The following is a 42,626-nucleotide window of genomic DNA, read 5'->3' as shown; positions in this document are numbered from 1 at the left end:
AGCGGTCGCTCCAGGACTGGCCGGCCGACAGCGTCGCGGTGCACCCACCGCCGCCACCGCCACCGCCACCGCCGCCTCCACCGCCTCCACCGCCGCCACCGGAGCCGCCGTCGGGGGCGACGGCGCGGCCGGTCTGCGGAGAGATCATCCCGGCGCACAGGCCCTTGCTCGCCAGCGTCTGCGCGATGCGCGGGATCGCGGCGAGCGTGTTGGCGGGCCACTCGTGCATGAGGATGACCTGGCCGTTGGTGAGCCGGGCGTTGGCCTGGACGATGGCGTCGGTGCTGGCGCCGTTCCAGTCCTGGGAGTCGACGTCCCAGATGATCTGCGTCAGGCCGTACTTGGCCTCGACCGACTGCAGGGTCGAGTTCGTCTCACCGTAGGGCGGGCGGAAGAGCTTCGGTGTGCCGCCGCCCGCGTTGGCGATGGCCTGCTGAGTCCGGGAGACCTCCGAGTCGATCTGCGACTGGCTCTCCTGGATCAGATGCGGGTGGGTGTAGCTGTGGTTCCCCACCCACATGCCGGCGTTGACCTCGGCCTGCACCTGGGACGGGTACGAGGCGGCGTACTGGCCCTCGTTGAACATCGTGGCCCGGAGGCCGTTCTGCCGGAGCGCGTTGAGGATGGCGGGGGTGTGGTCGTTGGACGGACCGTCGTCGAACGTGATGCCGACGTACCCGTTACACGTGGCGGCGTGCGCCGGGGCGGTGGCGCCGGTGACGGCGACGGTGCCCGCCACCGTCATCGCGGCGGCGGCCAGTCCGGTGACCAGGGAGCGTCTCGGAAGGAGCGGTCTGACTCGCATGCGGTGACTCCTCTCCAGGGGCTTCCGGGTCAGCTCGCGCTGCAGGAGACGGATGGCCAGGTGGTGCTGCCGTTCTTCTGGATGGTCATGCCCCAGTTGTTGCCGCTGCCGTTGGGTGTGGCGACGAGGGTCTGGGCGTTGGGGTAGCTGGCGCTGATGTTCCAGGTGGACATGACCTTTTCGGGGGAGGGGACGTTGACGGTGACGGTCCAGTTGCTGGAGCCGGAGACTGCGACGTTGAGGTTGTAGCGGTCGCTCCAGGACTGGCCGGCCGACAGCGTCGCGGTGCACCCACCGCCGCCGCCACCGCCACCTCCACCGCCTCCACCGCCGCCTCCACCGCCACCGCCGCCGCTGCCGGAGTCGCCGACGTTGATGTTGGAGTTGCCGCTGCTCTGGTAGCCCTCGGTCGCGAGGATCATGTAGTAGTTGAAGCTGCCGAGGTTCATCCCGTAACGGGCCCACGCGTCGAAGTGGTTGCCGGTGGTGATGGTTCCGCCGGTCCGCCTCGACTGCCGGACGCTCCAGTACTGGTTGAAGGTCTTGGTGCCTTCGACGGAGGGGGCGTTGTAGCGGGTCGTCTCGTAGATGTCGTACGTGCCGCCGTCACTGGTGACGGTGCCCTTGTACGTCCCCGTGGGCCGGTAGTTGCCCCAGTTGTCGACGATGTAGTACTCGACGAGCGGGTTCGACGTCCAGCCGTACAGGGAGAGATAGGCGTTCCCGGACGTGTTGAAGCTGCCGGAGTAGTTCACGGCGCGGCGCCCGCCGTTGCTCCAGCCCTTGCCGGCGACGAAGTTGCCGACGTTGCTCCATTGGGTGCTGTAGCTGCCGCCGCCCTTCAGGGTCATCGAGCTCGACCCGCCGCCGTCGCTCCAGAACGAGTAGTAGTAACCGCCGTCGTTGCCGGTCTGGTTCGAGCTGATGGTCGTGTCGGCGTACGCGGTGCCGGGCATGATCGCCGCGGCCGCCGCGAGTACGACGGCACAGGCGGTGCGGATGAGCGGCCTGGTGCGGCCGCGTCTGCGGATCTTGCGGTGTGCGGGGGCGTCGTTCATGTGCGTGTTTCCTCCTCATGAACGCTGGCGAAGCCGAGCCGTTACCCCACCGTGCGGAGCGCCGGGGCGGCGGCTCTGACGGCGGGAACGGCCGATCGATGAGCGAGTATGCGCCCGTGTTAAATCCGCGTCAACGATAGATTTCGAAAGGTTTTAGTCGTCTTGTGCGCCCTCGGCTGAGGCAGATGCTCGCTGACGAGGGGACTTCGTGCGCCAAGCGAGAAGACAGCCGGATGAAAATTCGTGAAAGCTGGATCGAACTGGCGAAGCTGTCGAAACGTTTCGAAGCTTCTCGGGGGTCGCGTGACGTCAGGCGGGCCGGTCGCGTCGGGCGCGCAGGGGCAGCCGGGTGGCGAAGTTGACCCCGAGGGTGTGGATGATCCCGGCGGGCCAGGACAGCAGCCAGAGCACCATGCCCGTATTCGAGGCGATGGTGTCCTTGTTCTCGGGCGCGCTGCCGATGAGCGCGAACGCGGCGACCGCCAGGACGAGGTAGACCGCGGCGGCGACGAACCAGGACGGCCGCCGGTGCCGGGCGCCGATGTAGGCGAACGACAGCCAGGTGCCCATGCCGAACAGCAGGGTCGGCAGCATCCAGAGGCTGTGCAGCACCTTCCACCCGTAGCCGTGCGGCGCGTGCACCGTCGGCGGGCCGGCCGCCATCCGCGGATCCGACCATCCGCTCATCGGCGGCGGAGGGTAGGCGGGCGGCGGACCGCCAGAGTTCGGCGCGCCCATGACGGACGCGCCGCCCGGCTGCCAGGATGATCCACCCACGGGCCGCGCGCCGTGTGACGGGGCCGCGTGCGACGACGCCGCCCCGTGCGACGCCGCGCCGTGTGACGGGGCCGCGTGGGACGCCGCCCCGTGCGACGCCGCGCCGTGTGAGTCGGCGGCGGCCGGCCAGGAAACGGGTACCGGCTGGTCCGCGAAGGTGGGGCGGGGGGCGGCCACCGAAGGCCGGTCATGAGGGGCGGTCAGCCGGGCGAGGGCACGGGAGTACAGGTGCGTGCCGCTCTGCCGGCCGGCCGTCAGGTCGATGTCGCCCAGGGGGCCGGGCGACGCGACGTGGGGCAGCAACCGGTCGTACGTCTGCTGGGCGTCCGCGGGGCGCCGCGCCGGGTCCTTCTCCAGTAGTTGCCGGAGCAGGGCGTTCAGCTCTTCCGGCAGGTCGTCGCGGTGCAGCGGGGCGGGGGCCTGTTCGAGCAGGAGGTGCATCAGCGCGGCCGGCGAGCCGGCTGTGAAGACCCGGTGGCCGGCGAGCATCTCGTACAGGACGCACCCGAGCGCGTACAGGTCCGTGCGCGCCGTCACCGGCCGGCCGTGCAGCTGCTCGGGCGCCATGTAGGCGAGGGTGCCGATGGGCTGCCCGGTCCGGGTGATCCGGGAGATCGTGGACTGGTCGACGAGCGCGGCCACGCCGAAGTCGAGCACCTTGACGGCGCCGTCACCGGTGAGCATGAGGTTCTGCGGTTTCACGTCCCGGTGGACGAGGCCGCCCTCGTGGGCGGCGGCCAGCACGGCCGTGACCTGCGCCGCGATCCCGGCCGCCCAGGCGACCGGGAGCGGTCCCTCCTCGGCCATGAGGTCACCGAGCGTACGGCCCGTGATGAGCTCCAGGACGAGGAACAGCCCGCCCTCGTATGTGCCGACGTCATAGACGGCGGGGACCCCGGGGGTCCGCAGCCCGGCGGTGACGGCGGCCTCGCGGGCGAACCGGCGGGCGAGCTCGTCCGGGTCGGTATGGCCGGCCAGGGCGTCGTCGGTGAGGACCTTGACGGCGACCGTGCGGTTCAGCCGCCGGTCCTCGGCCTCCCAGACCTGACCCATGCCGCCGCGGCCGAGCGGGCTCACCAGCTCGTAGCGCCCGGCCAGCACCGTGTGCGGCCCCAACGTTCCGTCCCCTCGCCGTGATGATCGACGCCCGAATCCCGAACCCTATGGGTTCGCGGGGTGAGATGTCTCGTCGTCCGGGGGTGCGAGGGTGCCTTCGGCCACCCCGTCGGCCAGGAGCTGTGCCAGCTCGGTGCCCATGGCGACGGTGGCGCGCAGTGCCGCCTCGAATTCCGCCATACGGCGGAACGCGGCGCCGTACCGGTGCTGCTCCTCCAGGGGCAGCCGGGGCACCTGGGCCCGCCGGATGTCGGCGCGGCCGATCGGCCCGGTCGACTGGACGATGGACGCGCGGGCGTTGGCCGAGCTGCGCAGGACCCCCGCGATGAAGTACGGATCCAGGTGCCGGGGGTCGACGCGCAGGAGGGTCAGCTGCGGTCCGAGCAGCGGCCCGCCGGTCTCGGCGACCCGTACGACGAACCGCCGGGCGACCGCGGCGACGAGCACGTCGCCGGCTTGGATGGGGATCCAGCGGGTGTCGCCCCGCGCCGCCCGGCCCGTCGGGGCGCGGCCCTCGACGACGTCCTCCGCGGTGAGCAGGGGCGGATCGCCGTCGCCGCCGTCTTCGGTGTCCCCGCGCATCGGCGCCTGGTGGATCGTCAGGTACCCGATGCGGGCGAGCTCCGACAGCGGAATCGACCGGGCCTCGCGATGCTCCGCCGACGGGGGCAGCGCCGGCACGAGGCGGCCGGCCCGGTCGAGGGTCGCGGCGAGGCGGTCGTGGGTCTCGGTGAAGCGTTCGGCGGTGTGCTCGGGCCGGGCAGGTGAGACGTGGCGGGACGGCGTGAGGTCGACCTCCTCGTCGAGGAGGTCGATGACGGGAACGGCGCGGCTGACGCCCGGGTCGTCGTGGCGGGGGTCGTCCGCGTGCCGCCGCCACGTGGCGGCGACCGTCTCGGGGTCGGAGCTGTCGATCATCAGGACGGTCGCCGGCGGGGTGTCGTCGGGGCGCCGTAGCAGCCACAGGTGGTGGGTCGCGGACAGTCCGACCACGCCGCGCAGCGCGCCCTTGCGGAGCAGCTCCGCGCGGATGCGGCGGCCGGGGCGGCGGCCGGCGGCGACCGCGGGCATGAGGACGACCGCGCGCCCGCCCGGCCCGAGATGGGCGAGGGCGTGCTGCACCCAGGCCAGCTCCGGCTCCAGGCGCGGCGGCAGGCCGTACTCCCAGCGCGGATCCGTCCTGAGCTCCTCGTGACCCCACGCGCGCTCGTGGAAGGGCGGGTCGCACAGCACGGCGTCGGCCAGCACGCCGGGGAACGCGTCCCGGCGCAGCGAGTCGCCCTCCCGGACGCCGGGGTCCGCGCCGAGGAGGGTGAGCCGGACGGCGGCCAGCCGGGCCACGTCCCCGTCGGTGTCCTGGCCGAGGAGGCGGCGCGGCTCACCGGTGTCACCGGTCATGGCGAGGAGGAGATCACCGGGACCGCAGGCGGGGTCGAGGACGGTGCGGGCGTCGCCGGCGAGTGCCGCCATCAGGGCGGGGATCTCCGGGGGAGTGGCCGAGATCCGGCGGGCCTGCGTCTCCCGGTAGCGGCCGAAGAGGAACGCGAAGGCCTCGGCCGCGCCCCGGGCGGCGGCGAGCTCGGTGAGCGCCCGGACGGTCTCGGCACTCAGCGGCGCCGGCGATCTCCCGGATGGCGGGGTCGTGGCCGTGTGGTGGTCCAGGAGGAGTTCGCCCGCGTCGGCCAGGACCTCGGCGATGCGCAGGTCGTCGTGGGCCTCGGCGCGCAGGTGCTGCCAGACCCGCTCTTCCAAGGGGAGCTCGTCGAGCTTTCGCTGGTCGCGCAGCCACGCCTCGACGTCGGCGAGTGCGAAGACGGGACTGGTCGGCGTCCCTCCGACGGGCTGGGGGAAGTCGTGATGCCGGCGGCGCCAGTTGCTCACGGCCGCCCGGCCGACCCCCGCCAGCCGCGCGATGTCGGCGGCGCTGACGGTTGCCTCGTCCTGCACGGTGCGTCGTTCCCTTCACGGTCCTGCCCGCGACCCGGCGTCCCCGCTGCCGCCCGGTCACCGTACCGCCCCATGATCGAACAGTCGACCACAACCGTCACAGTTGTTAATTGGATTCACATGTGCTTTTCTTGGCGATCGCCGGAACCGTCGGGCTCCGGGTGAGCATGATCAACTACTCGACCTTGGAGACCGGAGATGAAGTTCCCCCCTGCCCGTGGTGTCCGGACCGGTGCCGTCCTGGCCGCGGCCTCGGCCGCCGTCCTCGCGGTGGGCGGCTGCCAGAGCGGCGGAGGAAAGGACGACTCGGCCGGTCCGAAGGCCGCCTCGTCCTCTCCCGCGGCACCGAAGGCGCTGACGGGCACCGCGCTGAAGGCCCTCCTGCTACCGGCGGGGGCGATGCCGAAGGGTTTCCGCATCAGCTCCGACGGCTCGCGGGACACCGGCGACGGCGGCGTGGAGGTCTCCAACACCCCCGTTCCGGCCGCGAAGGTCTGTGAGGTGCTCGGTCAGACCTCCTGGATCCGGGTCACGAACATCAACAGCGCGGCGTTCGCGCAGAACGACTACGCCGACGCCGCGCAGAGCCAGCAGGTCGCGCAGGAGATCGACGCCTACCGCGGCGAGCGCGCGCGCCAGGCGATGGCGAAACTGCGCAGGGTGTTCGCCCACTGCGCGTCGTTCGTCGACCGGTCCGGCAGCCCGGCCGCCAAGGTCAGGGTGCGGACGACCGCGCTGCACGGCGTGGGCGACGAGGCCGTCAAGGCGGTCGAGACGTCCCCCACCTGGGAGGGCGGCATGACCCTGGCCGCGGTCCGGGTCGGTGACGTGATCGTCACCACGCTGTACAGCTCCAGCCACGCGGACAAGGGCGCCCCCGCGGTCACCATGGCCACGAAGATCGCCAAGAAGGTCCAGGCCGCGAGCTGAGGATCTTCATTACGGTGAGATGGAGCGGTGAGTCATACCTTCCCGCTCCTGCCCGCGCTCGCCGTGATCCTCGCCGGGGTCCTGCACGCCACCTGGAACGCGCTCGCCAAGGCGGCGGCCGACCGGTACGCCGGGTTCGCGCTGATCGGAATCGCGCAGGCGGGCGCGGGCCTGCTGATGCTGTCCCTGGCCGCGGTGCCCGCGCGGGCCTCCTGGCCGTGGCTCGCGACCTCGGTCGCCCTGCACGCGGTGTACACCTGGCTGCTCGCGCGCTCGTACGAGCTCGGCGACTTCAATCAGGTCTACCCGCTCGCGCGCGGGACCGGGCCGCTGATCGTCGCGTTCGTCGCCGCCACCGCGCTCGGTGAGCGGCTGACCCTGACGCAGTTGGCCGGGGTGGCGGCGATCTGCGGTGGGCTGGGCGCGCTGGCGTTCGCCGGGGGAGCGTCGGCGCGGCGGTGGCCCGCGATCGGCGCGGCGGTGCTGACGGGTGTCTCGATCGCGGGGTACACGCTGGTCGACGGCGTGGGCGTACGGCACGCGGGCACGGCGACCGGGTACAGCGGCTGGTTGTTCTTCGGGATGGGGCCCGCCGTCGTCGCGTGGGTGACCGTGGCGCGCGGCCGGTCGATGTGGCCCGGGGTACGGGCGCAGTGGCGGCTCGGGCTGCCCGGCGGGCTGATCTCGGTGCTGGGGTACGGGATCGTGGTCTGGGCGCAGACGCGCGGCGCGCTGGCGGCGGTGGCGGCCCTGCGCGAGACCGGGGTGATCACCGGTGCGATCATCGGCGCCGTCTTCTTCCACGAGCGCATGGGCCTGCCGCGGCTGGCGGCCGCCGGCGTCGTCGTCGCGGGGGTCGCTCTGATCAACGTGCGCTGAGGGTGTCGCCCCTGTCGTTCCGGTTGCGGCTCCGATGGCTATCGGTTATCTATATGGCTAACCGTTAGAGGTGATGACTCGTGCAGGACGTCGTGCTGGCGCTGCTGGCCAAGGAGCCCTCCCACGGCTACGAGCTGCGGTCCCGGCTCCAGGAGGCCCTCGGCCCCGTCGGGGACGCGCTCAACGCCGGTCAGGTCTACGTCACGCTCACCCGGCTGGAGAAGGCCGGCCTGGTCACGGCCGAGCACGTCGGCCAGGCCCACCGGCCGGACCGGAAGGTGTACGCGCTGACGGCCGAGGGTCGCGGGCGCGTCGACGCCTGGCTCGCGGACCTGACCTGGGGCAAGCCGAGCGAGTTCCATCTGAAGCTGGTCGCCGCCGCGGCGGCCCGGCTGGCCGACCCCGTGGACCTCGTGGAGGCACAGCGCGGAGAACTGCTGCGCCGGCTCGCCGAGGTCCAGCGCGCCGTCCTGAACGAGCCGGACGGCTCGGTGGCGGCGCCGCTCATCGAGGGCGTCGCCCTGCGGTTGGAAGCCGACCTGCGCTGGCTCGACGCCTGCGCCCGGTACTGGGAGCGGAAGGGCTGACCATGGCGATACTGCGGGCTCACGGGCTGCGCAAGGACTACGGCAAGGGGACGGGGCTGGTCCGCGCCGTCGACCACGTCGACCTGGACGTGGCGGCGGGCGAGACCGTCGCCGTCGTGGGGCCGAGCGGGTGCGGCAAGTCCACGCTGCTGCACCTGCTCGGCGGCCTCGAACGGCCGACGGGCGGGGAGGTGTGGCTCGGCGAACAGCGGATCGACCGGATGCCGGAGGCCGGGCTGGCCCGGCTGAGGCGGCACGCGCTCGGCTTCGTGTTCCAGGGGTTCGAGCTCGTCGACGAGCTCACCGCCCGGGAGAACGTCGAACTGCCCGCCCTGCTCGCCGGCGAGAGCCCCCGCGTCGCGCGCCGGCGTGCCGCCGCCCTGCTGGAACGGGTCGGGCTGGCGGACCGCGCGGCCCACCGGCCCATGGCGCTGTCCGGCGGGCAGCGGCAGCGCGTCGCGGTCGCCCGCGCCCTGATCGGCCGGCCGCGGATCGTGCTGGCCGACGAGCCCACCGGCAACCTCGACAGCGCCGCGACCACCGAGGTGCTGCGGCTGTTCACCGCCCTGCGCGCCGAGGGCCAGACCCTGCTGATCGTCACGCACGACTCGCGCGTCGCGGCCACGGCGGACCGCGTGGTCACCATGCGGGACGGCGCGCTCGTCGGCCGGACGCACCTCGCCGGCGCGGGTGGCGGGACCGGGGCGTTCGCCGGGCTGGAGGGCTGATGGGCGTGCTCCTGCTGGTGGCCCGGCTGGCCCTGCGCGACCTGCGCCGCCGCCGGGGCGAGGCCCTGATCCTGCTCATAGCGCTCACGGCGACCACGACGACGCTCGCCCTCGGCCGTACGGTCGGCGGCGGCGCCGACCGGCCCTGGGAGCGGACGCGCGCGGCGACGGCCGGGCCCGACGCCGTGGCGACGTCCGCGAACGCGGCCGACCTCGCCGCGCTCGCGCACGCGCCCGGAGTCACCGCCTCGGCCGGGCCGTACGCCACGGTCTTCGTCGACGACCTGCGCGTCCGGGACGTCCGCGTCACCGCCCTCGTACAGGGACGCGACGGCCCCGGCGGGCCCGTCGACCGGCCGCAGGTCACCTCGGGAACGTGGGCGCGCCGCGGCGGCGTCGTCGTCGAGCGCGCCTTCGCGACCGCCCTTGGAGTACGGCCCGGCGACGGGCTGAGCATCGCGGGCCGCCGCCTGACCGTCGCGGGCGTCGCGGTGACGGCCGGCCGGGTGCCCTACCCCTCCAGCACGCCGGGGCTGGTCTGGGCGACCAGGGCCGACCTCCGCCGGCTCGGCCGGCCGATGACCTCCCACGTCATGCCGCTCCGGCTCGCCGACCCGTCCGCCGCGCCGTCGTTCGCCGCCGCGCACCGGGGCGTCCGCGCCTGGCAGGACATGGGCGCGTCCGCGACCGCCGAACTGCACCTCGTCGACCAGGCGCTCATGACGGGGACCTGGGCGCTCGCCCTGCTCGCCGTGGCCTGCGTCACCATCCTCGTCGGCGGACGTCTCGCCGACCAGACCCGGCGCGTCGGGCTGCTCAAGGCCGTCGGGGCGGCACCCCGGATCGTCGCGGCCGTGCTGCTCGCCGAGTACGCCGTGCCGGCCGTCGCCGCCTCCGCCATCGGCCTGGTCGCCGGCTGGGCGGCCGCGCCGCTGCTCGCACGGCCGAGCGCGGGACTCGTCGCCGGCGGACGGCCCGGTGTCACCGTCGGGACGGCCGCCCTGGTCCTGGCCGTCGCGGTGGCGGTCACCGGCGCGGCGACCCTGGTCCCCGTCGTCCGCGGAACCAGGATGAGCACCACGCGGGCCCTGGCGGGTCCGGCGCGCCCGCCGCGGCGTTCGGCGGGCCTGATCCGGCTGTCCGCCCGGCTCCCGGTGCCGCTGCTGCTCGGTCTGCGGCTGGCGGCCCGGCGGCCGCGCCGCTCCGCGCTCGCGCTGGCCAGCCTGGCCGTCACCGCGGCCATGGTGGTCGCGGCGATCGCCCTGCACGGTGACATCGCCCACAAGGACGCCCGGACCACCGGCCCGATGTTCGTGCCAGGAGCAGAGAACCCGGTGACCCGGCAGGTGAACCAAGTGGTGATCGTCATGACGCTCGCGCTCGTGGTCCTCGCGGCGGTCAACGCCGTGCTGATCGCGTGGGCCGGCTCGATCGACGCCCGGCGGCCGGGCGCGCTCGCCCGGGCCCTGGGCGCGACGCCGGGCCAGCTGACGGCGGGGCTGTCGGCGGCACAGCTCCTCCCGGCGGCGCTCGCCGGCGTGCTGGGGATCCCGCTCGGACTGGCCGTCTACGCCGGGGCGCGGGCCGCCGCGGGTGTTCCGGGCGGTGCGGCGATCCCGTACGCCTGGCTGCCCGCCGTGGTCCCGGGAACGGTCGTCGTGGTCGCCCTGCTCACCGCCCTGCCCGCCCGCCTGTCCGGGCGGCGTCCCATCGCCGAGGTCCTGCGCGCCGACTGACCGGGAGACCCGCGCGCGGGGCCGTCCCGCGCGCGGGTTTCGACGGCGTGGCCGGGGAATCGGGGGAGCATGGCGAAATTCGGATACTTCCTCTCGTGCGAAGAGCACTCACCGAAAGACCTGGTCCGGCAGGCGAAGCTGGCCGAAGAGGCGGGCTTCGATGCCCTGTGGATCTCCGACCACTACCATCCGTGGCTCGACGAGCAGGGGCAGAGCCCGTTCGTCTGGTCGGTCATCGGCGCCCTGTCCCAGGTCACCACGCTGCCGATCACGACGGCGGTGACCTGCCCCCTGGTCCGTACGCCCCCGGCGATCGTCGCCCAGGCCGCCGCGACCAGCGCGGTCCTCACCGACGGCCGGTTCGTGCTCGGCGTGGGCACCGGTGAGGCGCTGAACGAGCACATCGTCGAGTCGCGCTGGCCCCCGGCCGAGGAGCGCCAGGAGATGCTCGAAGAGGCCGTCGAGGTGATGCGGGAGCTGTGGACCGGCAGGCTCGTCAGCCACCACGGGCGGTACTACAACGTCGACACGGCGCGCCTGTACACCCTTCCCGACGAGCCGCCGCCGATCTACATGTCCGGTTTCGGGGAGAAGGCCGCGACCCTGGCCGGGCGGATCGCCGACGGGTTCGTCTGCACCATGCCGGACAAGGAGCTGCTGGAGACCTTCCGGTCGGCCGGGGGCGAGGGCAAGCCGGCCCAGGGCGGGCTGAAGGTCTGCTGGGGCCGGGACGTCGCGAGCGCGCGCAAGACCGCGCACCGGCTGTGGCCGAACGAGCAGCTGCCCGGTGAGGCGGCCCAGCTGCTGCCGCTGCCGCGGCACTTCGCCGAGCTGTCCCAGGTCGTCACCGAGGAGATGATCGAACAGAACCTGCCCTGCGGCCCGGACCCGGAACGGCACCTCCAGGCGATCCGCGAGTACGTCGACGCCGGTTACGACGAGGTCTACGTCAACCAGATCGGGCCGGACCAGGAGGAGTTCTTCGCCTTCTACGCCGAACAGGTGCTGCCCGAACTCGCCTGAGCGCAACTCCTCGCGCCGGAGAGGTGTGAGACCGGCGGCGAGGGTAGGGAGCGGCAAGGAGGGATCACCATGCCATACCACCAGGCCATCCTTATCGGGGCATCGCGCAATCCGTTCGGCCATGTGACCTACATCGGGGTACTCGGCGTCGTCGGCTGCATCGCGGCCGTGCTCGTGATCATGGTGTGGATCTTCATGACGATCCGCGCGGGGCGGAACCCGACGCAGAGCGGCGCCCGCGGCCAGGGCACCAAGCGCGGCGACAACACCGGCGGCGTGGTCTACGGCAGCCCTGCCCAGGTCAACCGCCGCGACGAGGCCCCTCGGCAGGAATGAGAAGAGGGACGAAGCCCCTCGGCAGGAGTGAGACGAGGCCGGTGCGGAACTTCCCGCACCGGCCTCTTACGCGCCCGCCGCCGTCCCCGTCGAGCACGCCGGCGGGCGGGCGGTTCTCACGTTCCGGCGGCGCGCGCGGCGGCCCCGACGCCGAGCTCCGCCGCGAACCAGTCGAGGGTCCGCCGCAGGCCGGCGTCGCGCGGCACGGCCGGCCGCCAGCCGAGCCGTTCCCGGGCCAGGGTCGTGTCGGGGCGGCGCACCCCGGGGTCGTCGACGGGCCGGTCGACGAACTCGATCGGCGAGTCCGAACCGGCCAGGTCGCGGATGCTCTCCGCGAGCTCCAGGATCGTCATCTCCTCCGGGTTGCCGATGTTCACCGGCCCGGGAAGGTCGCTGCGGGCCAGCGCGAGGATGCCGTTCACCGTGTCGTCGACGTAGCAGATCGACCGGGTCTGGCCGCCGTCCCCGGCGACCGTGAGCGGCTCGCCGAGCAGTGCCTGGCGCATGAACGTCGGGATCGCCCGGCCGTCGTGCGGGCGCATCCGCGGGCCGTACGTGTTGAAGATCCGGACGATGCCGGTGTTCACGCCCCGGCTGTTGCGGTACGCCGTCGTCAGCGCCTCGCCGTAGCGCTTGGCCTCGTCGTACACGCTGCGCGGGCCGACCGGGTTGACGTTGCCCCAATAGTCCTCGCGCTGCGGGTGCCGCAGCGGGTCCCCGTACACCTCGCTGGTGGAGGCCAGGATGAACCGCGCGCCCTTCTCCCGCGCCAGGCCGAGCGCGTGCAGCGTGCCGAGCCCGCCGACCTTCAGCGTCTCCAGCGGAAGCTTCAGGTAGTCGATGGGCGACGCCGCCGACGCGAAGTGCAGCACGAGGTCCACGTCGCCGGGGACGTGCACGAAGCCGGTGACGTCGCACTCGATCAGCCGGAACCCGGGACGGCCCATCAGGTGGGCGACGTTCTGCGGGGAGCCGGTCAGGAAGTTGTCCAGGCAGATGACCGACGTGCCCTGCGCGAGCAGGCGCTCGCAGAGGTGCGAACCGAGGAACCCCGCCCCGCCGGTGACCACCGCTCGTTCCGTCATCGGGTCTCACCTCCGTGAGTGCTCGCCGTCTCGCGGACCCGCGCGACCAGACGGCTCGTCGAACGACCATCGAGATAGGGCAGGAGGACGACCTCTCCGCCGTGGCGGCGGACGACGCCCGCCTCCACCAGGTCACCGCCCGAGTAGTCGGCGCCCTTGACCCACACGTCGGGGCGCAGGCGCTCCAGCAGCTCGACGGGCGTCAGCTCGTCGAACACCGCCACCGCGTCGACGCACTCCAGCGCCGACAGCACCCGGGCACGGTCGCTGACTGGCACCAGCGGCCGGTCGGGACCCTTCAGCGCGCGTACGGACGCGTCCGAGTTGATACAGACCACCAGGCAGTCGCCGAGACGGCGGGCCTCCCGCAGCATGCTGACGTGACCGGCGTGCAGCAGGTCGAAGCAGCCACCGGTGGCCACGACCCGGCCGCCGCGCTCGCGGACCCGCCGGACGACCTCCCAGGGCTCACCGCCGGCCGGCGCCGCGGGCGGCTCCGGGGCCGCCGGTCGGGTCTCCGTGCCGGAGACGGCTCCGGCGCCACCGGCGGCGACGAACGCGCTCGCGTACCGCACCGCCTCCGTGACCGCCTCGGTGACGAGGCCGCCTCCGTGCAGCACGTGGGCGGCGGCGGCCGCGAACGAGTCGCCCGCTCCGCAGGTGTCGGCCCGGTCGGTGATCCCGGTCTCCGGGGCGGGCGCCACGAACGGCACGCCGTCGCCGACCGACAGCAGCGCGCCGCGGTCACCGAGGGTCACGGCGACACCGCCGACCTCCCAGCGTGCCACGAGCGTGGCGGCGTCCCGGGCGGCCTGGGCGAACCCCTCGTCGCCCGCGGCCGGCTCGTCGCCGGCGAAGGCGCGGGCCTCGGCGCGGTTCGGCGTCACGAGGCGGGTGCGGGGCAGCGGCGCGGCCCCGCGCGGATGCGGGTCCCACACGATCGGCGTGCGACCGGACATGCCTGCCAGCAGCCGCCGGATCTCCGGGTGGGCGGTCACCCCGCGCCCGTAGTCGGAGACGAGGACGGCGCCGGCCCGCTCCAGCGCCGTCGCGACCCGCGGGCCGACCGGGCCGTCGGCCGCGCGCCCGTCGCCGGTGTCGAGGCGGACGAGCGACTGCCCGGCGGCACGGACGCGGATCTTGCTGGGCGTCGTGCCCCTCATCGGCAGCGGGACGAGTTCGACGCGCGAGGCGAGGAGGTCGCGGACGCGCCGCCCGGACCGGTCGTCGCCGAGCGCGGTGATCATGACGACGTCCCGGCCGGTCAGGCGGGCGGCCAGCGTCGCGGCCAGCCCGGCGCCGCCCGCGCGATGTCGCTCACGCTGGCAGTCGACGACGGGGACGGGGGCGTCCGGGGTCAGCCGTTCGGCGGATCCCTCGAGGTCGACGTCGAGCAGGACGTCGCCGATGACGACCAGCGGGCCGCCCCTCATACGGCCTCCTCGGCTTCGCGGCCCAGGCCCAGCACGCGGCGCGCGCCGTCGGCGGCGCCGCGCACGCTCGTTCCGTCGGTGCTGCCGTGCGCCGTCGAGCCGTCACCGGTCCCGTGCGCCATCGCCCCGTCGGCGGTGTCCCGCCGCATCGCCCCGTCACCGGTCCCGCGCGCCCTCGCGCCGTCACCGGCGCGGTGCGCCGTCGAGCCGTCACCGGTCGCGCACCTCACCGTGCCGTCGGCGGTGCCGCACACGACCGCGTCGATCGCGGCGCACAGCATGTGGATCGCGGCCAGGTGCACCTCCTGGACGGTGGCGGTCGACGGCGCCTCGACCGTGACCGCCTCGGCGCAGACCCCCGCCAGGGGGTTCGGGCCGGGACCGGTCAGCGCCCAGGCCCGCACACCGACCTCGGCGGCGGCCCTGGCGGCGGCGATGACGTTGCGGCTGCTGCCGCTCGTGGACAGGCAGATCAGCACGTCGCCGGGCCGGCCGTGCGCCCGCACCTGCCGGGCGAACATCTCCTCGTGGCCGTAGTCGTTGCCGATCGCGGTCAGCGCCGAGATGTCGGTGTGCAGCGGGATCGCCGCGAACGGCCGCCGCTCGGTCTGGTACCGGCCGACGAGCTCGGCGGTCAGGTGCTGGGCCTGTTCGGCGCTGCCGCCGTTTCCGCAGGCGAGCAGGCGCCCGCCGTCCTCCAGGACGGTCGCCAGCCGCCGCCCCCAGCTCTCGAGGCGGGGGGTCTGGGCCTGGAATCGCCGCAGCGCCTCTTCGAGCGCGGTGAGATGTGAATCGATCATGACCGTGCTCCTTCCGCGAAGGCCAGCCGTTCCCGCGCCGTCTCGATGACCTGCTCGTAGACGGACTCCGTCTCGGCCGCGACCCGGTCCCACGAGTACCGGCCGTGGGCGTGCTCGGCCGCCGCGCGGCTCAGGGAACGCCGTAGCCCGGCGTCGCCGAGCAGCCGGCGCAGGCTCGCGGCCAGCTCGTCCGGCCGCCGGGGCGGCACGCGCAGTCCGGTGACGCCGTCGAGGACCGTGTCGAGGTGCCCGCCCACCGCCGAGGCGACGACGGGCACGCCGCAGGCCATCGCCTCGATCGGGACGATGCCGAACGGCTCGTACCAGGGGACGGAGACGACGACGTCCGCCGAGCGGACCAGCGCCGGGATCTCGTCGTGCGCGACCCGGCCCAGGAAGACCACGCGGTCGGTCACGCCGTACTCCTCCGCCAGGCTCATCAGCCGGCGCGCCTCCGGGTCGTCGCCCAGCCTGGAGCGTTCCGGCCCGCCCGCGATCAGCAGGTCCGCGTCCGGGACGCGGCGCATCGCCTCGAGGAGGGTGTCGACGCCCTTGCGGGGGACCAGCCGGCCGACCGTCAGGACGCGCGGCCGGGCGCCGTCACGCTCGGACACGGGACCGTCCGGGCGGAAACGCTCGGTGTCGACCCCGCAGGGCACGACAAAGACACGGTCCGGCGGCACGCCGTACGCGCCCAGCTCCCGGACCTCATCGGTGCAGGTCGCCACCACCGCGGTGGCGTCGCGCCCGACCTGGCCCTCCAGGCGCACCCGGCCGGCCGGGCTCGTGTCGGCGTCCCGCTGGTAGCGGCGCTTGACCCGGCCGAGGGCGTGGAACGTCTGCACCACCGGCACGCCGTGGTCACGGGCGCCGCCGAGGGCGGCGAGCCCGCTCATCCAGAAGTGGGCGTGCACGATGTCGGGGGGTCTGCTCAGCCATCGCCGCCCCAAGTGCGCCGCGAAGTCGGTCATGTACGGCAGCAGGTCGTCCTTGGGGATCGGTCGTGCCGGGCCCGCCGGTACGTGTTCGACCGTCACCCCGGGCGCGAAGGGCACCGAGTCCGGCAGGTCGGCGTCGTCGCGGCGCGTGTGGACGACGACCTCGTGGCCGCGCTCCGCCAGCGCGACGGCGAGCGCTCCCACATGGACGTTCTGGCCTCCCGCATCGGCGCCGCCCAGCGTCGCGAGCGGACTGGCGTGCTCCGAGACCATGTCGATGTTCAAGAGTCACTCCTTTATCAGCGGGCCATACGGACGCCGTTGCCGAGGAGCGCTGCCTCAAACACTGACTGAACGCAGCAAAGAGGGGCGCGACGTGCGGAACTGGGACTTCGTCCAGTTCGTGTCAAGCCCCGAGACGCCTTGTGTAACTGCGGAAACGCACCGTGAGCTGGCCCTCAGCCGCGTCCAGGACGCCGCTGAGGGCCAGTCACCCGCTCTCGGAAGCCTTAACAAATCATTACCGTCCGGACGCCTACCCGGGATGCTCCCGGCAATGGAACTGACAGGCGCGGTTTACCGCCCGAGCCCCAGGGCACTGGCCTGCGGGAACGAATGCGGACGAGGAGGGACTCTGTGCGAGTGCTCGGCGTCAATGCCGTCTTCCACGACCCGGCGGCGGCGCTCGTCGTCGACGGGCACGTGGTGGCCGCCGCGGAGGAGGAGCGGTTCAGCCGCCGCAAGCACGGCAAACGGCCGGTGCCGTTCTCCGCCTGGGAGCAGCCGGTGGAAGCGGCCCGCTGGTGCCTGCGGCAGGCAGGGCTGACGCCCGACCGGATCGACCTCGTCGGCTACTCCTACGACCCGTCGCTCGTCCTCCCACCCGAGGAGATGGGCGTCGACGACCCCTGGGACCACCTCCGCACGATGTACGCGAAGGAGGCGCCGGGCTTCCTCGCCGACGCGCTGCCGGGCCTGGATCCCGGCAAGGTCCGGTTCGTGCCGCACCACGTCGCGCACGCCGCCTCCGGCGGGCTCGCGGTCTCCACCGCCGAACCGCGCAGCGTCCTCGTGTGCGACGGGCGCGGCGAGCAGGCCTCCCACCTCGCGGGCCGGTACGACGGCGGCCGGCTCGACGTGCTGGCCGGTCAGCGGCTCCCGCACTCGCTCGGCCTGATGTACGAGGACCTCACCGCCCACCTCGGGTTCCTGCGCTCCTCCGACGAGTACAAGGTCATGGCGCTCGCGTCGTACGGCAAGCCGCGCTTCCTCGACCAGCTGCGTGCCGCCGTCCGGGCCACCGGCGACGGCGGGTTCGTCACCGAGCGGATCGACTGGGCAGAGCTCGCGCCGCGCCGCCGCTCCGACGAGGACTGGACGAGCGCGCACGCCGACCTGGCCGCCAGCGTGCAGCGCCGACTCGAGGAGGTCCTGCTCGACCTCGCCCACTGGTTGCACGGGCGCACCGGCGACCGGATCCTCACCATGGCCGGCGGCACCGCGCTGAACTGCGTCGCCAACACCGTGCTGCACCGCGAGGGCCCGTTCGAGGAGGTCTGGGTGCAGCCCGCCGCCGGCGACGCGGGCACCGCCCTCGGAGCCGCCCTCCACGTGGCCGCCACCGAGGGCGAGCCCCTGGATCCCATGCCCGGCGCGGACCTCGGCCGCGGCTTCACCGACGAGGAGATCGAACGGGCGCTGCGCACCGCGCGACTGCCGTACGAGCGGCCCGCCGACCTGGCCGACACGGTCGCGGAGGTCCTCGCCGGCGATGGCGTCGTCGCCTGGTTCCAGGGCCGCGCCGAGTACGGCCCGCGCGCTCTCGGGCATCGTTCGCTGCTCGCTCACCCCGGCCGCAAGGCCAACCTCGAACGCCTCAACGACGTCAAGGGCCGCGAGCAGTTCCGGCCGGTCGCCCCGATGGTGCTGCTGGAGCGCGCCCCAGAGATCTTCACGCGGGGCCCGATCCCCAGCCCGTACATGCTGTTCGTGCACGACGTCGCGCCGCAGTGGCAGGACCGCATCCCGGCCGTCGTCCACGTCGACGGCACCGCGCGCGTCCAGACCGTCGACTCCGGCCGGGAGCCGCTCGTCGCCGGCCTGCTGACCGCCTTCGAGCGGCGCACGGGCCTGCCGGTGCTGGTCAACACCAGCCTCAACACCGCAGGGCGGCCGATCGTCGACGACATCAAGGACGTCCTGGAATGCTTCGGCGCGACCCCGATCGACCTGCTCGCCATCGGCCCGTTCGTGGTGAGGCGACCGTGAGCGCGGGACTGGAGAACGCGGCGCGGGCCCGCGCCGCGAGCACGGACGAGGAGACCGGCGTCACGTACGCCGTCGTGATCCCCACGCTCGTCCGCCCCTGCCTGGACGCCTGCCTCGAGGCGCTGGCCACGGCGTCCGGGCCGCTCCCCGCCGAGATCGTCCTGGTCGACGACCGGCGCTCCGCCGAGGGCGGCACGCCGATCCGGGTTCCCGAGCCGCTCCTGTCCCGTACGCGGGTGGTCGCCGCCGGCGGGCGGGGACCGGCGGCGGCGCGCAACCTCGGCTGGCGGCGCACGTCCGCCCCGTGGGTGGTGTTCCTCGACGACGACGTACGCGTGGGCCCGGACTGGCGGGACCGCCTCGCCGCCGACCTCGCGGAGCGGCCCGCGCGCGTCGGCGGCGTGCAGGGCCGGATCCGGGTCCCGCTGCCCGAGGACCGGCGGCCGACGGACTGGGAGCGGGGGACGGCGGGGCTGGCCGAGGCCCGGTGGATCACCGCGGATCTGGCCTACCGCCGCGAGGCTCTCGTGGAGTGCGGCGGCTTCGACGAGCGCTTCCCCCGCGCGTTCCGGGAGGACGCCGACCTCGCGCTCCGGGTCCTGCGGGCCGGCTGGCTGATGGAGCGCGGCGAGCGCACCACCACCCATCCCGTACGGCCCGCATCACCCTGGATCAGCGTCCGCACCCAGGCCGGCAACGCCGACGACGCGCTGATGCGCGCCCTGCACGGCCCGGACTGGTACGAACGCGCCGGGGAGATCCGCGGGCGGCGGCCCCGGCACCTGGCGATCACCGTCGCCGGGCTCGCCGCGCCGGCCCTGGCCGCCGCCGGACGCCGGCGCCTCGCGCTGGCCGCGGCGGCCGGCGCCCTCGCGGGCGTCGCGGAGTTCGCCGCCGCGCGCGTCAAGCCGGGGCCCCGCACGCCGCGCGAGGTCGCGGTGATGACGGCGACGAGCCTGGCGATCCCGCCCGCCGCCACCTGGCACTGGCTGCGCGGCCTGGTCGCGGCGCGGTCCGCCGCCCCCTGGCCGCCGCCGGTGAAGGCCGTGCTGTTCGACCGGGACGGCACCCTCATCCACGACGTCCCGTACAACGGGGATCCCGGCAAGGTCGAGCCGGTGCCCGGCGCGAAGGAGGCCCTCGACCTCGCCCGGCGCTCCGGGCTGCGCGTCGGCGTCATCACGAACCAGTCCGCGATCGCCCGCGGCCTGGCCACCGAGGCCGAGGTCGCCAAGGTCAACGCGCGGGTGACCGAACTGCTCGGCCCGTTCGACACGTGGCAGCAGTGCCCGCACGGCGAGCACGACGGCTGCGACTGCCGCAAACCGGCCCCGGGCATGGTGCTGCGGGCGGCGGCCGACCTCGGCGTCGCGCCCGAGGAGTGCCTGGTCGTCGGCGACATCGGCGCCGACGTCGCGGCGGCGCGGGCCGCCGGGGCGCGCAGTGTCCTCATCCCGACGCCGCAGACCCGGCCGGAGGAGACCGACGGCGTACGCCGGTCGGCCGGCCTGGAGGAGGCCGTCCGCTACGGCCTTGCCGGCGGTACCGGCGCGGCGGTGTGGCATGAGTGACGACGGGGCGGCGCGGCGCTCGCTCGCCGTGGGCGGCGGCCGGGAGGCGCGGCGTTCGCTCGTCGTGCGCCTGGACAACGCCGGTGACGTGCTGCTCGCCGGCCCGGCCGTCCGCGCCGTCGCCGCGCACTCCGCGCACGTCACCATGCTCGTGGGGCCGCGCGGCGAGGCCGCGGCCCGGCTCCTGCCCGGCGTCGACGAGGTCGTCGTGTGGCGCGCCCCGTGGGTCGACCTCCAGCCGCCGCCGGTCCACCGCGGCGAGATCGACGCGCTCGTGGACCGGCTGGCCGCGGGGCGCTTCGACGACGCGCTGATCCTGACGTCCTTCCACCAGTCGCCGCTGCCGACCGCGCTGCTGCTGCGGCTCGCCGGTGTCACGCGGACGGCCGCGATCAGCGTCGACTACCCCGGCGCGCTGCTCGACGTACGGCACCGGCTGGACGACGACGTCCCGGAGGCCGAGCGCGGCCTGTCACTGGCCCGCGCGGCCGGGTTCGCGCTCCCGCCGGGCGACGACGGCCGCCTGGCCGTGCGCACGCCGCTGCCCGACGTGCGGCACCTGACCGGCGAGGACCGGTACGTCGTCCTCCACCCGGGCGCGTCGGTCCCGGCGCGGGCCTGGCCCGGCCGGCGCTGCGCCGAGGCGGTGGAGGAGCTGACCGGACGCGGGTGGCGGGTCCTCGTCACCGGCACCGCCGGCGAACGCGACCTGACGGACCGTGTCGCGGGGGACACCGGCGTCGACCTGGGCGGCCGTACGGGCATGGCCGAACTCGCCGCCGTCCTCGCCGGGGCGGCCGTGGTCGTCGTCGGCAACACCGGCCCGGCGCACCTGGCCGCCGCCGTACGGACGCCGGTCGTGTCGCTGTTCGCGCCCGTCGTCCCGGCGGCGCGGTGGGCGCCCTACGGCGTGCCGTACGTCCTGCTCGGTGACCAGAACGCCGCCTGCCGCGACACCCGGGCACGCGAGTGCCCCATTGACGGACATCCCTGCCTGACGGAGGTCACGGCGCAGGAAGTGGCCGACGCCGTCGAAAAGCTGGCCATCGAGGTGAACCGATGAGGGTGCTGATCTGGCACGTCCACGGGTCGTGGGCGACCGCCTTCGTCCAGGGGCCGCACACGTACGTGCTGCCCGTGACGCCGGACCGCGGACCGGACGGTCTCGGCCGGGCCCGTACGTGGGAGTGGCCGGCGAACGCCGTCGAGGTACCGCCCGAGCGGCTCCGCGACGAGGAGATCGACGTCGTCGTCCTCCAGCGGCCCCACGAGGAGAGGCTGGTCGAGGAGTGGCTGGGCCGCCGGCCCGGCGTGGACCTGCCCGCGGTGTACGTCGAGCACGACGCGCCGTGGGGCGACGTGCCGCTGACCCGGCACCCGATGGCCGACCGGCCGGAGCTCCTTCTCGTCCACGTCACCCACTTCAACCGGCTGATGTGGGACAACGGGCGCACGCCGACCGCCGTCGTCGAGCACGGCATCGTCGACCCGGGCCCCCGGTGGACCGGGGAGCTCGAGCGGGCGGCCGTCGTCGTCAACGAACCGCTGCGGCGCGGCCGGTACGTCGGCACCGACCTGCTGCCGTACTTCGCCGACGGTGCCGGCCTGGACGTCTTCGGGATGAAGGTCGAGGAGCTGCCCGGCCGGCTCGGCCTGCCCGGCGCCCGCGCGTACGAGGACCTGCCCCAGGAGTACATGCACGAGGAACTCGCCCGGCGGCGCGTCTACCTGCACCCGATCCGGTGGACCTCCCTCGGCCTGTCGCTGCTGGAGGCCATGCACCTCGGCATGCCGGTCGTGGTGCTGGCCACCACCGAGGTCGTCGAGGCGGTGCCCCGCGAGGCGGGCATCATCTCCACCCGCCCCGACCGGCTCCGCGAGGGCCTGCGGCGGCTGCTGGCCAACCATGAGGAGGCCGCTCAGCTCGGCAAGGCCGCCCGCGCCGCCGCGCTGGAACGCTACGGCCTGAAGCGCTTCCTCGCCGACTGGGAGCGGATCCTGGCCGAGGTGACCCGGTGACGTCCGTCCTGATGCTGCGCGCCCTCGGCCTGGGCGACTTCCTCACCGGCGTGCCCGCCTACCGCGCGCTGCGCCGGGCGTACCCGCGCGCCGAGACGGTCCTGGCGGCCCCGGAGGCGCTGCGGCCCCTCGCGGCGCTGACCGGGGCGATCGACCGGCTCCTGCCGGCCGGCGAGCTGCGCCCGATCCCGTGGGACTGGCCGCCGCCGGACGTCGCCGTGGACCTGCACGGCAACGGCCCCGCCAGCCACCGGCTGATCGACGCGACCGGCGCGGCGGTCCGCATGATGTACGCCTCCGCGGCCGCCCCGGACGTCGACGGGCCGTGGTGGGACGAGGAGGAGCACGAGGTCGCGCGGTGGTGCCGTCTCGTCGGGCGGTGGGGGATCCCGGCCGACCCGGGCGACCTGCGCCTGCGCGTCCCGGCGGAGGAGCCGCCGGTCCGCCGGGCGGCCGTGGTGCACCCGGGCGCGGCCTACCCCGCCCGCCGCTGGCCGCCGGATCGCTTCGCGGCCGTCGCCCGCGCGCTGGCCGGCGAGGGCCGCCCCGTGGTGATCACCGGGACCGCCGGGGAACGCGACCTGGCGGCGGCCGTGGCCGAGGCCGCCGGGCTGCCCGCCGCCTCGGTGCTCGCCGGAACGACCGGCCTGACGGGCCTGGCGGCCCTCGTCGCCGACGCCGCCGTCGTGGTCAGCAACGACACCGGCGTCTCGCACCTGGCCACGGCGTACGGCGTGCCGTCCGTGACGTTGTTCGGCCCGGTGTCCCCGGCGCTGTGGGGCCCGCCGGAGGGCGGACCGCACGTCGCCCTGTGGCACGGCACCGGCGGCCGCCCGGGGAACGCCCACGGCACCGAGACCGATCCGCGCCTGCTCCAGATCACCGTCGAGGAGGTCCTCGCCGCCCTGACGTCCCTCCGCGAGCCGGCGGCCTGACCGGCCGTTCCGTCCGGTGCCGGTCCGTGACCCGCCGCGACCGTTCGTCGACGAGGGCCGTTGCAGAGCCCCGTCGCCGCCGGGGCGGTGCGTACCGACACGGCGCGTTGCGTACCCGTGCCACTGGGCACGGGAACCCGCGCGGAACCGGATTTGACCAGGTCATCACGTCGGTGAGGAGTGGCCGTGGGCGCGCGCACGGCGGGCGTCCGGCGGGCCCGGCGCGCCGTTTCCGGTGCGAACGGCACGGGTACGCCCCGGGGCCGGAACGGGGGGTTCTATGGACGACGCGCCTGGGCGTACGGGGGTGTGGCCGGTCGGTGCGCCCGGCCCGGTTCACGACGCGCCGCCGGCCCTGCGATTCGCGTACGGCACGAACGGATTCACCGGGCACCGGCTCGACGACGCGGTCGCCGTCCTCGCCGACCTCGGCTACGACGGGGTCGCGATCACTCTCGACCACCACCACCTCGACCCGTTCCTCCCGGAACTGCGGCGGCGCGCCACGGCGCTCGCCCGGCGGCTCGACCTCCTCGGCCTCGGCGTGGTCGTCGAGACCGGGGCGCGGTACCTGCTCGACCCCCGGCGCAAACACCAGCCGACGCTGCTGTCCGACCATCCCGAGCCGCGCCTCGACCTGTTGCGGCGGGCGGTGGACGTCGCCGCCGAACTGGGCGCCGAGGCGGTGTCCCTGTGGTCCGGCGCGCTTCCCCCCGGCCTGTCGCCCGAGACCGGCTGGGAACGCCTGGTCACCCGCTGCGCGCGGGTCGTCACGGCGGCCGAACACCGCGGGGTGACGCTCGCGTTCGAGCCGGAGCCCGGCATGCTCGTGAACACCCTCGACGGCGCCTTCGACCTGTGGCGTCACCTCGGTGAGCCGCCCGCGCTGCGGCTCACCCTGGACATCGGCCACTGCCGCTGCAACGAGAGCGAGCCGGCCGACGCCTGCGTCCGCCGGGCCGCGCCGCTGCTCGCGCACGTCCAGATCGACGACATGCGCCGGGGCGTCCACGAGCACCTGGAGTTCGGCACGGGAGAGGTCGAGTTCTCGCCCGTCCTGCGCGAACTCCTGGCGGCCCGCTACTCCGGGCTGGTCGCGGTCGAACTGCCCCGGCACTCTCACGACGCTCCGGCCGTCGCCGCCCGGTCGCTGCGGTTCCTGCGCGCGGCCCTCGCCCAGGCCGACACCATGCCAGCGGGATGGCCGACGTGACGGGCGGCGCGCCGCGCTGTGGGGCGGCCGACGTGCCGGCCGGAGCGTCGGGCTGCGGGGTGGGCGGCGTGCCGGGCCCTGGGGCGGACGACGGGGCGGCCGGTGTGACGGGCGGCACCGCCACGGACGAGGCGTGGTCGCGCGTCCGGCACCATTACGCGATCGGGCTCAACCCGAAGGAGGCCAACGACCCGCGCTGCGCCGACGTGCTGGAGCTGCTGCCGCGCCACCTCGCCAAGGACGGCGTCGTGGCCGTCGGCGAGGTCGGCTTGGACACCATGGGCTTCTCCATCTACCCGGAGACGAAGACGCACGGCGGCAACTCGGTCGTGCGCGGCGAGCCGGAGGACTGACCGGTGCGGCTGCTGGACCAGCGGGGCCGGACGGTGCATCTGGCCTACTGCACGAACGTCCACCCGGCCGAGGACCTGGACGGGGTCCTGAACCAGCTGCGCCGCTTCGCCAGGCCGGTGCGGCGCCACCTCGGCGTCGACAGACTCGGGCTCGGCCTGTGGCTGGCGCACCGCGCCGCCGCGACGCTCGCCGCGGACCCGCGCGCCGTCGACCGGCTGCGCACGGCCCTGGACCGGCACGGTCTGGAGGTGGTGACGCTCAACGGTTTCCCGTACCGGGGCTTCCACACCGCTCGCGTCAAGCACGCCGTCTACCGGCCCGACTGGTCACGGCCGGAACGGCTCACCTACACACTCGACCTGGCGGCCGTCCTCGCCCGGCTGATGCCCGACGACGCCGCCCGCGGCAGCGTCTCGACGCTGCCCTTCGCCTGGCGGACGCCGTGGTCACGGCGGCAGCACACGGCCGCGCTGGCGAACCTGCACCGGCTCACCGAGGGCCTCTCCCAGATCGCCGCGGTCTCGGGCCGCCCGGTGCGTGTGGGCATCGAACCCGAGCCGGGCTGCGTGGTGGAGACGACCGACCAGGCGGTCGCCCTCCTGACCGGCGTCGACACCCGGTGGCTCGGCGTGTGCCTCGACGCCTGCCATCTGGCCGTCGCCGCCGAGGACCCACAGGCCGCCGCCGCCCGGCTCGCGGCCGCCGGCCTCCCGGTCGTCAAGCTCCAGGCGTCCGCCGCCCTGCACGCCGACCGTCCCGGCGATCCGGCCACCCGCGCCGCCCTGGCCGCGTTCGCCGAGGACCGGTTCCTCCACCAGACCCGCGAATCGGCCGACGGCCGGACCGGCGACGGAGAGGCCCGCCGGTGCGACGGCTGGGACGATCTCCCGGACGCGCTTGCCGGTTCCCGGCCGCCGTCCGCCCGCGGGCCGTGGCGGGTGCACTTCCACCTGCCGTTGCACGCCCGGCCGCGCCCGCCGCTGCGCGCCACGAGCACCGAGCTGCTGTCCTGCCTCGACGCGCTGTTCGGTGACCGTACGCTCACCGACCACGTTGAGGTGGAGACCTACACCTGGGGTGTCCTTCCCGCCGCGGCGCGCCCGGACGGCGACGCGGGCCTCGCGGTGGGGATCGCCGGGGAACTGGCCTGGGTACGGGACGCCCTCGTCGCGCGCGGCCTCACGGTGCCGGCCGGATGACCACGCCGCTGCTCGTGATCGAGGTCGCCGGCCTGACACCGCGACTGCTGCCGCACACGCCGAACCTGCGGGCCCTGGCCGAGGCCGGCTCCCACGCCGCGCTGACCCCGGTGCTGCCCGCCGTCACCTGCTCCGTACAGGCGAGCCTTCTCACCGGCCTGCCGCCGAGCGGGCACGGCCCCGAGGTGGACCGGTGGCGAGGCGGTGTGCTCAGAGCGCGATGCGGACGGCCTTGGACAGGTCCTCGACGGCATCGTCGCCCTCGCCGGCGCCGACAACGACCCGAGCTTCCCCGGCGCCCTGATCCGCGTCCTGCTCGACGGCCTGCACCCGAAGGCGGCCGGACCATGAGCGGATCGCCGACCACCGGTGGCCGGGAGATTCACGCGGCGCACGGCGTCACGAGCGTGGACCACCCGCTGCCGGTCGATGAGCACACGTGACGCAGTGCAGCAGGGTCGTCTTGCCCGATCCGGAGGGCCCCATCACGGCCGTGAACGTCCCCGGTGCGAAGGCGACGGTCACGCCGCGCAGGGCGTGGACGGCGCAGGGCCGCCCGCCCGCGCGCACCCGCACGCTCACTGTCAGCCGACGTAGCGGCGGGCGGGGGAGTGGCGCTGGGGTTCCTCCAGCAGCCGCAGGTCGCGTTCGACGTGGCCGGGGACCGGGCGGCGTTCCCGGAGCACCCAGGGCAGGCCCGCGACGGCCTCGGCCACCGCGGACAGGCTCGTACGGTCGCGGGGGACCGAGCGCAGGACGGTGAGCGTCCTGCGGGCGGCCGAGGGGAGCGGGCGGCGCAGCCAGGTCGTCCAGAGGGTGTTGCGGATGCCGACCCGGCGGCGTTCGCGGGGGTCGCGGGCGGTGGACGCTGCGTGGTGCACGACGACGTCCTCGGCCCAGCACATCCACCAGCCCCGGGTGGCGAGGTCCATGCAGAGCAGCTCCTCCTCGCCGCCCAGCACCAGGCGGGGGGAGAACCCGCCAGCCTCGCGGAACGCCGCGACGCGGAGCATCGAGGCCCCGGCCAGGATGCTCATCAGGGCGGGCCCCGGCATCCAGGACGGGGCGGGCACGGGGGAGTGCCGCAGCTCCGGGGTGATCGGGTCCTCCTCCTGGCCCGGCTCGACCAGGATCAGGCCGGTGACCGTCGCCAGCCGCGGGTACCGGTCCAGGAGGTCCGCCGCGCGGGCCATCGCGCCCGGCTCCCACCAGGTGTCGTCGTCGCAGAACGCGACGTACGGGGTGGTCACCTCCTCGACGGCGAGGTTGCGGGCGACCGCGCCGAGGTTGCGCGCGGCGCGGATCAGCCGGACCCGCGGGTACGCCTCGGCGACGGCGTCCGCGGTGCCGTCGGAGGAGGCGTTGTCGACGACGATGACCGGCGGGCGTTCGGGGAGCCGGGTCAGCAGGTCCAGGGTCCGCAGCAGCTCGGGCCGGCGGTCGCGGGTGATGACGACGACGGTGATCCGCGGGTCCGGGTTCACCGCGCGTCCCCGGCCAGCCGTCGGATGCCGCCCTCGACGGTCGCCGGGACGGGCCGCCGCGCCGCCAGTGCTGAGGGGAGGCGTACGGCGGCGGCCGCGAGGGCCGCGCGGGAGTCGCAGTCCCGCAGCGCCCGCGCCCCGAGCCGCGCGGTCTCCCTGACCGCGACGAGGCCGGGGCGGCGCATCCAGGCCGTGAGCACGGTGTTGCGCAGCTCGCTGCGGCGGCGCCGGTGCGACGGCGGCCGGTTCGCCGACGGCTCGTGCACCGCGACCACCTCGGGAACGTGGCACAGGCCCCAGCCGGCGGCGGCGAGGTCGTAGGACAGCAGGCGTTCCTCGCCGATGAAGAACAGCAGGGACGAGAACCCGCCGACGGCCAGGAAGGCCTCGCGCCGGACGATCGAGGCGCAGGCCAGGAAGCCGAGGACGGGCGGTCCGGGCAGTCCGGGGTCGGGCGGCAGCGGTGACTCGGCCATCGCCGCGTTGATCGGGTCGGGCTCGCGGTCCGGGCCGACGAGGGTGTGCGCCGCGATCAGGCCCAGCCGGGGATGGGCGTCGAACAGCTCGGCGGCCCGGGTCAGCGCCCCCGGCTCCCACCACGAGTCGTCGTCGCTGAACGCGACGTACGGCGTGCGGGCCAGGTGGACGCCGACGTTGCGGGCGGCGGCCCCCCGGTTGCGGCCCAGGGGCACGACCCGTACGCCCGGGTGGGCGGCCGTCACCGCCCGCACCGTGCCGTCCTCGGAGCCGTTGTCGACCACCACGACGACCGGCCGGTCCGGCAGGGCCGCCAGCCGGTCAAGGGTGCGCAGCAGCTCCGATCGCCGGTTCCTGGTGGCGATCACGACGGTGACGCGGCTCACCGATCGACCTCCCCGTCAATGGAGTAACCGGTCGACTACCCGCCCGCGGATCGTCGAATCATCGGCCGCCGGCGGCCGCGCCGAGCGGCCCCCGGGCGGCGGTTTCGAACCGGACGTCGCGGGCAGGGAGGGCGCGTCGGCTACCCAGGGGAGGAACCATGCCGAACGTATTCGACGTGCTCCGCAAGGACCATGAAGAGGTCAAGAAGGCGCTCGCCGAGCTCGAGCGGGGGCCGACGGCGGCCACGGGAGCGAGCCCCGAGCAGCTGCAGATTCGCGAGAAGCTGGTCGAACAGCTGATCATCGAGGAGTCCAAGCACGAGGCGGTCGAGGAGGAGTACTTCTGGCCGGCGGTCCGGGACAAGCTGCCGGACGGCGATCGCCTGGCCGACGAGGCAACCGACCAGGAGCAGAAGGCCAAGTACGTCCTGGACGAGCTGAAGGACCTCAAGGGGGACGACCCGAAGTTCGAGCAGCTTCTCGGCAAGTTCATCGCGGACGGGCGTGAGCACATCGTCTACGAGGAGGAGCGCGTCTGGGCGCCGCTGCGAGGGGTGCTCAGCGCCGAGGAGGCGGACAAGCTGGGCACCAAGCTGGAAGAGGGCAAGAAGCTGGCCCCGACCCGGCCGCACCCTCACACGCCGCCCAAGCCCGGCATCCTCAAGGCGGCCGGCCCCGCGGTCGCCGCGGCCGACCGGGTCCGCGACGCCGTCACCGGACGCGGCGACTGAGCATGCCGAGCGATGCCCGGAGGTGCCTGCGCGATGGCTGACGTCGAGGCCGCGCCCGGAGAGCTGCTGGAGACCCTCAGGAAGGCCGCGGCCGCGCTGACCGACAACGGTGTCAAGTTCGCCCTGGCCGGCGGATTCGCCGCGTACGCGCGTGGCGCGGCGCCGTCGACGCACGACGTCGACTTCGTCCTGACCCAGGATGAGGTCGACGTCGCGCTCGCGGCGCTGGAGTCGGCCGGGATGCGGCGCGCCGAGATCCCCGAGGGATGGCTGGCCAAGGTGTACGACGAGGGCCGGACGGTCGATCTGATCTTCCGCCCGTCGGGACGGGCCGTGGACGCCGCCCTGCTCTCCCGCGCCGAGGAGATGAACGTCGAGGCGGTCGCCATGCCGGTGCTGACCGCCACCGACCTGACGATTCTGCGCCTTCTCGCGTTCGACGAGAAGGCCAGCGACTTCGGGGGATACCTGCCGGTGTCGCGGGCGCTGCGGGAGCAGATCGACTGGCCGCGGGTGATCGCCGAGACGGCGGACTCCCCGTACGCCTACGCCTACCTGACGCTGCTGCACCGCCTGCGTGTGATCGACTACGGGCCGCCGTACGAGAGGAGTGACGGATGACGCCCAGCGACCCGCCCCACTACCTCGCCGCCCGCATCAAGAGCCGCCTCGCCGAGGACGCCCGCACGGTCGAACTCGGCATCCAGGTCGACGTCCGCGGTGACGTCGTCTTCCTGCGCGGCCAGGTGGCGACCCCACGGAGGCGGGAACTCATCGAGACGGTCGCCCGGGAGGCGGCCGGCGGACGACGGATCTCCAACGATGTGACCGTCGTCGACATCCGCCCCCCGAAAACGGAGGAAACGCCCTCATGATTCGCGTGGCCGCGGTCGGCGACATCCACGTCGGCGAGGATGTGCGCGGCCTGTACCGCAACCGACTGACCGGGATCGCCGACGACGCCGACATCCTGCTCGTCGCCGGCGATCTGACCCAGCACGGCACGGCCGAGGAGGGACGCATGGTCGCGGAGGAGCTCCGCGACATCGGCGTTCCGGTCATCGCCGTGCTCGGCAACCACGACTACCACTCCGACGCGGAGACCGAGATCACCAAGGCCCTCCAGGACGCGGGGGTCACCGTCCTCGAGGGCGAGTCGACGGTGATCGACTGCCACGGCCGGCGCCTCGGCGTCGCCGGCGCCAAGGGCTTCGGCGGCGGGTTCGCCGGACGCTGCGGCTCCGATTTCGGCGAGCCGGAGATGAAGGCGTTCATCCGCCACACGAAGGCCACCGCGGCCCGGCTCGGCGAGGCGCTCGGCGCGCTGGACGCGGACGCGCGCGTCGCCCTGACCCACTACGCACCGGTCAAGGACACCCTCGACGGCGAGCCCCCGGAGATCTACCCCTTCCTCGGCAGCTACCTGCTCGCCGAGGTGATGGACAGGGCGGAGATCGACCTCGCCGTGCACGGTCACGCCCACCGCGGCGTGGAGAAGGGGATCACGCCGGGCGGGATCCCCGTACGGAACGCCGCCATGCCCGTCATCGAGCGCGCCTACGCGGTGTACTGCCTCGGTGGTCCCGGCGACGTGGAGTGCGCCACCGACGACACCGTCGGCGCGACCGCGTAGCGCACGCCCGCGGCGGTCCGCGCCCGGAGACGCGCGCAGGCCGGCGGCCGGGAGACGGGTGCAGGGCAGTGCCCGGAAGACGGGCGCAGGCCAGTGCCCGGGAAAGGGCGCGGGCCGTCACGCGTCCCCGTCCTGGATCAGGCCGGGACCGGGGCGAGGTCGCGGTTGGTGTGGCGGTGCGCCGCCACTGCCACGACGAACTGCTCGATGAACTCGCCGGTCACGCCGGACGCCGACTGCAGCACGACACCCTGGTCGGCGGTCAGGGCCTCGCCGCGGTCGTTCACGCCGTTCAGCCGGGCGCTCGACAGCAGGCGGATCCCGTCCCCGACGGCCCCGATCGCCTTGCCGTGCTTGAACGCCTCCGTGACGAACTGCACGGCGCTGCCGTCGGCCTCCAGCGCCGTCACCGACTCCTTCCCGCCGGGGACGACGACCGCGTCGTACAGCACCGAGCCGACGGTCGGCAGCGCCCGCGTCACCTCGACCGGCCCCTCGGAGCCCTCGGCCTCGCCGTCCCGCGCGGCCAGCACCTCCGGGATCGCGCCGACGGCCGACAGCGCCTCCCGGATCGTCTGGACGTCGCCGGTGTCCACGCCGTCGGCGACCAGGATGGCGATCTTGCGGGTCTCGACCGAGTCGCGCGGCGCGTTCGCCTGGCTCAGCGCGGGGGAGCTGCGCCCGTGGTTCGGGGTCGCCGGCTGCGCGGGCGGCTCGACCCCGACGCCCTCCGCGACGGAGACGGCCAGGTAGTGGTCGACGTTGTTCAGGTTGGCCACGACGCCCTGCCTGATGTGCCGGTGCTCCACCTTGCCGAGCTCGAAGCGGAACGCCGCGATGATGTGCTCCTTCTCCCAGTCGGACATGCTGTTCCAGAACAGCGTCGCCTGGGAGTAGTGGTCGGCGAAACTCTCACTCCGCTTGCGGATCTTGTTCCCGTCGACGCGCTCCTGGTAGTGCGTGAACGCGCCCTCCGGGACGACGGCGGGGCATCCGCCGCTCAGCGAGTTCGGATGGTAGGCGGCCCGGCCCGTGTGGATCGCCGACTGGTGGTAGCCGTCGCGCTGGTGGTTGCGCACCTCGGCGACCGGCCGGTTCACCGGCAGCTGGGTGAAGTTCGGGCCGCCGAGGCGGATCAGCTGCGTGTCGAGGTAGGAGAACAACCGGGCCTGCAGGAGCGGATCATTGGTGAAGTCGATGCCCGGGACGACGTTGCCCAGATGGAAGGCCACCTGTTCGGTCTCGGCGAAGAAGTTGTCCGGGTTGCGGTCGAGCACCAGCCGCCCGACCGGGCGCACGGGCACCTCCTCCTCCGGGATGATCTTCGTGGCGTCGAGCAGGTCGAAGTCGAAGGCGTGCTCGCGCTCCTCGGGGACGAGCTGCACGCCGAGCTCCCATTCCGGGTACTGCCCGGCCTCGATCGCCTCCCAGAGGTCACGGCGGTTGAAGTCCGGGTCCTTGCCGGCGATCTTCTGCGTCTCGTCCCACACCAGCGAGTGCGTGCCGAGCCTCGGCTTCCAGTGGAACTTCACGAACGTGCCGGCGCCCTCCTCGTCGACGAGACGGAAGGTGTGCACGCCGAATCCCTGCATCATCCGGAAGCTGCGCGGCAGCGCCCGGTCCGACATGAGCCACATCATCATGTGCGTGGTCTCGGGCTGCAGGTGCACGAAGTCCCACAGGGTGTCATGGGCCGAGGAGGCCTGGGGGATCTCGTTGTGCGGCTCCGGTTTCACCGCGTGCACGAAGTCGGGGAACTTGATCCCGTCCTGGATGAAGAACACCGGCATGTTGTTGCCGACGAGGTCGAAGTTGCCCTGCCGGGTGTAGAACTTCGTCGCGAACCCGCGGACGTCGCGCACCGTGTCGGCCGACCCCCGCGACCCGGCGACCGTCGAGAAGCGCACGAACACCGGCGTGCGCAGCGACGTGTCCCGGAGGAACTCCGCCGACGTGTACTCGGTGAGCGGGTCCGTCACCTCGAAGTACCCGTAGGCGCCCGTGCCCCGGGCGTGCACGACCCGTTCCGGGATCCGCTCGTGATCGAAGTGGGTGAGCTTCTCACGGAAGTGGAAGTCCTCCATGAGTGTGGGACCCCGCTCGCCGACCCGGAGGGAGTTGTCGGTGTCGTCGACCGGGATCCCCTGGTCGGTCGTCAGCCGCGAGCCATGGTCCGGGTCGACGCGGAAGCGGCCGAGCCGGCGGTCCTTGTCGTCAGGCGTTGTCATGACGTCCCTCCGAGGGTCTCGTAACGACCGGTCAGAGGGAGCCATGTCCGTTCAGGACCTCGCTAAGCGCGATCCACGAACCTAATGTCCGGCCCCGCAGAGCGTGCTCCGCGGGCCTGATGTACGACCTCGCAGAGCGTGCTACGCGGGCTTGGAGCGCGGCCCCGCCGCGCCCGTGGGGCCCGCCGGCGCGGCGGGAGAGGGGGCGGCCGGAGCGGTGGGGTCAGGGGCCCTCGTCCTCGACGCGCATGGCCTGCTCCTCGGGCGAGAAGCCCGCCATGTCGGGGCCGACGTCCTCGGCGATGGCGTCCTTCTCCGTGTCGGTACGGACGCCCTCGTCCGGCTCGACCAGGCGGCCGGCCCGGCGCGGCACCTCCTCCTCCCGGACCTGGTCGAACTCGCGTTCGTCCGACTCCGGCCGGTCCTCGCCCCGGTGCGGGACGCCGAGCGCCGGGTCGGGCTGCTCCCTGCTCAACCGCCGGTCCAGGGACTCGCCCTCCCGCTGCTCCTCGGCGGTGGTCCCGAACTCCTCGAGGCCGACGGGCTCGTCCCGGGGAACCGGCGCGCGCTGCGGGTCCTCCGCCCACTGCCGCTGGGGGTAGGAGTCCTCCAGGTCGGGGATCCCCTCCTCCTCGAACTCCGAGTACGGATCGGGATCCGGATGTGGATGTGTCATCGGTGTCTCCATCGTCCTCATTGCGGTCGACTCCCCGCCCATGCCCACGAATCGACCGTTCTCACCTTCGAGCGGAGGCTTTGGGGGAGGTTTGAGACGGCGCGTCACGGGCACCCGGACATGTCGTCGGCGACCCGAGATCGACCAGGAGGGCTCTCATGAACGGACCCGAAGGCGGACCGGCGGCGCACCGTGATCCGGAGGCCCTGAACCAGGAGGGGGCGCCGCGGGCGAGCGGGCCGGACCCCGCCCTGGCCCGTCGCGACACCCAGGCGCTGACCGAGGACCAGCTGATCGTGTACGAGGCGCTCGCCACCGTGCGGCGGCCGATGAGTGCCGGCGACGTCGCCGCGACCACCGGCATGGACGAGGAGGCCGTACGGGCCTGCCTCCGCACCCTCGCGGAACGCGAAATGATCGTCGACGGCGCCGACGGGATCGTCATCGGAGACAACGACTGGGACGTCCGCGGCGCCCGCCCGGCGGCGTCCCCCCGCGACTGACCGCGGGACAGGTCAGGAACGGGCGATCAGGCGGAAGCGGACACGCTGCCCCGGGCGGAGCTGCGCGGCCCGGCTCAGGTCGGCGGTCGTGACGACGGCCGCGACCGGGTAGCCGCCGGTCGTGGGATGGTCGGCGAGGAAGATGATCGGCAGGCCGTTCGGCGGCACCTGCAGCGCGCCGACGACCATCCCCTCGCTCGGCAGCTCGCCCGCCCGCCGCCGTACGAGCGGCCGCCCCTCCAGGCGCACGCCGATCCGGTTGCTGTGCGCGCTGACCTCGTAGCTTCCCCGGGCGAGAGGTTCGAGGCTCTCGAACCAGTCGTCGCGCGGCCCCGCCAGCACCCGCAGGACCGGTTCGTCCTCGGGTTGGTAGCCGGGCGCGCAGTCCACGATGATCGGCTCGGACGTTCGTCCCACGGCCAGCCGGTCCCCGGCCCGCAGCGGGTCGGGCCCCAGCCCGGACAGCAGGTCCGTCGAGCGGCTCCCGAGGACCGGCGGGACGTCGACGCCGCCCCGGACGGCGACGTACGTGCGGACCCCCGCGGACGGGACGCCGAACTCCACCGTGGCGCCGGCCGGAACGTGGCAGGGGGCGTTCATCCCGCCGGGAGTCATCCGCACCGGCGCGCCGGTCACCGCGATCCACGCCGGCGCGTGGAACCGCAGCGCGGCTCCGCCGAAGGTCAGCTCCAGGCCGGCGGCGTCCTCCGGGTTGCCGACCAGGCGATTGGCCAGCCGCAGGCTCGCGGCGTCCGCCGCCCCGGAGTGCGGCACGCCGAGGTGCGCGTAGCCGGGACGGCCCAGGTCCTGCACCGTGCAGAGCGGGCCGGGACGGAGCACCTCGATCGTCACGACGTCACCTCACCCCACCTCGCCGGCCGCGGCCCGCCCGGAGCCGGCCGGGGTCACCGCCCGGACCTCCGCCCGCTCGGCGGCGAACCGGACGCGGGTGCCGGGCTGCAGCAGCGACGGAGGGTCCCGGTCGACGTCCCACAGCGTCATCGTCGTACGCCCGAGCAGCCGCCAGCCGCCCGGCGACGCCGTCGGATACACCGCGCCGTACGGGCCCGCGATCGCGACCGAACCGGCCGGCACCGCCGTGCGCGGCGAGTCCCGGCGGGGTACGTGCAGGGTCTCGTCCAGGCCGGTGAGGTACCCGAAGCCCGGCGAGAACCCGAGGTAGGCGACGACGTACTCGGCGCTCACGTGCCGCGCGACCACCGCGTCACGGGACAGCCCGGTCAGCGCGGCGACCTCGTCCAGGTCCGCGCCGTCGTAGACGACCGGGAAGCACAGCGGCTCCGCGGCGACCTGGTCGAGCTCCGGGAGTCGCAGGTCGTCCAGCAGCGGCCCGAGGCGGTCCACCGCGGTGCCGGGCCGGACCGTGACCAGCACCGTCCGGGCCCCCGGCACCACGCCCACGATCTCCGGCAGCGCGAGCGCGCGCACGGCGGCGTGCACGCGGTGCGGTGCCTCGGTCTCGATCAGTAGCGCCGCGTCGCCGGCCCGCCGGATTCTCACGCGAACGCCTTCAGGGGGACACCGGCCTCTTCGAGGGAGCGGCGGACGGCCTGCGCGAGCCCGACGGCGCCGGGAGTGTCGCCGTGCACGCAGATCGACCGGGCGTCCACCCGGATCCGCGTGCCGTCCGTGGCCTCGACCACGCCCTCGACGGCCATCCGCAGGGCCCGCTCGGTCACCTGCGCCACGTCCTCGATCACCGCGCCGGGCTCCCTGCGGGACACGAGCGTGCCGGCGGGCGTGTAGGCGCGGTCGGCGAAGCACTCGTTCACGATCGTCAGGTCCGTCACCTGGTGCAGCGCCGAGCCGGGAAGGGTGAGCACCGGCAGCCCCGGGTCGTACGCCTCGACGGCGGCGGCCACGGCCTCGGCCTGCACCGGGTCGCGGACGATCCGGTTGTACAGGGCGCCGTGCGGCTTCACGTAGCGGACCCGGTCGCCCTCGGCCCGGGCGATGCCGTCGAGCGCGGCGATCTGGTAGAGCACCTCGGCCGTCAGCTCCTCCGGGGCGACGTCCATCTCCCGGCGGCCGAACCCGGACAGGTCGCGGTAGGACACCTGGGCGCCGATGACCACGCCGCGTTCCACCGCCGCCGCGCACGTACGGCGCATGATCACCGGGTCGCCCGCGTGGAAGCCGCACGCCACGTTCGCGCTGCTCACGATGGACATCAGGGCGAGGTCGTCGCCGAGGCGCCAGGGGCCGAGCCCCTCCCCGAGGTCGGCATTGAGATCGATCATGTAACCAAGGTCTCCTCGGTCCGGTCCGTGATCAGCATCCGTCCCGGCGCGTGGGTGATCGCGAACGGCGGGGCACTCGCCATCACCGCGGCCTGCGGCGTCACGCCGCAGGCCCAGAAGACCGGGACGTCACCGATCTCGAACTCCACGCTATCGCCGAATTGCGGGAGCGCGAGGTCGGCGATGCCGAGTTCCGCCGGGTCGCCGACGTGGATCGGAGCACCGTGCATCGCCGGATACCGTGCGGTCACCTCGACGGCGACGTCGACCAGGTCGGCGGGGACCGGCCGCATCGACACGACCAGCGGCCCGGCCAGCCGGCCGGCGGGCCGGCACTCCCGCGAGGTGACGTACATCGGGACGTTCCGGCCCTGCTCGATGTGGCGGAGCGGCACGCCCGCCGTCGCGAGCGCCGTCTCGAACGTGAAGCTGCACCCGATGAGGAACGCGACGAGGTCCTCCCGCCAGTACTCGGTGACGTCGGGCACCTCGGCGACGAGCGCGCCATCCTGGTAGATCCGGTAGGCGGGCAGGTCGGTCCGCAGGTCGGCGGCGGCGACCTCGCGGGCGTACGGGTCGCCGGGATCGGTGATCTCGAGGATCGGGCAGGCCGCCGGGTTCCGCACCGCGAACAGCAGGGCCTCGAAGGCCAGGTCGCGGGGGACGGCGAGGAGGTTCGCCTGGACGTAGCCCCGGCACCAGCCGCTCGTGGTCACCGGCGTCTCACCGGTGCGGAACACCTCACGGGCCTGGGAGGGGGTGAGGATCGCGGGTTGCTCCATGGTCGTCATGGCGGCTTCATGCCCACTGCGCGCCGTTTACCGCGTACCCGCGGCGTCCGTTCCCGGCCGCCGCGGGTACGCCGGCGCCGGTTCCCCGCCCTCAGGACAGGTCGGGGGCGTCCCGGAGCGCGAGGAGCGCGGCGCGCAGCGCCCGGGGATCGCCGTCGGTCTCCCGGAGGATCGCCATGAACCGGTGCAGGATCGAGTGCCGGTCGTGCCCGCGGTCCAGCAGGCGCTCGGCCACCGTCCACAGCTGCGGCGGGTCGCCGTCCCAGATGCGGGCGGCGAGCCGGAGGTGGGCCTCGATGTGCGCCGGGTCGGCGTCCGGGTGCTCGAACGCCAGGAGCAGGCGCCGGTCCGCGTCGACGGACGGGTTCAGGCGGGTCAGGTCGATGTCGGCGTTGCCGCCGGTCAGGAAGGGGAACGCGAACGCCCGCCGGGCGAGGGCCTCCAGGTCGCCGTCCGGCAGGAGCCGCTCCAAGAGCTCCCGGTCGAGCCCGAACGTCGTCGGATCGCGGTACGCCTTGGCGAACTTCCCGGTGATGTCCCAGACCTTGTCGAGGGTCTGGCGGACGCCATCCTCGGGCAGCCCGGTCCGCCGGCTCGCCCAGCGCACCCACGCCGCGAGCACGTGCGGCATCGCCTCCTGCTCCGCCGGCGACAGCATCACCTTGCGCGGCAGCCAGTGCAGCAGGAACGTCTCGCACTTGACCGGGCTGACCCGCAGCGGGCGGCCGAAGTCGTGGTCGCAGCCGTAGTCGATGATGCGGTCGACGCAGCGGCTCGCGGCGGAACGGTCCGACAGCTCCTCGGCCTCGTCCGACGCGAGGAACCGCGCCGCCATCGTGGCCCGGCGGTCGTGGCCGAAGACCGGGGTCGCGGGGAGACGGCCGCCGGGCGGCAGCGCGCGCACCCGGGCCCGTACGAACGCGTGGTAGTTGCCGAAGGTCTCCTTGACCGGCGGGTCCTCGGTGTCGTCCGTCACCGCCAGGGCGCGCTCCAGCCGGGCGCGGGCCGTCGCCGGCGGAATCGGCTCGAACCGCATCAGGGGGTTCTCCTCGGCCTCCTTGCGGCAGAGACCGAGCAGCTTGTCCACCTGCGAGGACACCCAGGCGTCGACCACCATCCCGCGCTCGTTGTGGTCGATCACCACGACCAGCGCGTGGCGCTCCTCGCCGCCGTAGCTGTAGATGCAGACGATCGAGTCCTGGTCCCCGTAGACGTCGCGGGAGACGTGGCACTCCTCGCAGACGACCATCCCGACGCGGCCGGCCCAGCCGGGGCGCGCGACCCCGGCCTCCATCAGCGGCAGCGCGGCCCGCTCGGCCTTGGCGGCCTGCCGCGGCGTGCCGAGGGCGGCGATGCCGGTGAGCAGGGCCAGCGCGGCCGGCGTGCGCGCCATGGCCGCGTGGTCGACCAGCGCCTCCCCGATGACCTTCTCCACGTCGTCGTGAACGAGCCGCTTGCCCCACCAGGCCCCGAGCATCTCGCTGACGATCAACTCGGCGTCGAGAGGGCTGCGGACGGCCAGGAGCTCACGGGCCGCGCGGAGCATCTCGGCGAACACGGCGTCCGGCGGCGGCGTGGGGCGCCGTGTCATCCGGCCTCCCCGGGGCCCACCTCGCGCAGGTCGCTCACGGTCTACCTTTTCGGAGTACGTCCCGAAGCGCGCCCGAGGAGGGTGCGCGAGGGATTAGTGGTCCAGTGTCCGACCACTCACCCTACTCGCCCGGCAGGGGTTCGGGTCGGCGTCCCGAGGGCGGTTCGGACTTGATCATCGACATCAGGTGCTCGCGCGCGACCGCCTCGACCAGCCTCGGCGTCAGGTCGACGCCCAGGTGCCGGGCCCGCAGCCGGACGTCGCGGACGCAGCGCTCCACGGTGTCGGCGGGGATCGAGGAGAACTCCCGGCGGAGCCGCCCGACCACCGGATCTCGTACGTCGGCCTGCCAGACCAGCTGCGTGGAGGTCATGCGGACACCTCTCGCACCAGACGATGTCAGTCCACCTGCGTCCCGCTCAGCGCCCAATCTCGATCCTCCCCCGAAGAAGTGTCAAGACCTCCGGGGGGACAGGTCGTCCTTGCCCTCCTCGGTGTTCCCGGCGGGGGCCGTGAGCTCACCAGATCTACCCGGATTTCCCTTCGAAGAGGGATCTGGCTGGTCAGGACCGGCCATCCCGCGCGTACCCGCCGCCGCGGTCTCGTCGAGCCAGGCCGGGTGATGGCGGGCCGCCCATTCCGGCGTCACGCGCCCGATGAACATTCCGGACAGGGCCCCGGGGTCCCGGAGGGCGTACCAGAGATGGCCGAGGATCACGGCGAAGACCGCCAGGGTCAGCCAGTCGTGCACGAAGGTCGCGCCGGTGCGGAAGGTGTCCGGCCACGGGTGCGGGAACGCGAGGATCCACCCGGTGCCGAGCATCACGAGGATCGCCCCGGCGACGAACGCCGCGTTCAGCTTCTGGCCCGCGTTGAACTTGCCGACCGGGTGGATCCCGCGGCCGCCGACGGTCGCCCGCCGGTCCCGTCCCCGCAGCCACCGCCAGTCGTCGGGGGAGAACCGGTCGAGCCGGCGTACGTCCTCCCGGAACGCCCGCGAGGCCCAGCCCAGCAGCGCGGGCACCGGCAGCCCGAACCCGGCGAGCACGTGGATCGTCCGGACGAGGTGACGGCGGCCGACCGCCTCGGCCAGCGCCGGAACGTACAGCATGGCCGCGGTGACCAGGCAGACGAGCATGAGGAGCGCTGTCACGTGGTGCACGCCCCGTACGGCGCGGGCGAAGCGGATCACGAACCCTCCTTCGCTTCGCCCGGTCATGACGTGTAGCCGTTCGAGCGGCCGATCCAGGCGTCGACGTCGTAGCCGCGCGTCTCCCAGTACCCCGGCCGGACCCGGTCGACCAGGTCGATCCCCCCGAGCCACTTGATCGACTTGTAGCCGTACATCGGCGCGACGTACATCCGCACCGGGCCGCCGTGCTCGTGGCTCACCGGACCGCCCTGCATGCTCGTGGCGACGATCACGTCCCGGCGGCGCGCCTGCTCCAGCGTGAGCGTCTCGGTGTACGCGCCGTCGAACGAGGTGAACCGGACGCCCCTGGCCTCCGGCCGTACGCCCACCACGTCCAGGAGGTCGGGCAGGGCCACGCCCGCCCAGGCGACGTCCGGCACCGTCCAGCCGGTGACGCAGTGGAAGTCGTCGGTCCTCCGGGTCTGCGGCAGCGCCCGCAGGTCGGCGAACCGGAACGTCCGCGGGTGCTCCACCAGCCCGCCGACGGTGAGCCGGTAGTCCGCCGGGGCGACGCGGCGCACCGAGTCGACCACGGAGTAGAAACGGAAGCCGCCGGCCGCCGGGATCAGCCCCGAGACCCGGGCGCCGACCGGCCCGACGGCGCGGTTCACGCCGCTCTGCACGCGCGCGCCGACCGCCACGCCCACGGCGCCGAGGCCGACCATGCCGAGGACGACGCGCCGGCCCACTGGTGTTCCCTCACCGGTCATGCCCCCATTCGAGCACCGTCGCGGCGGTCCGCGGAACGGCGGCGGGCGACACGTTCGCGAACCGTCACATCTACGACGCCGGGCCACGACACCGTGACCCGGGGTGAGCGGCGGGATCCGGACGGTGCAGGATGAGGGGCGAACGTTTCAGGAGGACCCCATGCCGATCTCGCTGCCCATCGATCCCGAGGCCGGCGCGCTGCTCGAGCGCAGCCCGCTGGCACTGCTGATCGCCATGCTGCTCGACCAGCAGGTGCCCCTCGAACGGGCGTTCGCGGCGCCGTACGAACTGGCGCGGCGGCTCGGGCGCGACCTCGACGCCGAGGATCTGGCCCGGTACGACCCTGACGCGCTCGTGGCCGTCTTCGGCGATCGTCCCGCGCTTCACCGGTACCCCAAGGTGATGGCGGGCCGTGTGCAGGCTCTCAGCCGCGCGGTGCTGGAGCGGTACGACGGTGTGGCGGAGCGCGTCTGGACGGAGGCGGCGACCGGCCGGGAGCTCTTGAAGCGGGTCGGCGATCTGCCCGGCTTCGGCGACCAGAAGGCCCGGATCTTCGTCGCGCTCCTCGGCAAGCGGCTCGGCGTACGGCCGGAGGGCTGGCGCGAGGCGGCCGGCCCCTACGGCGACGAGGGGGCGTACCGCTCGGTGGCCGACATCGTCGACGAGGAGTCCCTGGGCCGGGTCCGCGCCTACAAGCAGGAGATGAAGGCCGCCGCCAAGGCACGCGCCTGAGACGAGGCCCCTGCCCCGGAGTGAAGATCCGGGAGACGTCGCTCACTCCTGGGGCGTGGAACGGAGAGAGCGGGCGATTTACAAAGCTTGTCAAACCGGGAAATGTGCCGCGAAGGTGACAGGTCTTCCGAAGACCGCCTGCGCTCCGTTCACCGCGCCGCCCGTACGACACGTGACTCGCCGAGATCGGGGATGTCGCCCGCCCGATGCCGATCGGCCCCTATCATCATGCTTCCCGCCGGATACGCGGCCTCGTGCCGGGTGCCCGGAGGGTGACCGGAGGACGCGTTCGCGCGGTCGCCGGAATAACGTTGCCGGGCGGGGCTTCCGTCGGCGCCGAAGCATCGAGATGATGAAAACCTGACTCCGAGCGGTGTTGTGATGGAGGCGGGAGCGCTAGCCTGCTCCCATTCACCCATAGTGATGCGGAAATGCCTCGCAGTAGGGCCGAGCGCGCGACGGAGGTGTCGACGGTGAGCACCGATACTTCTGTGCCGCAGCCCCGGATCTCTGGCTTCGACGCGTCGGATTCGGCGCTGCTCACCACGTTGCTTCGGGAGGCTCCGATCGGCTTCGCGCTGTTCGACACCGACCTGCGCTTCACGCGGGCCAACGACGCACTGGCGCGCATGCACGGCGTGAGCGTCGCCGACCTGGAGGGCCGCCGGCCCGCCGAGGTCATCCCCGGAGAGCTCGGCGGCGTCATCGAGGCGTCCGCCCGCAAGGTCCTCGATGAGGACCGGCCGGTCCCGGACGTCGACCTGCCCGTCGGCGACCGGCACTGGGCGCACTCCTGGTTCCCCGCCCACACGGCCGAGGGCGAGGTGTCCGGGGTCGTCATGGTCGCGGTCGACGTCACCGACCGCGTCCTGGCCGAGCGGTCCATCCGCCGCAAGGAAGAGCGCTACCGCTCCCTCGTCGAGGCCAGCTCCCAGATCGTCTGGGTGACCACGCCCGCCGGCGAGGTCGTCGACGACGCGCCCGAGTGGCGCGCCATCACCGGCCAGACGCACGAGGAGTACGCCACCGAGGGATGGCTGGGCGCCTTCCACACCGAGGACCGGCCGCGCATCGAGGAGACCTGGCACTCCTGCGTGACGAACGACCGGATCTTCGAGGCCACCTACCGCATCCGCACCCGCGCGGGCGGCTACCGCAACTACGACGTGCGCGCCGTGCCGATCCGCCGCGACGGCGAGATCGTCGAGTGGGTCGGCGCGAACATCGACGTCACCGGCAAGCGCGAGGCCGAGGAGATGCGCGGCCGGCTCACCGAGCAGCTGTCGGCCGCGGCGCTGCGCACCGCGCGGCTCCAGCAGGCGACGTCCATGCTGGCCGAGGCGCTGACCGTCAACCAGGTCGTCTCGGTGATCACCGAGGTCGGCCGGTCCGCGATCGGCGCCGACCGGTCCGCCGTCGCCCTCCTGGAGGAGGACAAGCTCCGCCTGCGCATGATCACGCCCGGCGGCATCCCGGAGCTGCCCGGCCCCGCC

General features: G+C 73.9%; 42 protein-coding genes and 2 pseudogenes (1 of these 44 only partly in view). 24 read left to right on the top strand and 20 right to left on the bottom strand.

Annotation, left to right across the window (positions count from 1 at the left end):
• The 4 genes from NE235_RS09630 to NE235_RS09615 all read right to left on the bottom strand — a co-directional run.
• Window positions 1-805 (bottom strand): polysaccharide deacetylase family protein (locus NE235_RS09630; RefSeq protein ID WP_252800858.1); only part of this gene is annotated, 805 nt, incomplete at its 3' end.
• Between the two features lie 29 nt (window positions 806-834).
• A complete protein-coding gene (locus NE235_RS09625; protein ID WP_252800856.1) occupies window positions 835-1,863 on the bottom strand; it encodes a glycoside hydrolase family 11 protein in 1,029 nt (342 codons plus the stop codon).
• 309 nt (window positions 1,864-2,172) lie between these two features.
• Window positions 2,173-3,756 (bottom strand): serine/threonine-protein kinase, encoded by a 1,584-nt coding sequence (locus NE235_RS09620; RefSeq protein ID WP_252800854.1) that lies wholly within the window; start codon window positions 3,754-3,756, stop codon window positions 2,173-2,175.
• Between the two features lie 45 nt (window positions 3,757-3,801).
• Window positions 3,802-5,703 (bottom strand): N-6 DNA methylase, encoded by a 1,902-nt coding sequence (locus NE235_RS09615; protein WP_252800852.1) that lies wholly within the window; start codon window positions 5,701-5,703, stop codon window positions 3,802-3,804.
• A gap of 198 nt (window positions 5,704-5,901) precedes the next feature.
• On the opposite strand from NE235_RS09615, the gene NE235_RS09610 reads away from it, so the two are divergent.
• From NE235_RS09610 to NE235_RS09580, 7 genes are all read left to right on the top strand, one after another.
• Window positions 5,902-6,633 (top strand): hypothetical protein, encoded by a 732-nt coding sequence (locus NE235_RS09610; protein ID WP_252800850.1) that lies wholly within the window; start codon window positions 5,902-5,904, stop codon window positions 6,631-6,633.
• Between the two features lie 27 nt (window positions 6,634-6,660).
• The gene (locus NE235_RS09605; protein WP_252800848.1) at window positions 6,661-7,512 is read left to right on the top strand and encodes an EamA family transporter; all 852 of its coding nucleotides are present in this window, start codon (window positions 6,661-6,663) and stop codon (window positions 7,510-7,512) included.
• A gap of 80 nt (window positions 7,513-7,592) precedes the next feature.
• The gene (locus NE235_RS09600) at window positions 7,593-8,099 is read left to right on the top strand and encodes a PadR family transcriptional regulator (protein ID WP_252800846.1); all 507 of its coding nucleotides are present in this window, start codon (window positions 7,593-7,595) and stop codon (window positions 8,097-8,099) included.
• A 2-nt stretch (window positions 8,100-8,101) separates the two neighbouring features.
• Complete coding sequence (locus NE235_RS09595) at window positions 8,102-8,827, top strand: ABC transporter ATP-binding protein (RefSeq protein ID WP_252800844.1); 726 nt, start codon at window positions 8,102-8,104, stop codon at window positions 8,825-8,827.
• On the top strand, window positions 8,827-10,563 hold the full coding sequence (locus tag NE235_RS09590) for an ABC transporter permease (protein WP_252800841.1): 1,737 nt from the start codon (window positions 8,827-8,829) through the stop codon (window positions 10,561-10,563). The genes NE235_RS09595 and NE235_RS09590 overlap by 1 nt, the downstream gene beginning before the upstream one ends.
• A gap of 69 nt (window positions 10,564-10,632) precedes the next feature.
• Window positions 10,633-11,586: an LLM class F420-dependent oxidoreductase gene (locus NE235_RS09585; protein WP_252800840.1), complete on the top strand. Its 954-nt coding sequence runs from the start codon at window positions 10,633-10,635 to the stop codon at window positions 11,584-11,586.
• A gap of 69 nt (window positions 11,587-11,655) precedes the next feature.
• Entirely contained in the window at window positions 11,656-11,922 is a 267-nt protein-coding gene (locus NE235_RS09580) for a hypothetical protein (RefSeq protein WP_252800837.1), read from the top strand.
• 116 nt (window positions 11,923-12,038) lie between these two features.
• Here the strand turns inward: NE235_RS09580 and NE235_RS09575 are convergent, their stop codons facing one another.
• Genes NE235_RS09575 through NE235_RS09560 form a run of 4 tightly spaced genes read right to left on the bottom strand, consistent with a single transcriptional unit; the run spans window position 12,039 to window position 16,463 of the window.
• Window positions 12,039-13,007 (bottom strand): UDP-glucuronic acid decarboxylase family protein, encoded by a 969-nt coding sequence (locus NE235_RS09575; protein ID WP_252800835.1) that lies wholly within the window; start codon window positions 13,005-13,007, stop codon window positions 12,039-12,041.
• Entirely contained in the window at window positions 13,004-14,440 is a 1,437-nt protein-coding gene (gene rfaE2, locus NE235_RS09570) for a D-glycero-beta-D-manno-heptose 1-phosphate adenylyltransferase (RefSeq protein WP_252800833.1), read from the bottom strand. Before rfaE2 ends, NE235_RS09575 begins: the two co-directional genes overlap by 4 nt.
• Window positions 14,437-15,240 (bottom strand): D-sedoheptulose-7-phosphate isomerase, encoded by an 804-nt coding sequence (locus NE235_RS09565; protein ID WP_252800830.1) that lies wholly within the window; start codon window positions 15,238-15,240, stop codon window positions 14,437-14,439. Before NE235_RS09565 ends, rfaE2 begins: the two co-directional genes overlap by 4 nt.
• Window positions 15,237-16,463, bottom strand: a complete 1,227-nt coding sequence (locus NE235_RS09560) for a glycosyltransferase (RefSeq protein WP_252800828.1) — start codon at window positions 16,461-16,463, stop codon at window positions 15,237-15,239. The genes NE235_RS09565 and NE235_RS09560 overlap by 4 nt, the downstream gene beginning before the upstream one ends.
• A 351-nt stretch (window positions 16,464-16,814) precedes the next feature.
• On the opposite strand from NE235_RS09560, the gene NE235_RS09555 reads away from it, so the two are divergent.
• From NE235_RS09555 to NE235_RS09510, 10 genes and pseudogenes are all read left to right on the top strand, one after another.
• The gene (locus NE235_RS09555) at window positions 16,815-18,446 is read left to right on the top strand and encodes a carbamoyltransferase family protein (RefSeq protein WP_252800826.1); all 1,632 of its coding nucleotides are present in this window, start codon (window positions 16,815-16,817) and stop codon (window positions 18,444-18,446) included.
• On the top strand, window positions 18,443-20,017 hold the full coding sequence (locus NE235_RS09550; RefSeq protein ID WP_252800824.1) for an HAD-IIIA family hydrolase: 1,575 nt from the start codon (window positions 18,443-18,445) through the stop codon (window positions 20,015-20,017). Before NE235_RS09555 ends, NE235_RS09550 begins: the two co-directional genes overlap by 4 nt.
• Window positions 20,010-21,080 carry a glycosyltransferase family 9 protein gene (locus tag NE235_RS09545; RefSeq protein WP_252800822.1) on the top strand — a complete coding sequence of 357 codons (1,071 nt, stop codon included), beginning with the start codon at window positions 20,010-20,012 and terminating at the stop codon, window positions 21,078-21,080. Before NE235_RS09550 ends, NE235_RS09545 begins: the two co-directional genes overlap by 8 nt.
• Complete coding sequence (locus NE235_RS09540; RefSeq protein ID WP_252800820.1) at window positions 21,077-22,036, top strand: glycosyltransferase; 960 nt, start codon at window positions 21,077-21,079, stop codon at window positions 22,034-22,036. Before NE235_RS09545 ends, NE235_RS09540 begins: the two co-directional genes overlap by 4 nt.
• The gene (locus NE235_RS09535; RefSeq protein WP_252800819.1) at window positions 22,033-22,971 is read left to right on the top strand and encodes a glycosyltransferase family 9 protein; all 939 of its coding nucleotides are present in this window, start codon (window positions 22,033-22,035) and stop codon (window positions 22,969-22,971) included. Before NE235_RS09540 ends, NE235_RS09535 begins: the two co-directional genes overlap by 4 nt.
• Before the next feature lie 280 nt (window positions 22,972-23,251).
• On the top strand, window positions 23,252-24,184 hold the full coding sequence (locus NE235_RS09530; RefSeq protein ID WP_252800817.1) for a sugar phosphate isomerase/epimerase family protein: 933 nt from the start codon (window positions 23,252-23,254) through the stop codon (window positions 24,182-24,184).
• Window positions 24,185-24,327: 143 nt separating this feature from the next.
• Window positions 24,328-24,462: pseudogene (locus NE235_RS09525) on the top strand (TatD family hydrolase); the annotation flags it as partial.
• Between the two features lie 78 nt (window positions 24,463-24,540).
• Window positions 24,541-25,737 carry a metabolite traffic protein EboE gene (gene eboE, locus NE235_RS09520; RefSeq protein ID WP_252800815.1) on the top strand — a complete coding sequence of 399 codons (1,197 nt, stop codon included), beginning with the start codon at window positions 24,541-24,543 and terminating at the stop codon, window positions 25,735-25,737.
• A pseudogene (locus tag NE235_RS09515) lies at window positions 25,734-25,904 on the top strand (alkaline phosphatase family protein); the annotation flags it as partial. The gene eboE and the pseudogene NE235_RS09515, both read left to right, overlap by 4 nt.
• Window positions 25,905-25,941: 37 nt before the next feature.
• A complete protein-coding gene (locus NE235_RS09510) occupies window positions 25,942-26,088 on the top strand; it encodes a hypothetical protein (protein WP_252800925.1) in 147 nt (48 codons plus the stop codon).
• A 233-nt stretch (window positions 26,089-26,321) separates the two neighbouring features.
• On the opposite strand, the gene NE235_RS09505 is transcribed toward NE235_RS09510, so the two are convergent.
• Together NE235_RS09505 and NE235_RS09500 are read right to left on the bottom strand one after the other, a co-directional pair.
• Entirely contained in the window at window positions 26,322-27,221 is a 900-nt protein-coding gene (locus NE235_RS09505) for a glycosyltransferase family 2 protein (protein ID WP_252800813.1), read from the bottom strand.
• The gene (locus NE235_RS09500) at window positions 27,218-28,084 is read right to left on the bottom strand and encodes a glycosyltransferase family 2 protein (protein WP_252800811.1); all 867 of its coding nucleotides are present in this window, start codon (window positions 28,082-28,084) and stop codon (window positions 27,218-27,220) included. Before NE235_RS09500 ends, NE235_RS09505 begins: the two co-directional genes overlap by 4 nt.
• 158 nt (window positions 28,085-28,242) lie before the next feature.
• Between NE235_RS09500 and NE235_RS09495 the strand changes: the two genes are divergently transcribed.
• Genes NE235_RS09495 through NE235_RS09480 form a run of 4 tightly spaced genes read left to right on the top strand, consistent with a single transcriptional unit; the run spans window position 28,243 to window position 30,448 of the window.
• Window positions 28,243-28,815: a hemerythrin domain-containing protein gene (locus tag NE235_RS09495; RefSeq protein ID WP_252800809.1), complete on the top strand. Its 573-nt coding sequence runs from the start codon at window positions 28,243-28,245 to the stop codon at window positions 28,813-28,815.
• 33 nt (window positions 28,816-28,848) lie between these two features.
• Window positions 28,849-29,436 carry a nucleotidyltransferase gene (locus NE235_RS09490; RefSeq protein ID WP_252800807.1) on the top strand — a complete coding sequence of 196 codons (588 nt, stop codon included), beginning with the start codon at window positions 28,849-28,851 and terminating at the stop codon, window positions 29,434-29,436.
• Entirely contained in the window at window positions 29,433-29,690 is a 258-nt protein-coding gene (locus NE235_RS09485; RefSeq protein ID WP_252800806.1) for a BON domain-containing protein, read from the top strand. The genes NE235_RS09490 and NE235_RS09485 overlap by 4 nt, the downstream gene beginning before the upstream one ends.
• Window positions 29,687-30,448, top strand: coding sequence for a metallophosphoesterase family protein (locus tag NE235_RS09480; protein ID WP_252800804.1), 762 nt, complete (start codon window positions 29,687-29,689; stop codon window positions 30,446-30,448). Before NE235_RS09485 ends, NE235_RS09480 begins: the two co-directional genes overlap by 4 nt.
• Window positions 30,449-30,585: 137 nt before the next feature.
• On the opposite strand, the gene NE235_RS09475 is transcribed toward NE235_RS09480, so the two are convergent.
• Complete coding sequence (locus NE235_RS09475; RefSeq protein ID WP_252800802.1) at window positions 30,586-32,676, bottom strand: catalase; 2,091 nt, start codon at window positions 32,674-32,676, stop codon at window positions 30,586-30,588.
• Between the two features lie 223 nt (window positions 32,677-32,899).
• A complete protein-coding gene (locus NE235_RS37265; protein ID WP_289848358.1) occupies window positions 32,900-33,352 on the bottom strand; it encodes a DUF5709 domain-containing protein in 453 nt (150 codons plus the stop codon).
• 158 nt (window positions 33,353-33,510) lie between these two features.
• On the opposite strand from NE235_RS37265, the gene NE235_RS09460 reads away from it, so the two are divergent.
• Window positions 33,511-33,855: a hypothetical protein gene (locus NE235_RS09460; protein ID WP_252800800.1), complete on the top strand. Its 345-nt coding sequence runs from the start codon at window positions 33,511-33,513 to the stop codon at window positions 33,853-33,855.
• A 12-nt stretch (window positions 33,856-33,867) separates the two neighbouring features.
• Here the strand turns inward: NE235_RS09460 and NE235_RS09455 are convergent, their stop codons facing one another.
• From NE235_RS09455 to NE235_RS09420, 8 genes are all read right to left on the bottom strand, one after another.
• Window positions 33,868-34,707 carry a 5-oxoprolinase subunit C family protein gene (locus tag NE235_RS09455; RefSeq protein ID WP_252800798.1) on the bottom strand — a complete coding sequence of 280 codons (840 nt, stop codon included), beginning with the start codon at window positions 34,705-34,707 and terminating at the stop codon, window positions 33,868-33,870.
• Between the two features lie 9 nt (window positions 34,708-34,716).
• Window positions 34,717-35,376 (bottom strand): 5-oxoprolinase subunit PxpB, encoded by a 660-nt coding sequence (gene pxpB, locus NE235_RS09450; protein ID WP_252800796.1) that lies wholly within the window; start codon window positions 35,374-35,376, stop codon window positions 34,717-34,719.
• The gene (locus NE235_RS09445) at window positions 35,373-36,116 is read right to left on the bottom strand and encodes a LamB/YcsF family protein (RefSeq protein WP_252800794.1); all 744 of its coding nucleotides are present in this window, start codon (window positions 36,114-36,116) and stop codon (window positions 35,373-35,375) included. Before NE235_RS09445 ends, pxpB begins: the two co-directional genes overlap by 4 nt.
• Window positions 36,113-36,898: a putative hydro-lyase gene (locus NE235_RS09440; protein ID WP_252800921.1), complete on the bottom strand. Its 786-nt coding sequence runs from the start codon at window positions 36,896-36,898 to the stop codon at window positions 36,113-36,115. The genes NE235_RS09445 and NE235_RS09440 overlap by 4 nt, the downstream gene beginning before the upstream one ends.
• Before the next feature lie 100 nt (window positions 36,899-36,998).
• Window positions 36,999-38,498 (bottom strand): hypothetical protein, encoded by a 1,500-nt coding sequence (locus NE235_RS09435; RefSeq protein ID WP_252800792.1) that lies wholly within the window; start codon window positions 38,496-38,498, stop codon window positions 36,999-37,001.
• Between the two features lie 121 nt (window positions 38,499-38,619).
• Window positions 38,620-38,871, bottom strand: a complete 252-nt coding sequence (locus NE235_RS09430) for a hypothetical protein (RefSeq protein ID WP_252800790.1) — start codon at window positions 38,869-38,871, stop codon at window positions 38,620-38,622.
• A gap of 81 nt (window positions 38,872-38,952) precedes the next feature.
• Window positions 38,953-39,690, bottom strand: coding sequence for a cytochrome b/b6 domain-containing protein (locus tag NE235_RS09425; protein ID WP_252800789.1), 738 nt, complete (start codon window positions 39,688-39,690; stop codon window positions 38,953-38,955).
• Window positions 39,691-39,713: 23 nt separating this feature from the next.
• The gene (locus NE235_RS09420; RefSeq protein ID WP_252800787.1) at window positions 39,714-40,400 is read right to left on the bottom strand and encodes a molybdopterin-dependent oxidoreductase; all 687 of its coding nucleotides are present in this window, start codon (window positions 40,398-40,400) and stop codon (window positions 39,714-39,716) included.
• Window positions 40,401-40,560: 160 nt separating this feature from the next.
• On the opposite strand from NE235_RS09420, the gene NE235_RS09415 reads away from it, so the two are divergent.
• Window positions 40,561-41,133: an HhH-GPD-type base excision DNA repair protein gene (locus NE235_RS09415; protein WP_252800786.1), complete on the top strand. Its 573-nt coding sequence runs from the start codon at window positions 40,561-40,563 to the stop codon at window positions 41,131-41,133.
• A gap of 473 nt (window positions 41,134-41,606) precedes the next feature.
• Window positions 41,607-42,626: the 5' end (the start) of a SpoIIE family protein phosphatase gene (locus NE235_RS09410; RefSeq protein ID WP_252800784.1), read on the top strand. It continues 1,038 nt past the right edge of the window; the window shows 1,020 of its 2,058 coding nt (coding positions 1-1,020); its start codon is at window positions 41,607-41,609; its stop codon lies beyond the right edge, outside the window.

This window comes from Actinoallomurus spadix (assembly GCF_024055725.1).
Lineage (GTDB): Bacteria > Actinomycetota > Actinomycetes > Streptosporangiales > Streptosporangiaceae > Actinoallomurus > Actinoallomurus spadix.
This window is presented reverse-complemented; position numbering and strand designations above follow the sequence as displayed.

Coding starts and splice junctions, on each gene's coding strand:
- NE235_RS09625 (WP_252800856.1), bottom strand. CDS start 1,863: ATGAACGACGCCCCCGCACACCGCAAGATCCGCAGACGCGGCCGCACC.
- NE235_RS09610 (WP_252800850.1), top strand. CDS start 5,902: ATGAAGTTCCCCCCTGCCCGTGGTGTCCGGACCGGTGCCGTCCTGGCC.
- NE235_RS09595 (WP_252800844.1), top strand. CDS start 8,102: ATGGCGATACTGCGGGCTCACGGGCTGCGCAAGGACTACGGCAAGGGG.
- NE235_RS09590 (WP_252800841.1), top strand. CDS start 8,827: ATGGGCGTGCTCCTGCTGGTGGCCCGGCTGGCCCTGCGCGACCTGCGC.
- NE235_RS09585 (WP_252800840.1), top strand. CDS start 10,633: ATGGCGAAATTCGGATACTTCCTCTCGTGCGAAGAGCACTCACCGAAA.
- NE235_RS09580 (WP_252800837.1), top strand. CDS start 11,656: ATGCCATACCACCAGGCCATCCTTATCGGGGCATCGCGCAATCCGTTC.
- NE235_RS09575 (WP_252800835.1), bottom strand. CDS start 13,007: ATGACGGAACGAGCGGTGGTCACCGGCGGGGCGGGGTTCCTCGGTTCG.
- rfaE2 (WP_252800833.1), bottom strand. CDS start 14,440: ATGAGGGGCGGCCCGCTGGTCGTCATCGGCGACGTCCTGCTCGACGTC.
- NE235_RS09565 (WP_252800830.1), bottom strand. CDS start 15,240: ATGATCGATTCACATCTCACCGCGCTCGAAGAGGCGCTGCGGCGATTC.
- NE235_RS09545 (WP_252800822.1), top strand. CDS start 20,010: ATGAGTGACGACGGGGCGGCGCGGCGCTCGCTCGCCGTGGGCGGCGGC.
- NE235_RS09540 (WP_252800820.1), top strand. CDS start 21,077: ATGAGGGTGCTGATCTGGCACGTCCACGGGTCGTGGGCGACCGCCTTC.
- NE235_RS09530 (WP_252800817.1), top strand. CDS start 23,252: ATGGACGACGCGCCTGGGCGTACGGGGGTGTGGCCGGTCGGTGCGCCC.
- NE235_RS09495 (WP_252800809.1), top strand. CDS start 28,243: ATGCCGAACGTATTCGACGTGCTCCGCAAGGACCATGAAGAGGTCAAG.
- NE235_RS09490 (WP_252800807.1), top strand. CDS start 28,849: ATGGCTGACGTCGAGGCCGCGCCCGGAGAGCTGCTGGAGACCCTCAGG.
- NE235_RS09485 (WP_252800806.1), top strand. CDS start 29,433: ATGACGCCCAGCGACCCGCCCCACTACCTCGCCGCCCGCATCAAGAGC.
- NE235_RS09480 (WP_252800804.1), top strand. CDS start 29,687: ATGATTCGCGTGGCCGCGGTCGGCGACATCCACGTCGGCGAGGATGTG.
- NE235_RS09475 (WP_252800802.1), bottom strand. CDS start 32,676: ATGACAACGCCTGACGACAAGGACCGCCGGCTCGGCCGCTTCCGCGTC.
- NE235_RS37265 (WP_289848358.1), bottom strand. CDS start 33,352: ATGACACATCCACATCCGGATCCCGATCCGTACTCGGAGTTCGAGGAG.
- NE235_RS09460 (WP_252800800.1), top strand. CDS start 33,511: ATGAACGGACCCGAAGGCGGACCGGCGGCGCACCGTGATCCGGAGGCC.
- NE235_RS09445 (WP_252800794.1), bottom strand. CDS start 36,116: ATGATCGATCTCAATGCCGACCTCGGGGAGGGGCTCGGCCCCTGGCGC.
- NE235_RS09440 (WP_252800921.1), bottom strand. CDS start 36,898: ATGGAGCAACCCGCGATCCTCACCCCCTCCCAGGCCCGTGAGGTGTTC.
- NE235_RS09435 (WP_252800792.1), bottom strand. CDS start 38,498: ATGACACGGCGCCCCACGCCGCCGCCGGACGCCGTGTTCGCCGAGATG.
- NE235_RS09430 (WP_252800790.1), bottom strand. CDS start 38,871: ATGACCTCCACGCAGCTGGTCTGGCAGGCCGACGTACGAGATCCGGTG.
- NE235_RS09420 (WP_252800787.1), bottom strand. CDS start 40,400: ATGACCGGTGAGGGAACACCAGTGGGCCGGCGCGTCGTCCTCGGCATG.
- NE235_RS09415 (WP_252800786.1), top strand. CDS start 40,561: ATGCCGATCTCGCTGCCCATCGATCCCGAGGCCGGCGCGCTGCTCGAG.